This is a genomic window from Bacillus sp. ISL-35, from assembly GCF_018613355.1.
In the GTDB taxonomy this organism is placed as follows: domain Bacteria; phylum Bacillota; class Bacilli; order Bacillales; family Cytobacillaceae; genus Mesobacillus.
Window position 1 is genome coordinate 57,672 of the sequence record NZ_JAGGQK010000002.1, and the last position, 51,440, is coordinate 109,111.

At 44.2% G+C, this 51,440-nt stretch carries 51 protein-coding genes and 1 pseudogene (1 of these 52 only partly in view); 36 read left to right on the forward strand and 16 right to left on the reverse strand.

The features are described 5' to 3' along the window. The 4 genes in view from J7E38_RS03545 to J7E38_RS03560 are tightly spaced (at most 19 nt apart) and all read right to left on the reverse strand, a layout consistent with a single transcriptional unit that may run on beyond the window. On the reverse strand, nt 1-70 hold the start of the coding sequence (locus J7E38_RS03545) for a YheC/YheD family endospore coat-associated protein (protein ID WP_214709460.1). Its footprint begins 1,121 nt before the window's first position; 70 of the gene's 1,191 nt are visible here — the first part of the coding sequence; the start codon lies at nt 68-70; its stop codon lies beyond the left edge, outside the window. Then, nucleotides 67-1,434: a YheC/YheD family endospore coat-associated protein gene (locus J7E38_RS03550; protein WP_214709458.1), complete on the reverse strand. Its 1,368-nt coding sequence runs from the start codon at nt 1,432-1,434 to the stop codon at nt 67-69. Before J7E38_RS03550 ends, J7E38_RS03545 begins: the two co-directional genes overlap by 4 nt. Further along, a complete protein-coding gene (locus J7E38_RS03555) occupies nt 1,431-2,516 on the reverse strand; it encodes a YheC/YheD family endospore coat-associated protein (RefSeq protein WP_214709456.1) in 1,086 nt (361 codons plus the stop codon). The genes J7E38_RS03550 and J7E38_RS03555 overlap by 4 nt, the downstream gene beginning before the upstream one ends. A gap of 19 nt (nt 2,517-2,535) precedes the next feature. Next, the gene (locus tag J7E38_RS03560) at nt 2,536-3,639 is read right to left on the reverse strand and encodes a YheC/YheD family endospore coat-associated protein (protein WP_214709454.1); all 1,104 of its coding nucleotides are present in this window, start codon (nt 3,637-3,639) and stop codon (nt 2,536-2,538) included. A gap of 201 nt (nt 3,640-3,840) precedes the next feature. On the opposite strand from J7E38_RS03560, the gene J7E38_RS03565 reads away from it, so the two are divergent. The 4 genes from J7E38_RS03565 to J7E38_RS03580 all read left to right on the forward strand — a co-directional run bounded on the left by J7E38_RS03565 (nt 3,841) and on the right by J7E38_RS03580 (nt 8,104). Next, entirely contained in the window at nt 3,841-4,200 is a 360-nt protein-coding gene (locus J7E38_RS03565; protein WP_214709452.1) for a YlbF/YmcA family competence regulator, read from the forward strand. A gap of 129 nt (nt 4,201-4,329) precedes the next feature. Next, a complete protein-coding gene (locus J7E38_RS03570; protein ID WP_214709450.1) occupies nt 4,330-5,202 on the forward strand; it encodes a Cof-type HAD-IIB family hydrolase in 873 nt (290 codons plus the stop codon). Between the two features lie 263 nt (nt 5,203-5,465). Then, the gene (locus tag J7E38_RS03575; protein ID WP_214709448.1) at nt 5,466-6,974 is read left to right on the forward strand and encodes a coproporphyrinogen III oxidase; all 1,509 of its coding nucleotides are present in this window, start codon (nt 5,466-5,468) and stop codon (nt 6,972-6,974) included. Nucleotides 6,975-7,306: 332 nt separating this feature from the next. Next, nucleotides 7,307-8,104: an enoyl-CoA hydratase gene (locus tag J7E38_RS03580; RefSeq protein WP_251030196.1), complete on the forward strand. Its 798-nt coding sequence runs from the start codon at nt 7,307-7,309 to the stop codon at nt 8,102-8,104. Between the two features lie 227 nt (nt 8,105-8,331). On the opposite strand, the gene J7E38_RS03585 is transcribed toward J7E38_RS03580, so the two are convergent. Beyond that, nucleotides 8,332-8,517 (reverse strand): YhzD family protein, encoded by a 186-nt coding sequence (locus J7E38_RS03585; protein WP_079507900.1) that lies wholly within the window; start codon nt 8,515-8,517, stop codon nt 8,332-8,334. A 147-nt stretch (nt 8,518-8,664) separates the two neighbouring features. On the opposite strand from J7E38_RS03585, the gene J7E38_RS03590 reads away from it, so the two are divergent. From J7E38_RS03590 to J7E38_RS03620, 7 genes are all read left to right on the forward strand, one after another. Further along, nucleotides 8,665-9,564 carry an ABC transporter ATP-binding protein gene (locus J7E38_RS03590; RefSeq protein ID WP_214709444.1) on the forward strand — a complete coding sequence of 300 codons (900 nt, stop codon included), beginning with the start codon at nt 8,665-8,667 and terminating at the stop codon, nt 9,562-9,564. Then, complete coding sequence (locus J7E38_RS03595; protein WP_214709442.1) at nt 9,557-10,810, forward strand: ABC transporter permease; 1,254 nt, start codon at nt 9,557-9,559, stop codon at nt 10,808-10,810. Before J7E38_RS03590 ends, J7E38_RS03595 begins: the two co-directional genes overlap by 8 nt. Before the next feature lie 126 nt (nt 10,811-10,936). Continuing rightward, nucleotides 10,937-11,632: a Type 1 glutamine amidotransferase-like domain-containing protein gene (locus J7E38_RS03600; protein WP_214709440.1), complete on the forward strand. Its 696-nt coding sequence runs from the start codon at nt 10,937-10,939 to the stop codon at nt 11,630-11,632. Nucleotides 11,633-11,751: 119 nt separating this feature from the next. Next, nucleotides 11,752-12,978, forward strand: a complete 1,227-nt coding sequence (locus tag J7E38_RS03605) for a metallophosphoesterase family protein (RefSeq protein WP_214709438.1) — start codon at nt 11,752-11,754, stop codon at nt 12,976-12,978. A gap of 14 nt (nt 12,979-12,992) precedes the next feature. After that, nucleotides 12,993-16,001, forward strand: a complete 3,009-nt coding sequence (locus J7E38_RS03610) for an ATP-binding protein (RefSeq protein WP_214709436.1) — start codon at nt 12,993-12,995, stop codon at nt 15,999-16,001. Between the two features lie 74 nt (nt 16,002-16,075). After that, nucleotides 16,076-17,020: a 3'-5' exoribonuclease YhaM gene (gene yhaM, locus J7E38_RS03615; protein ID WP_214709434.1), complete on the forward strand. Its 945-nt coding sequence runs from the start codon at nt 16,076-16,078 to the stop codon at nt 17,018-17,020. Between the two features lie 525 nt (nt 17,021-17,545). After that, nucleotides 17,546-17,728, forward strand: coding sequence for a sporulation YhaL family protein (locus tag J7E38_RS03620; RefSeq protein ID WP_144474436.1), 183 nt, complete (start codon nt 17,546-17,548; stop codon nt 17,726-17,728). 62 nt (nt 17,729-17,790) lie between these two features. Here the strand turns inward: J7E38_RS03620 and J7E38_RS03625 are convergent, their stop codons facing one another. Then, a complete protein-coding gene (locus J7E38_RS03625) occupies nt 17,791-18,672 on the reverse strand; it encodes a peptidylprolyl isomerase (RefSeq protein WP_214705014.1) in 882 nt (293 codons plus the stop codon). A gap of 191 nt (nt 18,673-18,863) precedes the next feature. On the opposite strand from J7E38_RS03625, the gene J7E38_RS03630 reads away from it, so the two are divergent. From J7E38_RS03630 to J7E38_RS03640, 3 genes and pseudogenes are all read left to right on the forward strand, one after another. After that, nucleotides 18,864-18,944, forward strand: a complete 81-nt coding sequence (locus tag J7E38_RS03630; RefSeq protein ID WP_023615406.1) for a YjcZ family sporulation protein — start codon at nt 18,864-18,866, stop codon at nt 18,942-18,944. Nucleotides 18,945-19,040: 96 nt separating this feature from the next. Then, nucleotides 19,041-19,121, forward strand: a pseudogene (locus J7E38_RS03635) (YjcZ family sporulation protein); the annotation flags it as partial. A gap of 90 nt (nt 19,122-19,211) precedes the next feature. After that, complete coding sequence (locus J7E38_RS03640) at nt 19,212-19,304, forward strand: YjcZ family sporulation protein (protein ID WP_144474438.1); 93 nt, start codon at nt 19,212-19,214, stop codon at nt 19,302-19,304. Nucleotides 19,305-19,572: 268 nt separating this feature from the next. Here the strand turns inward: J7E38_RS03640 and J7E38_RS03645 are convergent, their stop codons facing one another. From J7E38_RS03645 to J7E38_RS03655, 3 genes are all read right to left on the reverse strand, one after another. Then, nucleotides 19,573-19,761: a hypothetical protein gene (locus J7E38_RS03645; RefSeq protein ID WP_214705013.1), complete on the reverse strand. Its 189-nt coding sequence runs from the start codon at nt 19,759-19,761 to the stop codon at nt 19,573-19,575. Between the two features lie 363 nt (nt 19,762-20,124). Then, nucleotides 20,125-20,700 (reverse strand): HTH-type transcriptional regulator Hpr, encoded by a 576-nt coding sequence (locus J7E38_RS03650; RefSeq protein ID WP_215038173.1) that lies wholly within the window; start codon nt 20,698-20,700, stop codon nt 20,125-20,127. Nucleotides 20,701-20,938: 238 nt separating this feature from the next. Continuing rightward, entirely contained in the window at nt 20,939-21,307 is a 369-nt protein-coding gene (locus tag J7E38_RS03655; RefSeq protein ID WP_214705011.1) for a YtxH domain-containing protein, read from the reverse strand. A 161-nt stretch (nt 21,308-21,468) separates the two neighbouring features. Between J7E38_RS03655 and yhzF the strand changes: the two genes are divergently transcribed. Then, the gene (gene yhzF, locus J7E38_RS24420) at nt 21,469-21,675 is read left to right on the forward strand and encodes a membrane protein YhzF (protein ID WP_483297156.1); all 207 of its coding nucleotides are present in this window, start codon (nt 21,469-21,471) and stop codon (nt 21,673-21,675) included. 47 nt (nt 21,676-21,722) lie between these two features. Here the strand turns inward: yhzF and J7E38_RS03660 are convergent, their stop codons facing one another. The 3 genes from J7E38_RS03660 to J7E38_RS03670 form a co-directional block, all read right to left on the reverse strand. After that, complete coding sequence (locus J7E38_RS03660) at nt 21,723-22,241, reverse strand: tryptophan transporter (RefSeq protein ID WP_214705010.1); 519 nt, start codon at nt 22,239-22,241, stop codon at nt 21,723-21,725. Nucleotides 22,242-22,365: 124 nt separating this feature from the next. Continuing rightward, nucleotides 22,366-23,448, reverse strand: coding sequence for a 3-phosphoserine/phosphohydroxythreonine transaminase (serC, locus tag J7E38_RS03665; RefSeq protein ID WP_215038175.1), 1,083 nt, complete (start codon nt 23,446-23,448; stop codon nt 22,366-22,368). Nucleotides 23,449-24,036: 588 nt separating this feature from the next. Further along, nucleotides 24,037-24,456, reverse strand: coding sequence for an HIT family protein (locus J7E38_RS03670; protein ID WP_214705008.1), 420 nt, complete (start codon nt 24,454-24,456; stop codon nt 24,037-24,039). A gap of 578 nt (nt 24,457-25,034) precedes the next feature. Between J7E38_RS03670 and J7E38_RS03675 the strand changes: the two genes are divergently transcribed. The 3 genes from J7E38_RS03675 to J7E38_RS03685 all read left to right on the forward strand — a co-directional run bounded on the left by J7E38_RS03675 (nt 25,035) and on the right by J7E38_RS03685 (nt 27,809). Further along, nucleotides 25,035-25,775: an ABC transporter ATP-binding protein gene (locus tag J7E38_RS03675; protein ID WP_214705007.1), complete on the forward strand. Its 741-nt coding sequence runs from the start codon at nt 25,035-25,037 to the stop codon at nt 25,773-25,775. Beyond that, nucleotides 25,768-26,979 carry an ABC transporter permease gene (locus J7E38_RS03680; RefSeq protein ID WP_214705006.1) on the forward strand — a complete coding sequence of 404 codons (1,212 nt, stop codon included), beginning with the start codon at nt 25,768-25,770 and terminating at the stop codon, nt 26,977-26,979. Before J7E38_RS03675 ends, J7E38_RS03680 begins: the two co-directional genes overlap by 8 nt. A 107-nt stretch (nt 26,980-27,086) precedes the next feature. Then, nucleotides 27,087-27,809 carry an EcsC family protein gene (locus tag J7E38_RS03685; RefSeq protein ID WP_214705005.1) on the forward strand — a complete coding sequence of 241 codons (723 nt, stop codon included), beginning with the start codon at nt 27,087-27,089 and terminating at the stop codon, nt 27,807-27,809. A 96-nt stretch (nt 27,810-27,905) separates the two neighbouring features. On the opposite strand, the gene J7E38_RS03690 is transcribed toward J7E38_RS03685, so the two are convergent. Both J7E38_RS03690 and J7E38_RS03695 read right to left on the reverse strand, forming a co-directional pair. Beyond that, nucleotides 27,906-29,108 carry a M20 family metallopeptidase gene (locus J7E38_RS03690; protein WP_285291704.1) on the reverse strand — a complete coding sequence of 401 codons (1,203 nt, stop codon included), beginning with the start codon at nt 29,106-29,108 and terminating at the stop codon, nt 27,906-27,908. Nucleotides 29,109-29,262: 154 nt separating this feature from the next. Further along, nucleotides 29,263-30,654, reverse strand: a complete 1,392-nt coding sequence (locus tag J7E38_RS03695; protein ID WP_214705003.1) for a hypothetical protein — start codon at nt 30,652-30,654, stop codon at nt 29,263-29,265. A 282-nt stretch (nt 30,655-30,936) separates the two neighbouring features. On the opposite strand from J7E38_RS03695, the gene liaF reads away from it, so the two are divergent. The 4 genes from liaF (at nt 30,937) to J7E38_RS03715 (ending at nt 34,081) form a co-directional block, all read left to right on the forward strand. Continuing rightward, nucleotides 30,937-31,710, forward strand: a complete 774-nt coding sequence (liaF, locus tag J7E38_RS03700) for a cell wall-active antibiotics response protein LiaF (RefSeq protein WP_353049934.1) — start codon at nt 30,937-30,939, stop codon at nt 31,708-31,710. Nucleotides 31,711-31,720: 10 nt separating this feature from the next. Next, on the forward strand, nt 31,721-32,755 hold the full coding sequence (locus tag J7E38_RS03705; RefSeq protein WP_214705001.1) for a sensor histidine kinase: 1,035 nt from the start codon (nt 31,721-31,723) through the stop codon (nt 32,753-32,755). Next, the gene (locus J7E38_RS03710) at nt 32,755-33,396 is read left to right on the forward strand and encodes a response regulator transcription factor (RefSeq protein WP_214705000.1); all 642 of its coding nucleotides are present in this window, start codon (nt 32,755-32,757) and stop codon (nt 33,394-33,396) included. The genes J7E38_RS03705 and J7E38_RS03710 overlap by 1 nt, the downstream gene beginning before the upstream one ends. Nucleotides 33,397-33,574: 178 nt before the next feature. Further along, nucleotides 33,575-34,081 carry a DUF3995 domain-containing protein gene (locus J7E38_RS03715; protein ID WP_214704999.1) on the forward strand — a complete coding sequence of 169 codons (507 nt, stop codon included), beginning with the start codon at nt 33,575-33,577 and terminating at the stop codon, nt 34,079-34,081. A 406-nt stretch (nt 34,082-34,487) separates the two neighbouring features. On the opposite strand, the gene J7E38_RS03720 is transcribed toward J7E38_RS03715, so the two are convergent. Next, nucleotides 34,488-34,997: an antibiotic biosynthesis monooxygenase family protein gene (locus J7E38_RS03720; protein ID WP_214704998.1), complete on the reverse strand. Its 510-nt coding sequence runs from the start codon at nt 34,995-34,997 to the stop codon at nt 34,488-34,490. A gap of 287 nt (nt 34,998-35,284) precedes the next feature. On the opposite strand from J7E38_RS03720, the gene hemE reads away from it, so the two are divergent. The 5 genes from hemE (at nt 35,285) to J7E38_RS03745 (ending at nt 41,782) form a co-directional block, all read left to right on the forward strand. Then, nucleotides 35,285-36,331, forward strand: coding sequence for a uroporphyrinogen decarboxylase (gene hemE / locus J7E38_RS03725; protein WP_214704997.1), 1,047 nt, complete (start codon nt 35,285-35,287; stop codon nt 36,329-36,331). Nucleotides 36,332-36,421: 90 nt separating this feature from the next. After that, nucleotides 36,422-37,360, forward strand: coding sequence for a ferrochelatase (gene hemH / locus J7E38_RS03730; RefSeq protein ID WP_214704996.1), 939 nt, complete (start codon nt 36,422-36,424; stop codon nt 37,358-37,360). A 25-nt stretch (nt 37,361-37,385) separates the two neighbouring features. After that, the gene (gene hemY, locus J7E38_RS03735) at nt 37,386-38,813 is read left to right on the forward strand and encodes a protoporphyrinogen oxidase (RefSeq protein ID WP_214704995.1); all 1,428 of its coding nucleotides are present in this window, start codon (nt 37,386-37,388) and stop codon (nt 38,811-38,813) included. A gap of 120 nt (nt 38,814-38,933) precedes the next feature. Then, entirely contained in the window at nt 38,934-39,506 is a 573-nt protein-coding gene (locus J7E38_RS03740) for a TetR/AcrR family transcriptional regulator (protein WP_214704994.1), read from the forward strand. A 74-nt stretch (nt 39,507-39,580) separates the two neighbouring features. Further along, nucleotides 39,581-41,782: a YhgE/Pip domain-containing protein gene (locus J7E38_RS03745; protein ID WP_214704993.1), complete on the forward strand. Its 2,202-nt coding sequence runs from the start codon at nt 39,581-39,583 to the stop codon at nt 41,780-41,782. A gap of 108 nt (nt 41,783-41,890) precedes the next feature. Here J7E38_RS03745 and yhfH read toward each other — a convergent pair whose 3' ends face one another. Then, on the reverse strand, nt 41,891-42,025 hold the full coding sequence (yhfH, locus tag J7E38_RS03750) for a protein YhfH (RefSeq protein ID WP_215038179.1): 135 nt from the start codon (nt 42,023-42,025) through the stop codon (nt 41,891-41,893). Between the two features lie 171 nt (nt 42,026-42,196). Here yhfH and J7E38_RS03755 point away from each other — a divergent pair, with 171 nt between their 5' ends. The 9 genes from J7E38_RS03755 to J7E38_RS03795 all read left to right on the forward strand — a co-directional run bounded on the left by J7E38_RS03755 (nt 42,197) and on the right by J7E38_RS03795 (nt 50,623). Next, nucleotides 42,197-42,931 (forward strand): MBL fold metallo-hydrolase, encoded by a 735-nt coding sequence (locus tag J7E38_RS03755; protein ID WP_214704992.1) that lies wholly within the window; start codon nt 42,197-42,199, stop codon nt 42,929-42,931. A gap of 14 nt (nt 42,932-42,945) precedes the next feature. Next, complete coding sequence (lplA, locus tag J7E38_RS03760) at nt 42,946-43,935, forward strand: lipoate--protein ligase (protein WP_214704991.1); 990 nt, start codon at nt 42,946-42,948, stop codon at nt 43,933-43,935. A 169-nt stretch (nt 43,936-44,104) separates the two neighbouring features. Then, complete coding sequence (locus tag J7E38_RS03765; protein WP_214704990.1) at nt 44,105-45,661, forward strand: fatty acid--CoA ligase family protein; 1,557 nt, start codon at nt 44,105-44,107, stop codon at nt 45,659-45,661. A 103-nt stretch (nt 45,662-45,764) separates the two neighbouring features. Further along, entirely contained in the window at nt 45,765-46,541 is a 777-nt protein-coding gene (locus tag J7E38_RS03770) for an enoyl-CoA hydratase-related protein (RefSeq protein WP_214704989.1), read from the forward strand. A gap of 342 nt (nt 46,542-46,883) precedes the next feature. Continuing rightward, nucleotides 46,884-47,612: an AzlC family ABC transporter permease gene (locus tag J7E38_RS03775; RefSeq protein WP_214704988.1), complete on the forward strand. Its 729-nt coding sequence runs from the start codon at nt 46,884-46,886 to the stop codon at nt 47,610-47,612. After that, the gene (locus J7E38_RS03780; RefSeq protein ID WP_214704987.1) at nt 47,605-47,910 is read left to right on the forward strand and encodes an AzlD domain-containing protein; all 306 of its coding nucleotides are present in this window, start codon (nt 47,605-47,607) and stop codon (nt 47,908-47,910) included. Before J7E38_RS03775 ends, J7E38_RS03780 begins: the two co-directional genes overlap by 8 nt. A gap of 169 nt (nt 47,911-48,079) precedes the next feature. After that, entirely contained in the window at nt 48,080-48,868 is a 789-nt protein-coding gene (locus tag J7E38_RS03785; RefSeq protein ID WP_214704986.1) for an ABC transporter ATP-binding protein, read from the forward strand. Continuing rightward, complete coding sequence (locus J7E38_RS03790; RefSeq protein WP_214704985.1) at nt 48,852-49,607, forward strand: ABC transporter permease; 756 nt, start codon at nt 48,852-48,854, stop codon at nt 49,605-49,607. Before J7E38_RS03785 ends, J7E38_RS03790 begins: the two co-directional genes overlap by 17 nt. 17 nt (nt 49,608-49,624) lie before the next feature. Next, nucleotides 49,625-50,623 carry an aliphatic sulfonate ABC transporter substrate-binding protein gene (locus J7E38_RS03795; RefSeq protein ID WP_214704984.1) on the forward strand — a complete coding sequence of 333 codons (999 nt, stop codon included), beginning with the start codon at nt 49,625-49,627 and terminating at the stop codon, nt 50,621-50,623. The last annotated feature ends 817 nt before the right edge of the window (nt 50,624-51,440 follow it).

Below are 51,440 nucleotides of genomic sequence, written 5' to 3' on the forward strand. Positions count from 1 at the left end.
AGCTGATGCTTCCACCAGCTTTGGCTTCATGAGTCCATTCCTTCGATTCGGTGTGATAGCGAAGTTTCATTGGAAAAGTTCCTCGGGTGCTGTAATGGCTTTTTCCGCTAAAAATATGCCAAAGGATAGAGAAAGCTTCCGGGTGAGCAAATCGAAATTTTTCAGCTTAGGATGCTTGAAAATCGACCGGCCTGGCTTTGAATTTGCCTCGAATAGCCAGACTTTTCCTGACTTATCAATCCCCAGGTCAAAACCAATCTCTCCAATGATTCCTTCCATGTTTTTTTCTAAAATGGTGCTCAGGACCAGGGCGGCTTCTGTAAGTTTTTTTTCACATGACTCCCGCTCTTCCTGGTCCTCGAATAGCTCATCAAGTGATTTTACGATGCCGCCGTTGTTCACGTGAGTCGTCACACTTCCATGTCCAGCAATTTTTGCGGCAATCGCTGCCAGCTGCCAATGTCCGTATTCATCTTTATTCGTATGCACCCTGAAATCGATCAGTCGTTTGTCAGACCTTAGCAGGCTAATGCCCTGCTGGACAATCATCTGTGAAAGGTTCCGCTTGTAAAAGATCTTCTTCATCAATTTTTCTAGACTGTCAAATTTCGTTAACTTATTAGCCCCTTCCTGGTCACGGTAGCGACAATAATAGTAGCCATTATGCTTATCGAACAGGATTTGATGGATTCCCAGGCCGAGACTTCCATTAGCTGGTTTGACATAGACATTTCCGTAGTTTGAGAGCATCCGTTCAATAACCGAAAAAGAAGAAAATTGATGGGTTTCAGGCAGGTATTCAACTGCCCGTTCATCCTGCTGCAGCCGTTCGAATACATCAAGCTTGCTGAAAAAGCCAGGATTGTACCATGGAATCAGATAATCGGTCTGCATTCTCGACTTTAAGCTGCGAAGCTCCGACTTTCTCTCTGTCCTCCTGTTTGGAAGGCGGTCATATACGACATTCGGGAAAGGGACTTTAATTTTCTTCCATCCGCCACCGACAAAGAAATAACCGTCGATCAAACCTTGATCCCAATCGATATGCTCCTCGCCAAAAACAAATGGCAGGGCGCCCACGGATTTATTGACCGAGAGCAGCTTGGCGAAGAACATCGATCGCTCGCCGATTGGCCTCAATGGATAGGGAGTGAAACCGGATGTCAGGATGCCGATCAGCGGACCGATAAACAGGGTTTGCTGGTCGATGAACACATGCAGGGGAATTGACAGATCCGGCATGGAGAGCTCCTTCTGCACGTCATTGCTGAGGACAATCACATTTCTCCCTTTCGGATGGGGAGCGACTGTGACATCAAGCAGCTTGTTGCCGAAAGCGACTTTTCTGATATCTTTGCTATTGGGAAGGTCGGCAGGGATGAAGACGAGCTGCTTGGAGTGGGTGATGATTTCCACAGGATATTTTTTTCTCATAAATGCTGTCCCTCTCTTTCTGGCAGAATTTCTGAAAGTGTCATTGCATATTCAAGCGGAGCTTTATAGAGAATTTCCTTCAGGTCGGGATTGAGTGATGCAATGACTTTTCTGCCGGGTTTTGAATTCGTATCCAGCACCCATAATGCTTGATCTTTTGAGACACCGATATCGATGCCGAGCTCGAATAACCTGGGGAAGGATGCTTCAAGGATGCCTGGCAGGATTGAGAGGATTTCTTCTAATTCCAGTAAAAGAAATTTTCTCGTGCGGAAATCCAGCGAGCCTGTAAAATCTTCGAATGCCTGGATTTCACCGCCTGCAGCGAGATTCGACAGGATGCCATCCTTATGGCCGAGGCGTATTCCTTTTCCTCGCAGGATCCAATTGTCTCTCCAGTCCTTTTGCAGCAGCACTCTGATATCAAAAGGACGGTTTTGTGAATCAGAAAGTTCGAGAAAGGGCTGCATCATGTATTCGTTTTTGCTGCAAAGTCTATCGAGCCATTCCTCTGTTTCACTGGTCGATAAAAATATCTTCTCTGACAGGCTGCCATTAGCGTCTGCCGTGATAGTGAATTTTCTGCCGGATTGTTTAATTTTAAAAATTCCGGCGCCGCCAGAACCGAAAACAGGTTTTAGAATCGCGGTACTCCACTTTTCCAGCTGCGCTATTACAGCTTTTCCGCTGGCCGCAAGGATGGTCTCTGGGATATAAGGAGCGAGAGCGGACCTGGATAGAACCTCATAAATGCTCCATTTATTTGGCAGGCCATTTCCCAGGAAGGTAATATCTTTTCGGCTTTTCAGCCATTTCACGATTGCCATGGACTGTTTAGATTCAGTGTCATTTGCATAAAAACAACGGTCATAAATTATCTTTGGCAGTGGGAATTCGGCCTTTAACCACTTTTTCTTTTCATAATCGAATCTCTCTCCTGCCACTAGTTCAGTGATCGGATGGATTTTTGCCGGTGAGAACCTGAAGCAGGTGAATATATCAGGATTTGCCCGTTTGGCCATTTCGGTAAAATAAGTTGTTTCACTATTGAAGGATCGAGACATCATTCCAAATGAAATCATCTGCATATCTCCTTTTGGACTAACGCTCACAAAGTCCATAGCAATGGTCAATGATGGCCTTAGTCGAAGGTCTGATTTTAGAGCCGCGCTCCTCAAAATTCTTGGAGGGTTTGGAGTTGGCTTCGATCAGCCACAAGCTTCCTTTAATATCGATTCCAATATCGATTCCAAGCTCTGCATTATGCCCCTCAGCATGCCGGCTGATTGTTTCAGCCGTTTCCAGTGCCAGCTCTTTCATCAGGGCCAGTTGATGCCGGGCCTGTTCCTTCCCAAAAATCAACGCCAGTGTCTGGGCCGGCTTCATGGCCTCACCTCCGCGAGCAATATTTGAGACAAAATACTGTTCGGCTGAAACCCTTGCTACAATTGAAGTTACCTTCCAGAACTGCTGGGCATTTTTATGGCAGAGGACTCTGAAATCCATGATGCGGCCATTCAATTCGGACAGCTGCACCCCTTGCTGAATAATGCAAAGCCTTTTTTCGACTATAGGCGCGATCGTGCGTGCCAGCTCCCCAATCTGTTTGAAAGGTGGTAAATCCTTTGCCGGCAGGGCGGATAATGAGACATTGATGGAGCCGTCTGATTGGACAAGCTGAATAATATTGCGCCCCTGGCTTCCATGTACAGGCTTGATGTAGAGCACATCATACAGCTGCAGCATTTTTTTAAGCATACTTTCGGTGTATAGATGTGTTTCCGGTATGAAGGACTGTAAATGCTCCTCTTTCATTAAAAATTCATGGATTTCCCATTTGGAAAGAAAGCGATGATTAAATATCTTTATTCCCAGAGTATCCAATTTATTTAAAAAACCCATAAATCCTTTGCTGAATTCAGTTCTGCGTGAAGATACACGGTTGTAGATGACATCCGGTAAGGGGAGGGATCCCTTTTTCCATTCCTCGGTATCCTGATCGTAAAAAAAGCCCTCGACTCCATCATCAGAAAAGCCTTTCAGTGAAAAAACATAGAAGCTTCCACCTGTTTCCGAAATCCCCTGGTGGAGCTCTTCGCAAAAGGAATGGACCTTGCCGAAGTCCGGTCCGCTGTCTTCTTTTATCTCAGTCAGCAAAGCGATGACGGGCTGTGTTGATTGGCCTTCCAATTTAGCTGGCGTCATAGCTTCCCCTCATTTTCTTTTGGCTGCTTAAGGAAACAGTACATAAAAATAGGCAAACACACATAATGCATGTTATGAATAGTTGTTGTTATTGGTGATTTTCATCGCCAAGGAAGTTTTCTGATAACCTGAACTTTTGGCATTGAGTAACATAGTTTGTTATAGTGTAGTGGAGCGTTTAACGGAGAAGGAGTGATTTGAATGGCAGTCAATCTTTACGATTCAGCCTACGAATTAGAAAAAGCAATCAGGAACAGTACGGAATACACAGAATTGAAACGACTTTACGATGCTGTGAACAACGACCCATCAGCAAAAGCGATGTTTGAAAACTTCCGCAATATCCAGATGCAGCTTCAGGAAAAACAGATGACTGGACAGCAAATTACCCAGGAAGAAGTAGAACAGGCACAAAAGACTGTAGCATTGGTTCAGCAGCATGAACTGATTTCGAAGCTTATGGAAGCTGAGCAAAGAATGAGCATGGTCATTTCCGAGCTTAACCAGGTCATCATGAAGCCTCTTGAAGAGCTATACGGAAACCCGAACCAGCAGCAATAAGATTGAACGAACTCCCGGCAGACAATGGCCGGGAGTTTTTTTTGCAGATTGCCCCCTTGTTCTATTTTTTCGGTTTCTATCATACAAGTTAAATAAGGACAAAAACACCGAAGAAATGGGGGCATAAAAATGATTTACCGTCTTCTTGCGCTCAACGTGGATGGCACGATTCTCCAATCAAATGGAAGGCTCCATAAATCCACAAGGGATGCGATCGAGTACGTCCAGCAAAAGGGAGTTTACGTTACTCTAGTAACTTCCAGAAGCTTTCCATCAGCCAAAAAAGTGGCGAAAGCGCTGAAAATAAATTCATTGCTGGTAACCCACCTCGGATCCTATATTTCGCATGACCTTCGCAGTGACCCAGTGTTTGAAAAAAGGATCCCAGAGGATGTCACATTCCAGCTTGTCAGGTTCCTCGAAAGCTTTCCATGCCAGATCCGACTGGTCCATGAAAAGTTTTCGCTGGCTAATAAGTATAAATTGAATCATAACCTGCTGGCAAAAACGGTATTCACTTCAGGTGATCCGATTTTTTATTCACAGCAATTCACCGATTCTATCAGCGAAACACTTGTCAATGATCCTGTGTCTCCGCCGAAGATTGAAGTCTACTTCGAGTACGAAGAAGATTTGGCAGATGCACAGCAGGCGATAAACGGGATGTTCTCAGAAGTCTCACTTTCCAGGCTGAATGATTATCGACTCGATATCATGCCAGAAGGTGTGTCAAAGCTGAATGGCCTGATCCAGCTTGGTGAGCACCTTGGCATTCCATTGAAAGAAATGGTCGCAATTGGCGACGGCAGCGACGATATCGACATGATCGAAGCTTGCGGTCTGGGCGTGGCGATGGGGAATGCATCTCCAGAAGTAAAGAAGGCTGCGGACTGGGTGACCCGCTCCAACAACCAGCATGGCGTCAGCTACATGGTAAAGGAACACTTCCGCAAACAGCAGCCAATCGAGTTCCTGCGTAAAATGAATATTATAAAAATGTAAAATAATAAGCATGCCTGAGATTGAAAGTCAGGCATGCTTTGTTGTTTTTTCATGTCAGAGGAAGGCTAACGGAGTTTTAGAAATATATGAGTTTTTTTCGGAAAATAAGCTTTGAATTAAGGAATATATATTTTTTAAAGAATAATAAATGATACTCAGTCCGAGCAGAGCATAAAACTGGTAGCTTTTGCACTGTCTTGACCAGGTAATCATACTTCTATTACACTTATTGAAGCATGTTTAATTGAAAAGGTGATATAACAATGAGAATTCATATAAAAGGTATTGATGATGAAAGGTTCCAGCGCCCGCTGGGACTGATTGCGAATCTTTTTTTCGAGGAATCAGAAGTGATCCTGGGCGAAGCAGGTACAGAATCTGATGCGACAATAGAATTTGAGGTTCAAGCTGAAGGTACTATCCTTGTAAAAGCAGACCTGACAACAAAGGATGATGAAGTTTTTTCAGCTCATGCCGATAAAGAAGTTCCAGCAGGCCTAAGCGAAAAAGAAGAATTCAAACTGCTTAAAACGGTTGTTTCAAGAGCTTATTTAAAATTGCTGCAGAACTGGACAGGCATCATCCAAAAGTGGGGGATCCTTACCGGCGTCCGTCCAACAAAGCTTCTGCACAAGAAACTTCGTGAAGGAGCAGAGCAGGAAACTGCCCATAAAGAGCTGAAGGAGCAGTATTTGATTTCAGATGAGAAAATCCAGCTCATGCAGCAGATCGTCGACCGTCAGCTTGCTGTCCTTCCAGATTTGTACGATTTGAAAAATGGAGTCAGCATCTATATCGGCATCCCGTTTTGCCCGACCAAATGTGCCTATTGCACGTTCCCGGCTTACGCAATCAACGGACGCCAGGGATCAGTCGATTCGTTCCTGGGCGGTCTGCACTATGAAATTCGTCAAATAGGCGACTGGCTGAAGAAGAATGACATCAAGATCACGACTGTTTATTATGGAGGCGGCACGCCGACATCGATTACCGCTGAAGAAATGGATATGCTTTATGAGGAGGTCCACCAATCGTTCCCGGATGTCGAAAACATCAGGGAGGTGACCGTTGAAGCCGGCCGTCCCGATACGATCACGCCTGAAAAGCTTGAAGTGCTGAAGAAATGGAATATCGACCGCATCAGCATTAATCCGCAGTCATACATCCAGGAAACATTGAAGGCGATCGGCCGTCATCACACTGTGGAAGAAACGATTGAAAAATTCCATCTCGCCCGCGAAATGGGGATGAATAATATCAATATGGACCTGATCATCGGCCTTCCAGGTGAAGGGACAGCAGAATTCGCTCATACGCTTGCTGAAACAAAAAAGCTGATGCCAGAATCGCTGACAGTCCATACCCTTTCATTTAAAAGAGCATCAGAAATGACTAGGAACAAGCAGAAATATAAAGTCGCTGACCGTGTCGAGATTGAGAAGATGATGAATATGGCTGAATCTTGGACGTCAGAACATGACTATGTACCATATTATCTATACAGACAAAAGAATATTCTCGGGAATCTGGAGAATGTAGGCTACTCATTCCCGGGACAGGAAAGCCTGTACAATATCATCATTATGGAAGAACAGCAGACAATCATTGGCCTTGGCTGCGGCGCATCAAGCAAATTCATCGATCCGGATACCGGCGTGATCACCCAGTTCTCAAACCCTAAAGATCCAAAGTCATATAACGACAGCTTTGAAGAATATGCTGATAAAAAGATTGAAATCCTAGATTCATTGTTCAACAAAGCGATGATTTAATTTGAAAAGCTCCCGAATGATTCTTTTCGGGAGCTTTTTTGATGGGTTGACACCTATTTAGGGGTTGATTTTGCGTAAAGAAGGATGATTAAGCTATACAACGCAGGAATTCCTCGGAAATCCACCTTTATTCCGCGAAAAAGACAAATGATTCTGCGAAAAACCATCATAATTCCGCGAAAAAGGTGATGGATTCCGCGAACTGGAAAATGCTGAAGATTTTCCAGCCAGGAACCAGGACATTCTTTTAAAAAGTCTAAATAATGAGAAAAAAAGGTTTTTAAATATAACATCTCCCTATATAATAAAAATATACGGACTTATTGGAGGGGATGAAGGTGGCGATTGAGTTTTCAACGGACACTGTTAAATTAGGCATTGACGGGCGTGTAGCTGTCCTGGAATTGAACAGGCCCGAATCACTGAACGCCCTGGATGTGGAAATGATCAGGGGAATCACGATGAACCTTAAAGAAATTTGCAAGTCGGATGAAATCGATATCGTGGTGATAAAAGGGGCAGGCCGTGCGTTTTCTGCTGGCGGCGATATCAAAACAATGCTTTCTAATGCAAATGAAAGCGATTTCTATCATGTGATGGATGATATTCACGACATGATTGTCACCCTTTACAGCATGCCTAAGTTAACGATCAGCGCTGTGACAGGTGCTTCGGCTGGCCTGGGCTTCAGCCTTGCCCTTGCGACGGATTACATTATTGCTGAGCCGTCGAGCAAGATTGCGATGAACTTTATTGGAATTGGCTTGATTCCAGATGGTGGCGGACATTTCTTCATGGAAGAGCGGCTGGGAGAAACAAAGGCGAAGCAGATGATTTGGGATGGCAAGACGCTATCAGCCGGAGATGCACTCAGTCTCGGGCTCGTTGATGAAGTACCGGAAGAAGATTTTAAAACAGCGGTCGACCAGAAAGTGCAGGAATGGCTGAACAAACCGGTACAGGCAATGATCAAAACAAAGAAAATCCTTGCCGAAAAAAATCGACCTTCATTACTGAAAATTCTAGAACTTGAAAAATACGGGCAATTCAAGATGCGTCAGACAGAAGATCATCAGGAAGGCATTAAAGCGTTCCTCGAAAAGAGAAAGCCAAACTTCAAAGGTAAATAAAGGCTGTTTTCGTAAAGATTGTTGTTAAAATCCTATAGCCGATTTTAACGTAGTCTATACCGATTTCTAAGGTCGGTATGAAGTTTACATGCTCTTTTTTCTCATAAAAAGCGCCTTCTTTACGAAGGTAAACAGCTAATTCAGTCCAATTTTGTATTCAATAGCAACAAAGTTTGAGAAAAGAGCCTAAATAAAAAAGCGAAGAGGAATTTTCCTCTTCGCTTTTCTTATGGATGAAACAAAATCAACTTTCCTCTTGGAGAAGTGCAGCGGTGTGTCTTGTCGCTTAAGTTCTTTTCTTCAAGCATTCTTGCGCCGATTTCTTTTGCCTCGTCATCGTTACCAGCCTGGAAAGATTCATCAATCAGTTTTTCCCCATTAGGTTCGAAGGCCGTCAGTTTGTAAGTATCCATAACAAAATCCCCTTTGTTATAAAATTCAGATGATTACTATTATTTTTGCATAACTTTTTCAAATATGCAAAACAAAAAAACATCAGAATATGAAACTATTTCCATTCCGACATCGTAGTATTTAATTGGAGAAGGAGGAGAACGAGTATGGTATTACAGCTCGATCGTGTTACAAAGAGATTTGGGAACTTTACAGCCGTGAACCAGCTTTCACTTAATATTCCGGAAAAGGAAATGTTCGGATTCCTCGGGGCGAATGGTGCCGGGAAAACGACGACCTTCCGGATGATCCTCGGCCTGCTGGATGCTTCAGATGGCCAGATTTCATGGGACGGAAAGCCGATCAATTATGAAACTAGCAGTATTATTGGCTATCTGCCGGAGGAAAGGGGACTTTATCCGAAGCTCAAGGTCCGAGATCAGATTGTTTATCTTGCCAGATTGAGAGGCATGCAGAAACAGGCTGCCCTGAAGGAACTTGATTACTGGCTGAACCGCTTTAAGGTTCCTGAATATGCAGATAAAAAGGTAGAGGAGCTTTCGAAGGGAAATCAGCAAAAAATCCAGTTCATTGCTGCTGTCATACATAAACCGAAATTGTTAATCCTCGATGAGCCTTTCAGCGGCCTGGATCCAGTAAATGTTGAACAGTTGAAGGATGCGGTAATTGAATTGAAGAATACAGGGACGACCATTGTTTTTGCGAGTCACCGCATGGAGCATGTGGAGGAAATGTGCGAGCATATTTGCATCATGCATAAAGGCAGCCCAGTTGTCCACGGCTCGCTAAAGGAGATCAAAAGATCCTTTGGTAAAAAGAACCTCGTCATCCATGCGGATTTTGATACAGCTTTTCTAAAGGACTATCCTGGAGTGACAAAGTCAAAATTGACAGCAGAGGGGATCCATCTGCAAATCACTGGCGAGCAGGCAGCCCAGGATATCTTAAAAGATATCGTCGGGAAAGGGTTTATCCGCAAGTTTGTTCTTGAAGAGCCGAGCCTGAATGATATTTTCATAGAGAAGGTAGGTGCTTCATATGAATAATTTTTTTATCATCCTCATGCACACATATATGACCAAGCTTAAAACCAAATCCTTTTTGGTTACGACCATCCTGACCGTCGGAATCATGCTGGCACTGACCAATATGACCAATATCATCGATTTTTTCAACAAGGGCGGCGACGCTGACAAAATCGCTGTGATTGATGGAACCGGAAAGCTATATGACCCGTTGAAAGAGCAGATGAAGGTCATTAATGATGAACTTCTCCTGGAAAAATATGAGGGGAATGAAGACGGAGCGAGAAAAGAAGTCGAGGAAGGGAAATATAAGGGGCTTCTTGAATTAAGATTGAATGACGACGAGCTGCCGGTCGCTTCATACAAAGCGATGAGCATTGCTGATTCTGCCATTCCTGCAGACCTGCAGGCAGCCTTGCAGCAGCTGAAAACAGCTATAGCTTCCACACAGATAAACATTGAACCGGAACAATTGGAAAAATTATATGCACCGGTAGAATTCGAAAAAGCGGCTCTGGAAGAAGACGCCAAAACAGAAGAGGAATTGAATCAGGCCCGAGGGCTTGTCTATGTCCTGCTCTTTATCATATATTTTGCCGTCATCATGTACGCGAACATGATCGCCATGGAAGTCGCGACTGAAAAATCTTCACGTGTGATGGAAATCATGATATCCAGTGTATCGCCGATCAAGCAAATGTTTGCGAAAATCCTCGGGATTGGGCTGTTAAGCTTGACCCAGCTCGCCGCCCTTCTGTTAGTCGGATATTTTTCAATCAAACAGAATCTTGAGAACATGGAAGGCGGATTCTTCGAGTTTTTCGGCTTTGGAAATGTAGCAGGCAGCACGATTGCATACGCGGTGATTTTCTTCATATTAGGCTATTTCCTGTATGCGACAATGGCCGCGTTCCTGGGTTCCCTCGTCAGCAGGATTGAAGACGTGCAGCAGATGATCACGCCGATGACACTGCTTGTGGTCGCCGGATTCATGATGGCGATGTTTGGCTTAGGCCAGCCTGAGGCACCGTTCGTAAAATATACATCGTTCATTCCGTTCTTCTCCCCGATGCTGATGTTCCTTCGGGTAGGCATGCTCAATATCCCTTTCTGGGAAATTGCCCTGTCAATTGGCATCCTGGTTGCGACAATCGCTTTCCTTGCCGTATTCGGCGCGAGGGTATACAGGGGAGGAGTGCTCATGTACGGCAAATCAAATTCCTTTAAGGATATTAAAAAGGCACTTCAGTTAACGAAAAACGAATAATCGAACAAAAGCCGCAATTCATTTTGGATTGCGGCTTTTTCATACAGGAATTCCGATATGCCGGGTTGAATATTTAAGGATATTCATATTGCCAGTTATCCATTCTAATGAAGGAGAGTGTTCGAGTTGAAACAAATCATTGCAATGGGGGGCGGGGGATTCTCGATGGAACCGGAGAACCCGCTATTGGATTTATATATACTTGGTCAGTCAGAAAAACAGAAGCCTAAGGTTTGCTTTGTGCCAACTGCAAGCGGGGATGCGGATGGTTATATCGAAAGGTTTTATACTGCTTTTCAATCCCATGAATGCATCCCTTCTCATCTATCCTTATTCAGGCCGCCGTCGAGAGACCTGGAAGCCTTTGTGATGGATCAGGACATTATATATGTTGGGGGAGGCAGCACAAAGAATCTTCTTGCCCTTTGGAAGGAATGGGGATTGGATGGCATTATGCGGAAGGCCTGGGAGCAAGGCATCATCATGGCAGGAGTCAGTGCCGGCTCGATTTGCTGGTTTGAAGAAGGTGTGACGGATTCCTATGGCGACGGCATGGAGCCGCTGAAGTGTCTTGGCTTTTTAAAAGGAAGCAACTGCCCGCATTATGATGGGGAAGCAGAGCGGCGTCCGGCTTATGAACAATTTGTCAGTTCAGGGAAGATTTCGGGCGGATTTGCCGCTGATGATAGCGCCGCTCTGCATTTTATCGGCGAAGAACTGGTCAGAGCCGTAAGTTCGAGGATGGAGGCAAAGGCCTATCAAGTATGTCTGGAAAATGGAGAAGTGACAGAAAAAGTGCTGGATACAATCTATCTTGGTTGAAGTTGAACTGCAGTTCCGGAGAGGACTGCAGTTTTTTTGCAGGATCGGGGATAAGAACGTGCATTCGTATTTTTTGAGTGTTAAAATAAAATTAAATATGAGGGGAAAGGAATATTCCAATGAAACAGGTGAAGTTTTTACATACAGCCGACCTCCATCTGGATAGCCCGATGGTCGGATTGAGGCATCTGCCAAAAGCCATTTTTCACCGGCTTCAGGAGAGCACTTTTAAAGCATTGAGCAATATTACGGATGCGGCAATTAAACAGGAAGTGGATTTTGTTGTGATCGCCGGGGATCTGTATGATGCTGAGGACAGGAGCATTCGTGCCCAGGCTTTTTTTCGCAATGAAATGGCAAGGCTTCGTGAAAAAGGAATCAAGGTCTATGTAATACACGGGAACCATGATCATCTTGGATCCAGGTCGATTACCATCGATTTTCCCGACAATGTCCATTTCTTTAAGGATCAGGTGGAAACAGCCGTCTTCTCGAAAGATGATGGCACACTCGTCCATTTATACGGCTTCAGCTATCCAGAGCGTCATGTAATGGAGCGGTGGATTGAGAAATATCCGAAGTCCGATGGAGCTGATTTTCATATTGGGCTGCTTCATGGCCATTTCGAAGGGGCCAGTGATCATGGGAAATACGCACCCTTCAGATTAGGTGATCTTATCGGCAAAGGCTATGATTACTGGGCTCTTGGTCATATTCATAAAAGAGCGGTTTTATCTGAGCAGCCCTATATCGTCTATCCGGGGAACTCCCAGGGACGAAATCGAAAGGAACTCGGAGACAAAGGAGCTGCGGTTGTCCATTTAACGGAATCTGGTTCTGAAGTGTCTTTCATTGAAAGCGCTGATGTGATGTGGGAAGAACTCGTCATTGATGCCCAGGAGGCTGCGGGTTTCAATATCCTTTATGACCAATGCCTCGCAGCCATTGATGAAAAAAGAAGAGAAGGAAAGGGAGTTTTGCTGGATATCCGCTTAGAACGCCTGAATTCCAATCTCACAGATGTCATCGATAAAATAGCCAGTGGTGAATTGCTTGAACTTCTCCAGGAGAACGAAAAGGAGGAGGATTCTTTTGTCTGGGTACATAGGCTGCGTTTTTCAGAAGATCTCGTGGTAGACCGTGGCAACTTGATTAAACAAAGTGAGTTTTATGAAGAATTATTCAGGACGATTGAACAGTATGGTGACTTATATGAACCGTTGTCTCCATTATTCCAGCAAAGCCAGGCACGAAGACATCTGGATGTGTTGTCTGAAAATGAAACAGAACAGCTAATCAAGGATGCTGAGCATCTTCTGCTCCGTCAGATGCTGGAAAATCAGTGAAAGGAGGCAATGTGATGAAGCTTATTGAATTGCATATTTACGGGTACGGCAAGCTTGAGGATTATGTGATTAAGTCGTTGGATCAATTTGAGGTTTTTTATGGAGAAAATGAAGCTGGAAAGTCGACGATCATGTCATTCATCCACAGTATCCTGTTCGGTTTCCCGACCAGGCAGAGTTCAGAAATACGCTATGAGCCGAAAAACAACCCTAAATATGGCGGGAAGATTAAAGCCTTTTTTCCTGACAGAGGAGTCGCGGTCATTGAAAGGGTGAAGGGGAAGGCGGCAGGGGATGTAACTGTATCGCTTGAAGATGGAACAATCGGCGGTGAAGAGTTGCTGAAGGATCTGTTGAAAAGAATGGATAAAAGCATTTTCCAGGCGATCTTTTCTTTTAACGTTCATGGACTGCAAAATATCCATGCGCTGAAAGGGGAAGATCTCGGAAGATATTTATTTTCTGCGGGAACGATTGGTACAGATAAACTCTTCAATACAGAAAGCTACCTGCTCAAGGAAATGGAGCAGCGATTCAAACCAGGCGGGAGACGGCCTCTGTTAAACGAAAAAATGAAGGAACTGAAGGAAGTCCAGGCTTCGCTCAAAAATGCCGAGCAGCAAAATGATCAGTATTCAAAATTGGTGGAAGAAAAAGGGGATATGGAGAATGAAATTGCCTGGCTCGAAGGCGAAATCGGCCGGCTTGAGCAAATAGGAGTGAAGCTGCGTGAATACAAGCGAAACGAAAAGCTTGTCATTGAAGCAGCTGCATTACAGAGAAAAATCCAGGCTCTAGATCAATCATTTTTTCCGGAAGACGGACTTGCCCGACTTGAGAGATTGGACGAGCAGCTTAAGCAAATTCAGGCAAGAATACTGACACTGAAAGAGAAGCAGCAACATGATCAGGGCGATTTGGATAAAAACAAGCCGGACAAAGAACTGCTTGGCATGGAAACAGAAATCGAAGCCCGGATCGAGAATCTTCCATTATATGATCAGCTTAAACAGGAAAAAAGACTGTTAGAATCAAAATTTGAAGAAATAAATGAAGAGATCAGCATGATTAATGACCAGCTCCATGCAGATTTCGACGAAGAAAATATCCAGGAAATCAACACCAGCATTTTTACGAAGGATGAAGCAGAAAAACTGCAACAGGCACAGCAAAGATCAAGTGATAAGAAACTGCAGCTGGAAGAAGACTTTGAAGAGGAAAAACGCGCACTCGCTGAACTGGAAGAACATGCTGATTCTGTAAAAAGACAATGGCTTGATGAAGATAGACGTAAACAGCTGATGAAAGAATTGGACCAGCTTGAAAATAGAGAGAGAATCCAGGCCGAATGGCAGCATGTCTCAGACCAGATTGAAGAGGTCAAAGCCAGGGAGGCAACGGAGAAAACAAGGAATAAAAAGCTACAAAAGAAAGCACGTCAGCAATCGCTTCTTCTCGGAGGGATTTTCCTCATTGTTTTAATATGGGGTGCTGCTAATGGAACTTGGCTTTTAGCTGGTGTAGGGCTCGCAGGATTGATTTTTCTGGCGGTTGGGCTGCTCAAGTCAGCAGATGATACAGATGCAGGCCATTCTGCGGATGCGGTGATCCTGTCAAAGCTGATTGAGCGGGAAAGGTCCTTGAAAGAAATATTGAACATCCAGCCGGGAGGCAATCTATTTTCCATTAAGAGCCTGTTGACGAAGGATGAAGAAGCACGGCTTCTCCACCGTGAGCTGCAAGTCAAAATTGGGCAGCAACAGCAGCGGTTTGAGAAGGTTGTCCAGCAATTTGAAGTGTGGGAAGCAGATAACGTCTCTTTGAAGCAGAAAAAGGGCCAATTATTGAAGCAATTGGGACTGGCGCAGATTGATGGGCCCATAAAGTTATTGGATGCTTATCATTTACTGGAAAAGCAAAAACAATACTACCGTGATCGAAAGCGAACCACAGAAAGCTTGAAGAAAGTTACCGGATCATTGAAGGATATGGAAGACAGCCTCAAAATGCTTGCCGGGCGTTTTCTGCAAAATGGCAATCTTCCCCCGGTGGAAGCAGCAGGCTTTTTGAAGCGGGCTTTGCGTGAAGCAATGGAGCAGCAGACAAAACAGCGTGAATTGGAAGCCAAACTGAATGAGCTTGGCGAAGAGCTCGCTGCACTTCTAAAGGAAGAACTGGTCCTCAGGGAAGAGAAGGCAGGATTATTGGCTCAGGCTGATACGGATCTTGAAGAAGTATTCAGGTTGAAAGCGAAAAATGCTGAACTGCTGAAGGGCTGGGCAGCAAGGCTGGAGGATATCGATCATCAATTAATTGCTTCTGGCATAAGTGAAGAGGACAGGGAGAGAATCCTGACAGGCATTTCGCTGGAGGAACAAATAGAGGAGAATACCGCGAAGCTGGAAGCGTGCAAGCGGGATTTGACACAGCAGTTTGATTCCATTGCGGATGTGAAGCATAAAATGAAGATAATCGAAGATGGAGGCATTTATAGCGAACTGCTCCATAAATATCGGCAGCTGCAGCATGAATTTGCCGAAGATGCAAAGGAATGGGGAAAGTATGCTGTCGCAAGGGACTTGCTCTCGAAGACAATCGGGCGGTATAAAGAAGACCGGATGCCGAGGATGCTTGCCAAGGCAGAAAGGTTCCTGTCTGTACTGACAGATGGCTTCTATGGGAAAATCATACCCCAGCCTTCTGGCAGCGGTTTTCTGATAGAAAGAAAGGACCATGTATTATTTGAAGCGAATGAGCTAAGCCAGGCAACGGCAGAACAAGTATATGTATCGATCAGGCTGGCGCTTGCCGCTGTCCATCATGACCGGTATCCTTTCCCGATCATCATTGATGACAGCTTTGTCAATTTTGATCATAATAGGACAGGCCGCGTGATTCAGCTGCTGAGGGAAATGAGCGGTCAAAACCAGATTTTGATTTTTACTTGCCATCGCCATCTGCTGGATTATTTTTCAGATAATGAAATTGTGCATATGGGAGAAACAAGCAAAAATCCAGTTTGAAATAGCAGGATTTGAGAATCAGAACAATAGATTCTGTATGTTATACTGTTGCAGAGAGGAGAGGTCGGTTAACGATGAATAAAGGAATTTTGAATCACGAAACAGGGGATCAGGTTGAGTTGTTTTTACTGGTCAAACACTCGTCCAAAGGGATTGCCAGCAATGGAAAACCATTTTTGACACTTATCCTCCAGGACCAGAGCGGGGACATCGAAGCGAAGCTATGGGATGTTTCTCCGGAAGATGAAACGATGTATGCTGCGGAGAGCATTGTAAAGGTACAGGGGGACATCCAGAACTATCGGGGGCGCAATCAGCTGAAGATCAGGCAAATTCGTCCCGCTTCCGAAGCTGACTCTGTAAAACTTTCCGATTTCCTTGAAACGGCTCCTGTCAGCCAAGACGAAATGAGCAGCAAGCTTACGCAATATATTTTCGAAATGAAAAATCCAAATATCCAGAGAATCACCAGACATTTATTGAAAAAGAACATGAACGCATTCATGGAGTATCCTGCAGCGACTAAGAATCATCATGAATTCGTATCAGGTCTTGCCTACCATGTGACCTCGATGCTGGACCTTGCAAAGTCTATCTCAACACTCTACCCAAGTCTTGATAAAGACCTTTTGTACGCCGGAGTCATCCTTCATGACCTCGGAAAAGTCATAGAGCTTTCCGGACCTATTTCAACAACATACACAGTAGAAGGCAATCTGCTCGGACATATATCGATCATGGTCAACGAAATTGGCAAGGCAGCGGATGAATTGGGGATTTCAGGTGAAGAAGTAATGATCCTTCAACATATGGTCCTCAGTCATCACGGCAAAGCAGAGTGGGGCAGTCCAAAACCTCCGATGATCAAAGAGGCAGAAATCCTGCATTATATCGATAATCTTGATGCGAAAATGAACATGCTCGACCGGGCGCTTTCAAGGGTGAAACCAGGCGAGTTCTCTGAAAGAGTATTCGCACTGGACAATCGTTCCTTCTATAAGCCTGTATTCCATAAGTAAAATACTAAAACCCCTGCCAAACCGTGCAGGGGTTTCTTGCGGTTTTATTTTAGCTCTGTTAAACAAGGCTGTTGATTTTCGTTTCAGGCGCTTCGCTTTCCGCGGGAAGAATAATGAAAAAGCCCAACTGCCGGCTTTTTCAAAAGGCAATTCTTCCTGGCTGGCGCTGAGCCTCCTCGTCGCTTCGCTCCTGCGGGGTCTCACCTGACCAGCTGCGCCCGCAGGACATCGATTTGGCTTCCTTGAACCTGCCCACGCACGAAGGAAATGCGTTAGCATTTTCGAGGAGTCTACGCGCCTTCCACTACAATCAACAGGAGTAAAAACAAAATTTGGCTTTAACAGAGCCTTTCATTTACAAGTGATATGAGTAAAACAGATAATTTAAACGATTAAATACTCTTCAAAAGTATTCCACAGCTAAACGTCCTTAATTTTTACTGCAAAGTCATATTCTTAATTAAAGTCACATATCTTTTCTGTAAGAGTTCAATTTGGACAACCTTTAAATGGAGGGTATGAAGAATGTCAATTCCAATCTGGGTAATAGCAGTCGCAGCAGGAATCGTATTCAGCGCGTTCATGGCGGTCAAAACAGGAAAAGAAGAAAGAGAACAAGAAATGGAAAGCATTGAACGAGAGGGCGAGCTTTATATGAAACGGCTCGAACGGGAAAAAGAACGACGTGAAAATTCGGCAGAAGCATAATAAAAAGCACTGGCTCCAGAATTTCGGAGCCAGTGCTTTCTTTATGAAATCAGCCTGTCCAATTATGGCTGTGTTGGTACTTCTGCTTCAGGGAACTCTGCAGCGCCTTTAAGGTCTTTATCCTTAATTTTAACTTTAGCTGCGTCAAGCTCACGCTTCAGTACTTCCTGGATTTTATTAGAGTCAAGCTGGGCTAGCTTTAAGTCATACTCTAATTTATCCTTCATTTTATCGTATGATTCTTTTTCTTTCTTCTCTGTTACCTTGATGATGTGGAAGCCATGCTGTGACTTGACAGGTCCGCTGATTTCATTCACGTCAAGGGCATAGGCAGCCTCTTCGAACTCAGGAACCATTTTGCCAGGTCCAAAGAATCCAAGGTCTCCGCCATTCGCAGCTGAACCAGGGTCTTTAGAATATTCCTTTGCCAGGTCCTCGAACTTCGCGCCTTCATCGAGCTTTTTCTTGACTTCCTTGGCAGTTGCTTCATCTTCTACAAGGATGTGGCTGGCCTTGATTTCAGGCTTGTACTCCTCATAGCGTTTCTTAACCTCAGCTTCACTGACCTTTACATCTTTAAGGGCAGCTTTTTCCATAAGAAGCTGATCTTTAAGGACTGCTTTTAACTCTTCTTCATCCTTAAGCTGGTTCTGCTGTAGAACTAGCTCAAAGTTATCTCCTAACTCATCTTTAAGCTCGGCCACTTTTTGTTCAACTTCTTTGTCCGTTACCTCATAGTTCTCTGAAAGAACTTTTTGGTAAAGCATTTCCTGGAGCGCCTGCTCCCCGTATTTTTCCTTCATTGATTGATAAAGTTCTTCTTTTGTGATATTGCCTGCTTTCGACTCCACGATTACTTCAGAAGAATCCGCATTATTATTACTGCATGCGGCTAATCCCATAACTCCGGCTGCAACCGTGAGGGAAATGATCATTTTTTTCATGGTGAACAACTCCTAAACAGAAAATTCGAGTGGCCGTTTTTTATCCACAAAGTCTACTATACCATATTTTAAATTTTCTACAAAAAATAAATACTGGATATTTTTTACTATTTCGGGTGATGGGCGGATATCTATACCGATTGTTCACTTGTGCATAGGATGTAGAGAAGAGAGAAAGGAGGTATTTGAATATGGGCCACTATAATTCAGGATTTGCTTTGATAGTTGTCTTGTTCATTTTGCTGATTGTTGTGGGTGCAGCTTATCTATAAACAACAAAATGCATGGAAAGCAGGATAACTGCCTATGCGTAAATGAACTTGCTTGAATAAGATATCATAACCACTTTGGAAGGAGGTGTTAATATGGGTGCAGGATACGGCGGCGGCTTTGCGTTAATTGTCGTGTTATTCATTCTGTTAATCATCGTGGGTGCAGCTTGGCTTTAATTTCTGAGTAGAGTATGGGGGTCACTTGCCCCCCATATTTCTGACAAATGTTATTAAGGCAAGTTCTTAAAGCAGAAAGGAGGAACCTCAATGTCTGGAGGAGGCTTTGGATACGGCGGCGGCTTTGCATTGCTCGTTGTCTTGTTCATTCTGTTAATCATCATCGGTGCATCTTGGCTGTAAGATCCGATGGGGGCGATGCTTTCTGCATGCCTTGATCATTTAAAAAGCTCTTTTATGGAGACCGAAAATAAAAAGCGGTGAGGAATCTCCTCACCGCTTAGTTTATGTTAATAGTATTTTATGATTTCAACTTCGAGAAATGTCTAGCTCCAGCGCCTAGCCCCTCGAGACGCTTCGGTCCTGCCAATGAAGTCAAAGAACGACTTCACTGTCATGCCCTCCAGCGCTTGTCGGGGCTGACCAAGGCGCTTACGCTTTTCGTATGTAGTCACGTATACAGAATTTCAACGAAAGATGAAATCAGCAAAATTGTAACTAGGATATTGATCGTCCTGAAAATTTTAGCATGTTTGTCTTCCGGGATTTCCTTCTGGATGCAGAGGGAGTCTGTTAGCTTATTTATATAGAAAAGGATGAAGGCTGCGAAAAGGACAAACACGAATAAAATGGAGATCATCGAAGAATCCCTCCTTATCAATCTTTTTATCTTAAATACAATAACAAATATTTAAGGAAAAAGATAGTTTTTTATAAAGCAAATGATTGTAAGTTGATGGAGGGGAAAGCATGTAATTTTCGAAATCCTTTTCGAAGAAACTGCTTCGGTACCAAAAAACATTTAGGTTGAATTTTTTGAAATGTGAGATAATGAGCAATCAATCTGAAGAACAAAAAGCGGAAGGGTTATTTTACAACCGCTTTATAAGATGTTGTCAGCTGGAAGCGCAGCCATTCTTCAGCCAGAGGAAGTGAACAAAGCTAGTGGGTCTTGGAAGTAATCCCTTCCTCTATTTACGGAGTTAAACTGTGTTTGTCTATCTTACGCATACTCCTTCTCGGCTGGATCGATCTTTTTGAGCGTACCGTCTTCGTCAGTAAACTTTCTGTCGATATTCGAAAATGATTTCTCGAATATTTCCATGAAATCATCGCCATAAATATTTCTGACAATCGCCATGATTTCAATAATGTCAGGGAACTTTCCATAGAGTTCCTTTAATGGCATAGCACCTGAAAAAACAGCATTATTATTAGGTTCGTAGCTTTCCATCAAAGCGAGCAATACGCCTTCGCCTTCTTCGGTTAACTGGATATACGTATTCCTTTTGTCGCTTTCCTTCTTGGAAAACTTTAAATAGCCGCGTTCTTCAAGCTTCTTGGAAAAGTTGAAAGCAGTGGATACATGCATCACGCCAAATTTGGCTACATCAGAAATCGAAGCACCATTCAAGTGATAAGCAATCCATAAAATATGATGCTCATTGATATTCAGGTCGAATGGCTTGATCCATTGCTGCCAATCCTTTTCGACAGACTTCCAAAGGGCTTTACTTAACTGGGCAACTCTCTGGCTAAACATCATTGCTTCCTTCATAGTATAATTCTTATCTCCCATTCTCATATTCACCTACTTTATTGTTTCTATTTTCATTATGCCAATAAAACAAAAATTAATAAAGATATAAATTTACTAAATTTTTAGAATTTGTTATTTTCCCACTGATGTCTGGCGAAATTATGAAAATATTTTAAGGGCATAATAAAATTGCCATTTGCATAATATATTTTTTCTTCAAAAAATAGGAAAATCCTTCCCATCGAAAAAATTTAGTTGGTGGGAAGGATTTCTCCTTTTATTTTTCTTCTGAGTTGGCAGCCAATTCGGATTCGAGATCTGAAATGGATTCTTCAAGCTCTTTGATATCTTCCTGAAGGGCCATTTTATTTTCCTCTGTTTCAAGTTTCCATTCCCAAAGAGCGGTTTTTACATCGGTGACAAAAGTTTGGATGGAAGCCTTCCCTTCTTTGGAAGCAGTGGCCACCGTATTTTTTAATTCCACCACGGATTCCTTAATATCCTTAAGAGACCCGATATACTCATCCTTATTCGCCTTAAGCGTCCTCCTGGTTTCATAACCAGACTTTGGCGCTGCGAGCAGCGTTGCGATTCCAGCTGCCACTCCTCCAACAACCATTCCCATTAAAACCGATTTTGCTTTCATGATTTGACCACCTCGTCACTTTTCTGTATATGTTCTGCAAAAGGATTCAAATTCCTCTATTCCTTTTATATTTAATTTCCTATTCTCGGGCAAATAAACGTTTTATGCTTCATAGGCTTAAATTAACAGGCATAAAGATAAATAAGGCTCATGTACTGAGGATGGAGAGGAGGGGAGCGGGGATTTTTATTAGTATTGTATTTTTTGTCAGTATTGCTTTCTTTTTGGGGGCAGTCCATAATCTCCTTGCGTTGAAGAAACCAGGCATGTATCCTCCGAAGATGCTTCTGCGAAAAAGGGCTGGCATGTTTGCAGGCGGGGGAGCCATTTTCCTATTGCTCGGGATTATCTTTTATTCATTCCAGTAATGTAAAAAAGCCCCTGTCCTTAGCTTAAGGACAGGGGCTCTATTAATTTAATTGACTTCTGCAAGTTTTGCTCGTTTGAAAATATTGGTTGCCACTGGATAAAGAATGGCCATGAAGACTGTGTTAAAGGCAGCTGCAGGAAGAACGACTCCCGCGAAAAGAGCGATGAACGGTCCAGGAAGACCCACTAGGAAGTAAGCTGATCCAAGGAAAACAATCCCGGATACAATGGTTCCGATTGCCGTCAGGCCAGCTGCGATATAAACTGATGACTTGAATTTTTTAAACGCCAGCAGGAGTGCCAAAAAGACAAATGCCGTTACAGGCTTGTCGATGATATTTGGAATTAATCCGCCAGGGAATGTTGTAGTCAATCCAGAAATCAAACCAGTTACAGCTCCAACCAAAAATACACTTTTCTTGTCAGGAAACATAAGGACCCCAAGGAACATCATGGTCAGCATCATATCTGGCTTCATTCCAAGGATAAATCCGGGTACAACAGTGTGCAGCACTGCACCCATCCCGACTAATAGTGACAAGGCTACAAGGTTCTTCGTATTCAATTCTCATCTCTCCTCTGCTATTCTAGCTAACTATTGCTCCTCCTGCAGTGCTCTCAATGCCTGCAGCGAAAAGCTTGCTATTATTATAACATAAATTTTGGGTGAGTAAAGGGATAATATTCTGTTAATTTCTTAGCCTGAAATCATTCATGAATTTCACAAGTTTCTCTACATGCTCGAGCGGAACGGCATTGTATATGGATGCTCTGCAGCCTCCGACAGATCGGTGGCCGGCCAAACCAATAAAGCCTGATTCCTCTGCCTCATGCAGGAAGGAGGCCGTCAACTCTTCGCTTTCCAGCGTGAAGGTGATATTCATCAGTGAGCGGCTCTCTTTTTCAGCATGCCCCTTATAGAATCCATTACTGCTGTCGATAGCTTCGTAAAGCATTGCAGCCTTCTGCTTGTTCTGCCCTTCAAGCTGTTTTACCCCGCCAATGGATTCAGCCCATTCGAGGACTAGCATCAGGAAATAAACGGACAGTGTAGGCGGAGTATTATAAAGCGACTTGGAGTCAGCCTGCACCTTATAATTGAGCATTGCAGGCAAATTTGGTCTTGAACGTTTGAGCAAGTCCTTATGGATGATTACCACGGTGACACCTGATGGGCCCAGGTTTTTCTGTGCACCAGCATAGATAAGTCCGTAGGAAGATACATCGACAGGACGGCTTAAAATATCACTCGACATGTCCGCAACAAGCGGAACGTTAACTTTTTCAGGCAGGTTATGCCACTGGGTTCCAAAAATTGTGTTGTTCGTCGTGATGTGGAGATAGGAAGAGTCAGGCTTTACCTTGATTTCTGAGAAGCTGGGGATTGATTTATAGTTAGAAGATTTTGATGAAGCAATTGCCGCCGCACTCCCGATTTTTTGCGCTTCCTTCAGGGCTTTTTCAGACCAGGTGCCTGTCATGACATAGCCAGCAGTCGCTCCTTCTTCAAGAAGATTCATCGGTACCATGGTGAATTGAAGACTTGCACCCCCCTGGAGGAAAAGCACTTCGTAATCATCCGGAATGTGGAGGAGATTACGAAGCAATGATTTTGTCCTGTCATTGATTGCTTCGAATTGCTTGCTTCGGTGGCTGAGTTCCATGACTCCCATCCCGCTGCCCTGGTAATTCATCATTTCTTTTTCGGCCCTCGCCAGCACAGCCTCAGGCAAGGCTGCCGGACCGGCATTAAAATTCAGTGCACGTTTCAAGATCATCCCTCCGGAAAAAATAATCACAGTGTTTCGTTAATGCATTAAAGTTATTATCATGCTAACAGAAAAAGAAGGGAATTTCTAATATTTTCAGAAAAGTTTAAATAAATTTCAAGCATTACATGTGACGAAAGGAGCAAGATAGCTGTATTGACAGGTTCCCTATTGCTTTCTAGAGAAGGTCTATCGGACAAAAACTTTGGAAGAGTGGCAAAAAGTGTCCGATAGGAAGGCTCTAACGGACAAACATGAGGGGAAAACGGCAAAAAGTGTCCGATAGGAAGGCTCTATCGGACAAACGCGAGGGGAAAACGGCAAAAAGTGTCCGATAGGAAGGCTCTAACGGACAAACATGAGGGGAAAAAGGCAAAAAGTGTCCGATAGGAAGGCTTTAACGGACAAACACGAGGGGAAAACGGGAAAAAGTGTCCGATAGGAAGGCTTTAACGGACAAACACGAGGGGGAAACGGCAAAAAGTGTCCGATAGGAAAGCTCTAACGGACAAACAAAAAGTGGGTAGCCAGAAAATTGTCCGATATAAAAGTTGTTTCTAGCCAAAAAAAAACTCCCGCAAGTGCGGAAGTCTAGATTTTACTGTTGATCTCGGCAGCGATTTTCTGGTAGTCATCGGCAGTGTACTGATCCTGGTGTGTTTTCCAGACAGCCCCGAAACCGTCTCCATTGCCGTAGCGTGGAATCAGATGCATATGGAAGTGGAAAACAGACTGGCCGGCTGCTTCGCCGTTGTTCTGGAGCACATTCAGTCCGATTGGGTCATAGGCAGCCTTAATGGCATTTGCTACTTTTGGCACAACTTTAAAGACATTGGCGGCAATTTCATCTGTTAACTCATACACATTTTCCTTATGTACCTTAGGAATGATAAGCGTATGCCCCTTCGTTACCTGGCTGATATCAAGGAAGGCAAACACATTGTCATCCTCGTATACCTTTGCTGAGGGAATGTCGCCATTGATGATTTTGCAAAAAATACAATCACTCATATATTCCACCCTTTCCATTAAACATGTTTCTGGTATTTTATCATAATTTGCCAATAAATATAAAGAAAGAAAGGACAGGATCCGCATGGAATCCTGTCCCTGAAGGGGGAACTGAATACTGTTTATTGACGTTCTTAAGCAGGTTTACCTTTGATAAACACCTCATTTTCAATTCATTTGAATTAAAAGAATGATGGGTTATTCAGTACCTGGTTCAATCGGACCATCCCCTGTCTGCTTTAGTCGGTTTCACAACTTATAAAGCGGGAAGTGATCTGCGACACACACCTCATTTCAAAATGTGGAGTGATGTTAATGAACGGCTGGGTTAACATTTACGTAGCGCAATGCAACCATCCCCTTTTTTGAACGTGTAAATCAGTGTGCTTATAAATCGAATAATATGTCTTTAACAGACACCTCATTTCGAATTATTGCTTGTTCCCCTTCAAAAATTATGATGCCCCGACTGGCAGTTTATATGCAAAAAAGTTTGCCTCTTAGTTTGAAACTTTTCCTAAATGAGATGCATTTGTTAAAATAACGGTACACGACTATGAACTGGAAGGGCGTTGCACATGTCTTTATTGGAAATAAACCAGGTTACCGGCGGATACACGAGGAATCCTGTACTGAAAAATGTTAGCTTCACAGTCAATAATAATGAAATCGTTGGATTGATTGGCCTGAACGGCGCTGGAAAAAGTACGACGATCAAGCATGTGATTGGATTGATGGAACCTCACCAGGGTGATATCAAAATCAATGGAAAGACATTCATTGAAGGGAAGGAAGAGTACAGGAAGCAATTCACCTTTGTCCCTGAAACGCCCATCCTATATGATGAATTGACGCTGGAGGAGCACCTCCGCTTGACTGCGATGGCCTATGGCCTTAAGGAACAAGAATATGAACAGCGCATTGATGCTTTGTTAAAAGAATTCAGGATGAGCAAAAGGCTGAAATGGTTCCCGGCCCATTTTTCTAAAGGAATGAAGCAAAAGGTGATGATCATGTGCGCATTCCTTGTACAGCCATCACTATATATCGTCGATGAGCCATTTGTCGGTCTCGATCCTCTCGGGATTCAATCCTTGCTTGATTTGATGGACAAGATGAAGCAGAATGGCGCAGGCATACTAATGTCGACACATATCCTGGCTACGGCTGAACGGTATTGCGATCGTTTTGTGATTCTCCATAATGGTGAGGTACGGGCACAGGGGACTCTTGAGGAGTTGCGGGACCAGTTCAATATGCCCGGCGCTACCCTTGATGACCTGTATATCCAACTGACAAAGGAAGAAGACTATGTTTAATCCGCAAGACTTATGGAAGGAGCGCTTCGGTACTTTTGCGAAGGAAACCGGGAGCTACCTCCGTTATATCTTTAATGGCCATTTAATGATTGTTGTCCTGTTTTTATTGGGAACAGCGGCGTTCTACTATCAAGATTGGATAAAAACACTGCAGCCCGATTTCCCGGCTGCGTGGATCATTGCGATTATTCTCGCAGCTGTCCTTACATATAGCCCTGTCCAGACATTCCTGACCGAAGCGGATAAAATCTTTCTTTTGCCGCTCGAAACGAAGCTGGCTGATTATTTCAGGAAATCGGCCATTTTCAGCCTTAGCCTGCAGTCTTATCTTTTGCTAATGGTGCTTGCGGTTTTAATGCCTCTTCACGTAAAAATCCATGGTGCAGACTTCAAATCGTTCTTTATTCTGCTGATCGCCATGATCCTGATAAAACTGGTCAACCTATTGATTCGCTGGCATGTCCAGCATTATATTGAGTCAAGTGTGAAATGGACGGACAGCATCATTCGTTTCTTTATCAATGCGGTGCTGATTTATTTCATCTTCTCTGGTGCTCAGTTGCTTTTTGCAGCAGTTCCGGCGCTGATTTTAGTTTTCCTTTATATGTACTATAAAAAACAGACTGCGGAAAAGGGACTGAAATGGGAGCAATTGATTGAGGATGAAGAGCGGCGGATGAATGCATTTTACCGTGTCGCCAATATGTTCACGGATGTTCCAAAGCTTCGTGACCGGACCAGAAGGCGGAAATGGCTTGACTGGCTGGTCAATAGAATTCCCTACCGACAGGATCTTGCATTCAGCCACCTTTATATAAGGACATTCGCAAGAGCTGGTGATTATTTCGGCTTGCTCGTCCGCCTTACCGCAATTGGCGGAGCTGCGCTTTATTTTCTCACATACGGACCAGGCCAAATTTTATTTGCCCTGCTTTTCATGTACTTGACGGGTTTTCAGCTCTTGCCGTTATGGAATCATCACCAAAATAAACTTTGGGTCAGTCTTTATCCTTTATCGGAAAAGTCGAGGAAGAAATCCTTTACGAGCTTGCTGCTAGGCATATTGATTTTTCAGGCGGCTGTTTTTACAGCAATTGTCCTGATTAAAGGAGATCTCGTATTTGGCACCATCATTTTTGCTGCAGGCGTCGCCTTTGCATGGTTCTTTGTCTATTTTTACAGCCTCAATAAACTAAAATCATGATCATAAATCCTTTTCATAATGGCTCCGGGCTTTTATGAAAAGGATTTTTTTTCGAAACAAATTTACTTTCAATACGTAAGTATTAGTACGAAAAGGAGTGAAGAGCCTTGAATGAGTATGAACTGAAGGCATATGATGAGGTAATTGCCTGGAAGCGTAAGCTGAATAAACGATCGGGAATATTGGCGCGTGCCTCAAAAAAAGCGCAGACAAAAGTGAACCAGCTGATTCCGGAAAAAGTCCATCAAATCCTCACGGAAAGTATTAAAAACATGGTCAAGGCCACACTTGCTGGCTCGAATTTAACGACGAGAAAGCAGCAGGGAACAGGTTTGACACTCGCCAGCAAGGACGAATTGCTGAACAAGAAACTCTCGGGATATAAAAGGACCGCAGCTGTCGAAGGTGCAGGTACAGGTGCTGGCGGAATCCTGCTCGGAATGGCGGACTTCCCGCTGTTATTATCGATTAAAATGAAATTTCTGTTCGAAGCTGCCTCCATATATGGGTTTGACCCTTCGAAATATGAAGAAAGGCTGTTTATCCTCTATGTATTCCAGCTGGCATTTTCTAGCGATGCCCAAAGGAAGCAGACATTGGATGTGCTTGAAAATTGGGAAAGCCGAAAAGCAGAGTTGCTGGAACTGGATTGGCAGCAATTTCAACAGGAATACAGAGATTATATTGATTTTGCCAAAATGCTGCAGCTGATGCCTGGGATTGGGGCAGTGGTAGGTGCTTATGCTAATTACAATCTGCTTGACCAGCTCGGAGAAACAGCGATGAATGCCTACCGGATGAGGATCCTTCAGGCACCGCCTCAGTTGTGAGGGACTGAGTGAAACGGGGTGATTTGTCATTTCGTAAAAAATAATAAACTGCAGACAAGCGATTTGTCTGCAGTCTGAATGAGTAAGTTTTCTTTTTTACGCTAATGTTTCTTGATGGTGATGCTGTTCTTTCGTCTGATAGTTCAATGCGGCTGCACAAAGCGTTTTTGCGGCGATGAGCATTGCTTTTTCATCAATATCGAATCTTGGATGGTGGTGTGGATAGGATTCTGCACTTTCCGGTTTTGCTCCTGTGAAAAAGAACGTACCTTTCACATGCTGGAGATAGTAGGCAAAGTCCTCGCCACCCATTTGCAGGTCGCTTTCTTCAATTTTGGTCACTTCCGGCACCTTTGAAGCACAATCAATCAGGAACTCGGTTTCTGCTGCATGATTCACTACCGCTGGATAGCCCTTATCATACAAATAGTCATAGGTGCAGTCGGTTGACAGACATGTTCCTTGGACAACTTTTTCGATTTCGGCTGCGATAAAATCGCGGGTGTTTTCATTGAATGTTCTCACTGTACCAATCAGCCTGGCTTTATCGGCGATGACGTTGAAAGCATTTTCTGCCACAAACGAGCCTACAGTTACAACGGCAGAATCGACGGGATCAACACGTCTGCTGACGATTTGCTGCAGGTTAGAAACAAGCTGTGCTCCGGCAACAATGGCATCCTTTGTTTTATGCGGCTGGGCACCATGTCCGCCTTTACCCTGGATGGAGATCTCAAAGCGGTCGGCTGCTGCCATGATCGGTCCGATGCGATATTGGACAGTACCCGTCGTTTCAGTGGCCCACAGGTGGGTGCCAAAAATGACGTCAACACCTTCAAGGCAGCCGTCTTCAATCATAGAAATGGCTCCGCCTGGTGCATACTCCTCAGCGTGCTGGTGAATCATCACATAAGTTCCTTGAAGATTTTCCCTTGCTTCATACAATACTTTTGCAAGGACGAGCAATGTCGCTGTATGGCCATCATGTCCGCATGCATGCATGACGCCCGGAACGAGGGATTTGTATGGGACATCCTTTTCATCCTGGATCGGAAGGGCATCAAAATCGGCTCTAAGTGCAACTGTTTTGCCTGGTTTGGCTCCATATATTTTTGCGACAACCCCGTTGCCGCCTACGTTGGTGCGTACCTCAACCCCCATTTTCTCATAAAAGGCTGCGATATACCTCGCCGTGTTCTCTTCCTGGAAAGACAATTCTGGATGTTGGTGCATAAAGCGGCGGATTTCCACCATTTCCGGATAAAGGTTTTCTATTTTTCTAAAAAGCTGATCCTGCAATTGCTTCATCTCCTTATGTATAATAGTTTGATAATTTAAATAATTATAACATGATTAGACAATAAAAACATTCAAGAATAACAGCAAAAGAAGCTCCCAGATAAGGAGCTTCATATATAAACGGTGCCATTGAGTGGCAGCCAGTATTTTAAAGCTATATCAGGAACATTGCTACTATTGTGGTTACGACCAGTCCGATAGTGACCGGCAGGAGGTTGCGCCTTGCCAGTTCGAATGGGTCCACACCGCAAATTGCGGCTGCCGGAATAAGTGCCCATGGAACGAGGGTGCCGCCGCCGACCCAAATTGCGGCAATCTGTCCGAGTGCGGTAAGGGTTGCTGCCCCAGCGCCTATGGCAGTCGAGAATATTGCAGCGACCGATCCAGCCAGGGAGATTCCGGAAAATCCTGATCCGTCCAGCCCGGTGATCGCTCCCACTGCTGTAAGTGTTACGGCTCCTACTTCCGCGTTTAGAGGTACGACTGAGGCCAGCGCCACCCCCAGGTCATTGACAATTCCCTGGGACGTCTCTGGGAGGAACTCACCGATGATTTTCATGAAGCCTGAGTCGCCGAGATAGAAGAAGGCGGCAATCGGGATGACAGCCCCAAAAACCTTGAATCCAAACTGGAAGCCTTCTATGAGGTAGCTGGTCGTTTTTTCAAGACCTTTGTTCTTGTGTGCTGCAAGAGAAATTAGAAGCAGGATGAAAATCGAGGTTCCGCCAACAAGCGCAGTCGCATCCCCGCCCTGGAGGTTAAGGATGGACATTGCGGCAACATCCGCAGCGAACAATACCGGTATCAGGAGAGCAAAGAACTTCTTTGCACCATCTGTCAGCAAGGTTGGATCACTTGTTTGTTTTAATTCAACATCAACGTAACCGCTACTTACTAATTTGCCGCTTTTCATGTCTCTTTTTAACAGATAGAAAGCGGTCACCGTGGTGACAACCCCCATCACAATGACCAGTGGGATACTAGCCTGAACGACCGAACTGACAGGTATCCCGGCAGCATCGGCTGTCAGCTTTGGAGCAGCCTGGATGACAAAATCACCGGATAGGGCGATTCCGTGTCCAAAGAGGTTCATAGCGACCGCCACACCAAGGGCAGGAAGGCCGACTCTTACCGCGACCGGTAATAGGACTGCTCCCATCAAGGCTACTGCCGGAGAAGGCCAGAAAAACCAGGAAATGCACATCATGACAATCCCGATCGTCCAATAGGCCAGTGCTGGTGTTTTAATCAACCTGGCGAATGGGGAGATCATCGCATCGTTAATCCCCGTCACGGTAAGCGTCCTGCTCATCGCCACAATGATGGAGATCACGAGAATCGTAGGCAAAAGCTCGGTAATGGCATATATGAAACTATTGAATACACTGCTGACCGAGCCGCTCAAAGAGCCAGTCGCGACGATGGCCAATAAAAAGATTCCGAGGATCGATACAAGCGTTGTATCTCTTTTCATGACCATGAACCCGATGATCAGAAAGATGAATAATACATAAATCCAATGAAGTGCCGTTAATTCTATAATCATAAAAGATTGCTCCCTTCTGAGTGACGTACTGTTATCTGCCTATGCTGAATAGGCAAATTACCTAATTAAGTACTACAGAATATGTTGGAAGCAGAAAGGTGTGAGCAGGATCTGTAAAAAAAATATCAGTCCCGGGACGGAGGCAGAAAACTTCTCTGGAGGGGAGGAATAAGCTGTGCACTTTCTTAAAATAGTAATAGCAAGAAAGTTTACTAGTGAATTAAAGGGATTCTTTCGAATGAAAAAGAATAAAAGAGTAGGAAAGCAAGAAAGAAGGGGAAAGTGTTGCGGACTCGATCGGTGAATCAAATAGCAATGGCTGTTGGGCTGGCAGGAGTGGGAATCATCCTTTTGCTCGTCAATTTAGGTGTCATTTCCTTGGAAATAAAAGAACTATTTGTCGTCTCGTATCCTTTTTTGCTATTGGTATATGGACTGGTGGCTCTTCTGCAAAAGAAGTTAGGCTGGGGATTGTTCATTGTTGTTTTTTCATCGCTTTTGGTCATGGACCGTCTTGATATGATCAGCTTCAAATTCCTCGATGTGTGGAAACTCTGGCCGCTGTTCCTGATTTATTTTGGTGTAAGCATGTTAACTGGGAAACGGAAGTTTAAGGTCATCTACCAAACGGAACTGCCATCAGCTAAACAGCTTGGGGATTTTCCAGAAACCGAAGGGAATTCCACAAAGAAAATCCGGGGAGCATCAATTGGCAAAGTCACATTCAAAGAGCCGAACTGGGCAGTTGGACCAATGGATCTCTACAATATGGTCGGTGAATACTTTATTGATTTCAGCAAAGGTTTCATACCTGACAAAGAAACACCGATCAGGGTGAAAGGCTGGGTGGGGGAAGTGAAAATGCTCGTTCCAGAGGGGGTTCCGGTAAAGGTCAATGCAGTGGTTGGCGTCGGTGAAGTAAAGCTTTTCGACTATGCTCAGGAACAAATCAAACATGTGATAGCTTATAAGTCAGATGATTATGATGAAGCCGTCAGGAAATTGAACATCACCATTGAATTGAAGATCGGTTCTGTCAGAATCGATCGGGTGTAGGGTGAGGAAAATGACAAGTATCCGATTATGGTTTATCCAGACTTTCTTGATGATGGCGTTCATCACTTCTCTCATTCTCTTCATTGGCCTGCAAATTTTCTTATTCATGGTGCCTGACAGCGGTCTCTCTACTTCGATGACCTTTTGGTTTTGGCTGTACAGCTTTGTCATAATGTCAGCAGTGGGGTTCTATTTCAGCCTGCGGGGGAGCTACACAATCAAAGGGCGTCTTAGCGACATCTTGTTATTGATCGCTACCTTGCGCAGAGGGAAATTCACTGAAAGAATCATTACCGATGAAAAAGATGAAATCGGCCTGATTTCGGAAGAGCTGAATCATCTGTCAGAATACCTGCAGGAACAGGTCCACTCGCTGCAAAAGCTGGCAGAGGAAAAAACGGAACTATCCAGGACAGCCAAGTCAGCAGCAATCATGGAGGAAAGGCAGCGGCTGGCGAGGGATTTGCATGATGTAGTCAGCCAGCAGCTGTTTGCCTTAAGCATGATGTCATCTGCATCACTCCGTTGGTTTGATCAGGAACCGGAAAAAGCCAGGAAACAACTGGAGCAGATTTCCGAGATAGCGGGCAAGGCTCAAGGTGAAATGCGGGCGCTCCTTCTGCATCTGAGGCCAGTCCAATTAAGTGGGGAGAGTCTTTGCGAAGGAATCGTTAAACTTATTCAGGAATTGAAGCAAAAGACAAACCTTGCATTTGAGGCGAGCATCGATGAAATCGAAAACATTTCGCCGGCAGCAGAAGAGCATATTTTCCGGATCGTCCAGGAAGCGCTGTCCAACATCCTGAGACATGCCGATGCAGCAAAAGTGAAAATATTGCTTGCAGAAGAGAATCAAACGATCCATCTATATATTGGCGATGATGGAAAAGGGTTCGATATACATGAGGAAAAGATGGCATCTTACGGCTTGAAGACAATGCGGGAGCGTTGCGAACAAATTGGCGGTACTTATAATATCCGATCAAAAGAAAATGAAGGTACATATATAGAAATCAGGATACCCGCTATGAGGAGGGAAGAATAATGGGGAAAATCAGAGTGGTTGTCGTTGATGATCATGAAATGGTCCGTAGAGGCATTATTTCCTATTTGGAGACTGAACCGGGCATCGAAATTGCAGGAGAGGCGGACAGTGGAGTAAAGGCTGTTGCACTTGTGAAAGATATAAAGCCTGATGTGGTGCTGATGGATCTTTTAATGGAAAATGGCACGGGGATTGACGCAACGAGGGAGATATTAAGCTTTTATCCAGAATGTAAAATCATCATCATTACAAGCTTTTACGATGACGATCAGGTTTTTCCGGCAATTGAAGCAGGGGCATTCAGTTATATGCTAAAAACAGCGACGGCCGCAGAAGTCATTGCGGCAATTGAAAAAGCCGCCAGAGGAGAAACGGTGATTGAACCAAAGGTAGCCAATAAAATGATGAGAAAACTGAGACCGCAAGAGCGCAAGCCCCATGATGAGCTGACAGAACGTGAACTGGATGTCCTGAAATGTATAGGGGAAGGCATGACAAACCAGCAAATCAGCGAAGAATTATTCATTGGTGTGAAAACAGTAAAAACACATGTTTCAAACATACTCGGAAAATTAGGTTTAACAGACAGGACCCAGGCTGCTGTTTATGCAAACCGGAACGGATTGATCAAGATGTCCTAAGGAGGGGAGGGTGCCACAAGATTAACAGGTTCGGTAATGAAGTATAAGAAGTACAATAACGAATCATTTTGAAGGCCAATTCTCATATGATTTGGGCTTCATTTATTTGGTGCTATATAAGGGTTTTAATGATTTTAACGAGTCATTTAGCAAGAGTCTGCTGACCAGCAGACAACTTATGAAAAAAGTGCTAAGGTTCTGGGGAAATCAGTATACTGATGTTATGACGGAGGACGATGAAAACAGAAGGAGTGATAAATTGCTAAAGAGTTTAATAGGAGTAACGTCTCTAATATTTTTATTTATTGGTATGCTACATATTTTTTGGGCATTTGGCGGAAGTTGGGGAGTAAATGCGGCTCTTCCAACTGAAGATGACAGTAAATTACCAGTTTTACAACCAAGAATGTTTGGTACACTTTTTATCGGCTTACTATGCTTTTTTGCATTTGTCCTTCTATTAGTTCAAATCGATTTGTTCGCAGTCATTCAATCCTCCACTCTTTCAAAATGGTTTTGTATAGCTGGAGGAATTGTATTCTTGTTACGTGCTATCGGTGAAGGGAAATATGTAGGTTTTTTCAAAAAAATCAAACATACTAGATTTGCAAAACTAGATACCGCCTTTTATTCGCCCCTTTGTGTATGGCTAAGTTTCATTTTTTTGCTAGCATCATTTATATGAGATTTCCTCAATCTACATGGGAGAGCGAACTGCTCAAGTGGTAAATAGATTTTCAATGTATTAGGAACAAATGGCGGAATTCAACAATAAAAGCAATGGGAAATGAATTCCATTGCTTTTCCTATTGCTATTTTTTATTAAAAACGATACTAATTATGATGCTGAGCGGGTTTTGAATTAAAGTTTTCTCATTCAAAACAGAACCCGTTACCACAAGATGAGGAACAAAGCCTATAGTTAACTATGAAAGGTGCACGAAAAGGGCTGGAACAGAACTCATTATGGAAGCGAGAATAAGAAACAAACGCAGCAAATAGCTCTATCCATTACCTTAAGGACCCGATAATGGGCAAGAACAGAAAAAAGCGCCATCCATCACAGAAATGGAGACGCCAAAAGGCGATCATCATTCGCCTTCAATATAATATTTTGATACATACGATGCGCTCTCAAAAATATTTGGCTTTGCGCCATCAATTCCTGCCTCTGTGCCGCGATTCTTGTGTGCATGGGCATAGGCCTTGGATTTTTGCCAGTTTTCAAATGAGCTCTCCTTATCCCAGATGGTCATGATGATATAGGTATTTGAGCTCAATGGCCGCAATACACGAATGGCGACAAATCCTGGCTCGTTCTCAATCATCCTTGGCCGGTTCAGGAAGCGGTCCTCAAAAAGCGGCCTTCCCTCATCGGTTACAGGGATATTATTAAAGACAGCAAAACCTTTATGGCCGAGTGTACCGGCAGAATCGATCACTTCATATTTCCTTGGCGAACTGAATGAGGTCTTTCCTTCCGTCTCATGGACAAGGATGGATGACTCGTTGTTGTTCATAAGGACCATGTTTTCGCCCTGGTGTTTTTCTTTTAATTTCAATAGAAAATCAGCTGTTCCTGATGTAATAAATAGATTCATCTTTTCACCTCATTTTTAAAATTAAGTTCTTCCTTCTATTATAATGAATTTCACACCTTAATCTATTTTCCCTCTTTTAGAGAAGCTAAAAACAAAAAAACGTCTAATTTTCGACAATTTAAAGCGTTTCCTATGAAATGGGGGCGTAAAAACGATATAGTGTATATAGTTTGTTTTTTTATAAAAATGAAGAAGTCTGTTTTCTCATTGGAAAATAGGTGTTTTTTATTTCAATCCTTTTATATTACAATGGAATACAGACATTATTGAAAGGTGGACCACACTTAATGAGCAAGATAATCAATGATACCTTTTTAAAAGCAGCTAGAGGGGAAAAAACGGACCATGTCCCTGTATGGTATATGAGACAAGCTGGCCGTTCCCAGCCTGAATATAGAGAAATCAAAGAAAAATATTCCCTGTTCGAGATCACCCATCAGCCTGAACTTTGCGCCTATGTCACAAGGCTGCCGGTAGAACAGTATGGCGTTGATGCTGCCATCCTTTATAAAGATATCATGACTCCGCTCCCAGCGATGGGCGTAGACGTCGAAATCAAATCAGGCATCGGGCCAGTAATCTCGAATCCAATAACATCACTGTCAGATGTGGAGAAGTTGGGCACAATCAATCCTGAGTCTGACATTCCGTATGTTCTCGATACAATCAAGCTTCTTACACAAGAGCAGCTGTCTGTTCCATTGATCGGTTTTTCCGGAGCGCCGTTCACACTTGCGAGCTATATGATCGAAGGCGGACCTTCCAAAAACTATAATAAAACAAAGGCATTCATGTATGCCCAGCCTGAAGCATGGTACGCGCTGATGGACAAGCTTGGCGATATGGTGATTACCTATGTCAAATCCCAAGTCAAGGCTGGAGCTAAAGCAATCCAGATCTTTGACTCATGGGTTGGCGCATTGAATGTCCAGGATTACCGTACATTTATCAAACCAGTCATGAACAGAATTTTCTCGGAGTTGAAAAACGAGAATGTGCCTTTGATTATGTTTGGTGTGGGTGCAAGCCACCTTGCCCTGGAATGGCATGACCTTCCACTTGATGTCGTAGGCCTTGATTGGCGTTTGCAGGTAAGCGAAGCTCGTGAGCTTGGCATCCAGAAAACGGTAATGGGAAATCTTGACCCGGCGATTCTGCTTGCGCCATGGAACCTAATTGAAGAAAAGGCGAAAGCGATTCTTGATCAGGGAATGGCGCAGCCAGGATACATTTTTAACCTTGGACATGGTGTCTTCCCATCGGTGAACCCTGATACGCTGAAAAAATTGACTGCATTTATCCATGATTATTCTGCTTCAAAGCTGGGCAAATAGTTTCTATTCTCCATCAGAGCATTAGATTTGGTAAATTAGAACTATTTTTGGCAGAATAAAAGCTTAGAGACTGGAAAAAGAGGTGCAATCATGACGAAGAAAAAGATGGGTTTGCTGGTGATGGCATACGGCACACCCTATAAAGAAGAAGATATTGAACGGTACTATACACATATCCGCCACGGACGTCCGCCGGCACCGGAAATGCTTGAAGACCTGCAAAATCGTTATGAAGCGATTGGCGGCATTTCTCCGCTTGCGAAAATCACGGTGGAACAAGGCGAGAAACTGGAGCAGCATTTGAACAGCATCCAGGATGAAGTGGAATTCAAAATGTATCTTGGATTGAAGCATATTGAGCCTTTTATCGAAGATGCTGTGAAGCAAATGAATGAAGACGGAATTGAAGAGGCGGTCAGCATCGTTCTAGCTCCGCATTTTTCAACCTTCAGTGTGAAGTCCTATAATGGCCGGGCAAAGGAAGAGGCTGCCAAGCTGGGCGGACCTGAGATCGTCGCCGTGGAAAGCTGGTATGATGAACCGAAATTCATCAAGTACTGGTCTGATCGTGTGGCAAAAACGTTTGCAGAAATGCCTGCTGATGTGAAGGATAAGTCTGTCCTGATCGTTTCTGCCCATAGCCTTCCAGAGAAAATTCTCCAGATGGGCGATCCATACCCAGAACAATTAAAGGAAACAGCAGACTTGATTGCCAAACAGGCTGGTGTAAAGAATTACGCGGTAGGCTGGCAAAGCGCCGGCAATACCCCGGAACCATGGCTTGGACCAGATGTTCAGGATTTGACAAGAGAGCTGTTTGAAGAGCATGGCTATAAAGCTTTTGTTTATGTGCCAGCCGGGTTTGTTTCCGAGCATCTTGAAGTACTATATGACAATGATTATGAATGCAAGGTCGTGACGGATGAAATCGGGGCCAGCTATTACAGACCGCCAATGCCGAATGCAGAGCCGGAATTCATTGACGCAATGGCAGATGTCATTTTAAAAAAGCTGTCATCTTCAAGCTAAATCTAGTAAAAGAAGGCGATTTACCGTGACAGATATGAAAAGAGTTGTAATTATAGGGGGAGGCATCACTGGTTTGGCTGCTGCGTATTATTTGCAAAAGCATGCCAGGGAGAACCAGCTTCCTTTGGATGTAAAGCTGGTGGAAGCCTCCCACCGTGTTGGCGGAAAAATGCAGACATATGTAAAAGATGGCTTCGTCATCGAAAGAGGGCCGGATTCTTTTCTGGAAAGAAAAGAAAGTGCAGGCCGTCTGGCGAGGGAAGTCGGATTAGGCGATAAGTTAGTCAATAACAGTACAGGAAAATCGTACGTGCTCGTTAAGGACAAGCTCCACCCTATACCAGGCGGAGCGGTGATGGGAATTCCTACTCAAATCGGCCCATTTGTTACAACAGGATTGTTTTCATGGCCGGGTAAATTCCGGGCTGCCGGAGACTTCTTCATGCCTCCATCCAAGGTGGAAGGAGACCAGTCACTTGGAGAGTTTTTCCGTCGCAGGCTTGGTGATGAAGTGGTCGAGAATTTGATAGAACCTTTGCTCTCGGGCATTTACGCCGGGGATATTGATAACATGAGTTTATTGTCCACCTTCCCGCAATTTTATCAGACAGAGCAGAAGTACGGGAGCCTGATTCTTGGGACAAAGAAATCGACACCTGCCCCAAAAAAGCAGCCTGATGAAACCGGACAGGTGAAGAAAAAGGGAATGTTCCTGACTGTGACGTCGGGTCTGCAGTCGTTTGTTGATGCGATTGAATCCAAGCTTGTGGCCGGTTCTGTGATCAAAGGAATCCGGGTCGATAAAGTGAGCAAGCAGGAGCAAGGTTACCGTTTAAGGCTGAGCAGCGGTGAGACGCTGGATGCAGATAGCATCCTTGTAGCCGCACCTCATGAAGCTGCCTTGCACATGTTCGCTGATCATGAACACATCTTTGACCCATTCCGCGACATGCCTTCAACTTCGGTGGCAACAGTAGCCATGGCGTTTCCGGAAAGTGTCATCAAAGAAGATATAGATGGCACAGGTTTCGTTGTCTCCAGGAACAGTGATTACACGATCACAGCCTGCACATGGACCCATAAAAAGTGGCCCCATACGACACCGGAGGGAAAAGTTCTGCTCCGTCTTTATGTCGGCAGACCAGGTGACGAGGCAATTGTTGAGCTGTCGGATGATGAGATCATCAAAATTGCCTTGGAAGATTTGAATAAAACAATGGATATTCAGGCGCAGCCAGATTTTGCCGTCGTTTCGCGCTGGAAGGAAGCAATGCCCCAGTATACGGTCGGGCACAAGCAGAGAGTGGCCAATCTGAAGAATGACCTTGAAAAGGAACTTCCCGGCGTCTTTGTCGGAGGAAGCTCTTTTGAAGGAGTTGGCCTTCCCGACTGCATCGACCAGGGGGAAGCAGCGGTTGAAAAAATCCTTGGATATTTGCAGCTTAACCGATAAAAAACCCTTTTCAAAGGGTTTTTTATTTTACATACTTGCCACAGTGTAAAAGATGTGATAAATTAATTTGTGACGAAATGACCACTTTTCTCATTTGGTCATTTTTTTGGAGGTGAAGTCATGGCAATCGACCGGAGGCAGCAGATTATTGATGCGGCCAACAACTCTTTTTCTCTTTATGGATATAAAGCCACGACGATTGATCTAGTTGCAAAGCTGGCGAATGTAGGGAAAGGGACAATCTATACTTTCTTCAAAAACAAAGAACAGCTTTTCGATGAAATTATCAACGGTCTCATTAAAGAAATGGGAGAGGTCGCGAATGAGGCTGTGAATCCAGCAGATTCTTTTTACGAAAATGTCCATAGAGCTTTATATAGGCTGCTGGAGTTCCGTAAAAAACATCAGCTGACGATCAAGCTTTCCCAGGAAGCACGGGACATTGGGACCCCCGCTGTGGTGGAAGTCATGGATAAGCTGGAATCTGCCATCCTGGGTTTCATTAAGGATAAGGTCATCCAGGCAATCCAAAAGGGAGAAATAAAGGAATGCGATCCGGAAATTACTTCTTTCATCATGATGAAGCTTTATATCGCATTGATTTTTGACTGGGAAAAGAAAAACAAGCCGCTTGAAAAAGCACAGATTTTAGAGCTATTTGAGTTCTATATTTTCAAAGGATTGTCTCATTAGGAGGGAGTCCTTATTTTCAGCACAAAAATGACCAAATGAATAAAACGGTCATTTTTTTATCGAGGAGGATAAAGATGAAAAATAAATTATTCACCCAAGAATTGCTTGCTATTTTTCGAAATAAGAAGCTTTTGATACCGATTATTGCCGTCTTGTTCATTCCTGTCATGTACAGTGGAATGTTCTTGTGGGCATTCTGGGATCCCTATGAACATCTTTCCGATCTCCCTGTAGCAGTTGCCAACAGTGATGCAGGGTCAACGATTGACGGAAAGAAGCTTGAACTCGGCAATGACCTGGTGGAAAAGCTGAAAGAAAGCCAGGATTTTGGTTTTGAATTTGTATCAGAAGATGAAGCGGAAAAGGGACTTGAGCAGCAAAAATATTATATGCTCATCAAAATCCCAAAAGATTTCTCAGAAAATGCAACAACATTGATGGATGAACATCCTGAGAAACTCGAACTTGTTTATGTGCCAAATGAAAGCTTCAACTTCTTATCTGCCCAGATTGGCGGGACAGCAGCAGAAAAAATCAAGGCTTCCGTATCCGAAAAAGTTTCAGAAACCTATGCCGAGACAATGTTTGACAATATCGGCGAACTGGCTGATGGTCTTCACCAGGCGAGTGACGGAGCTTCCGAACTGAACGACGGTGCAGTCAAGCTTAGGGATGGAAGCCAGGAGCTTTATGACAATTTATCCGTTTTAGCAAGCAAGTCGATTGAATTCAACCAGGGAATGAATTCAGCTGATTCCGGAGCGAAAGAGCTGGCAAATGGGGCAGGAAAGCTGGCTGGAGGACTTGGTAAATTGGAGGAAGGAGAAACGAAGCTCGAGGATGCTTCAGGTCAACTTCTTGCAGGCCAGAAAGATTTGCAGGCAGGAGCTTTAGAAGTTAAAGCTGGTTTAGATCAAGTAAACAGCAAGGTACCAGAATTGATTGAGGGTACTAAACAAATTGAACAGGGATCCGAAAGTCTCGGCCAAAACCTGACAGCCTGGAAAAATGGGGCTGACAATGCAGCTGGCGGAGCGGCGCAAGTACATGCCGGTATCCAAGAGCTGCAAAAACAAATGGAAGCAATGGCGCCTTTATTAAGTGCCTATCCTGAAAAACAAAAAGAGCTTGCAGAAGCGCTTGGCAAACTGGAGGCTGGCAGTGCAGATCTTGAGAATGGGACAGTGCAACTCTCAGGCTCAGCAGGTAAACTTGCTGCTGGTTCTGGTGAATTATCAGATGGCTTGAATAAAGTCATTGCTGGCCAGGGTGAACTCCAGCAGGGAATCTCAAAACTTGCAGCAGGCAGCGGACAAGTGGAAACTGGTGCTGCGAAACTGGCAGCCGGCCAGGGAGAATTTCATTCAGGTCTGCAGCAGTTCGGTGACAAGCTAAGTGAGGCGAAAGCTGGTTCTGTTGAGCTGGCAAATGGAAGTTCCAAGCTTGTGGGCGGAATGGACCAGCTGGCAGCGGGTTCCGCTGCCATGACGGACGGAGCAGACAAACTGGCATCTGGTGCCGGAGAATTGTCTGTTGGCAATTCAAAGGTAGCGGCTGGGACATCCGAACTTGCTGAAAAGCTGAAAGACGGAGCAGAAGAAGCTAAGGTGAATCCAGATGAAGAAACCTACAATATGCTTGCTGCACCAGTAAAACTGGCGAATGAAACATTAAAGGCAGTTCCGAACTATGGAACAGGATTTGCACCATACTTCTTATCTCTTGGCTTATTTGTTGGTGCGTTGCTGCTTTCCATCGTATTTCCATTAAGGGAGCCAGCTGGAGTTCCTTCAAGCGGTACAAGCTGGTTCATCAGCAAATTCGGCATCCTGGCCGGGATCGGCATAATACAGGCACTTGCAGCCGATGCCATCCTTCTTATGGGGCTGGGGCTTGACGTAGAAAGTGTTCCATTATTCGTGGTCTTTTCCATCATCACAAGCCTGACTTTTATTGCATTAATCCAGTTCCTTGTGACGTTGTTAGGAGATCCGGGCCGTTTTGTTGCCATCGTCATCCTGATTTTGCAGCTTACGACAAGCGCAGGAACTTTCCCATTGGAGTTAATTCCAGGATTCCTGCAGAAGTTTAACGCATATTTGCCAATGACCTATTCAGTGCAAGGTTTCAAAGCTGTCATCTCAAGCGGGGATTTCAGTTTCATGTGGCAAAATGCAGGGATTTTAGCCGGATTTATTTTAGTCCTGGCAGCAGGCACGGCATTCTATTTCCATTGGATGTTCAAGAGGAAATTCACCGTATTAGCAGAAAAATAAAAAAGGAAGCCAGCTCTTAAAATAATGAGCTGGCTTTTCATTTGCAGTTTGTTCACTGTGGGAAAGGGATTGTATTAAGCCCGGAAAACCGGGGAAGGAAAACGAAGGTTAAAACTTTCCTGGATCCATGCATCCGTTACATTTATTTCCGTAACATTCATGCTGTTCATCAATTGTCTCTCCGCATTCTATACACTGCTTCTTTGGCAAATTACGAAAGAATTCTACAACATTTTCGATCATGATGTTCCCTCCATTCGGGTTGTTGTTTTGGTACAGACTTAATATTTACTATATTGTATTATAACAGTATAAATGACGTCAATCATAATTTTCTGAAAAAACCGCTAAAGTGAAAAAATGGGCAAAATGAAGTATAGTGAAAGAAAAAGTGTGATTATAGGAGGGAATTCATTGAAGCTGACAATAGTAGGATTCTGGGGCGGATATCCTAAAGTGAATGAAGCTAGCACTGGATACTTGCTTGAACATGAAGGTTTCAAGCTCATGATAGACTTTGGCAGCGGCGTGCTCGCGAAGCTCCAAAATTTCGTGCAGCCTGAAGAGCTGGATGCGATGGTGCTGTCACATTATCATCCTGATCATGTTTCCGACATCGGTGTCCTGCAGCATGCACGGCTGATCCAGGGATTTTTGGGAAAGAAATCCGCTCAGCTGCCGATTTACGGTCATACACAGGACAAGCAGGAGTTCGCAAAACTTACATATAAGAACATCACAAAGGGAGTGGCCTACAACCCGGCAAAAAAGCTTGAGATCGGTCCTTTCACCATCTCCTTTCTACCTGCAGTCCATCCGGTTCCATGCTATGCGATGCGGATTGAGGCTGGCGGCAAGTCCTTGGTATATACAGCGGACACTTCCTTTAAGGAAGAGTTCATTTCTTTTGCTTCCGGTGCTGACTTATTGCTATCAGAATGCAATTTTTATGGTAACCAGGACGGCAAGGGTGCAGGGCATATGAACAGCTATGATAATGGAAAGCTCGCTAACCAGGCGGGAGTAAAGCAGCTGGTCCTGACACACCTGCCTCATTATGGTGAGATCGATCAGCTCGTTTCCGAAGCTTCCACACAATTTTCCGGCCCGATCACCCTGGCCAGAGAAGGTCTTGAAATAACCTTATAAAAGGAGAATCAACCATGTTATTTATTGATAATAAAGGAATCACAGATCCGAGAATCAACCTGGCAATTGAAGAGTATGCCTTAAAGAATCTGGATATCAATGAAACCTACCTGCTTTTCTATATAAACGAACCATCCATCATCATTGGCAAGAACCAGAACACAATTGAAGAAATCAACACTGAATATGTAGAAAAGAATGGGATTCATGTCGTCCGCCGTTTATCCGGAGGCGGAGCCGTTTACCACGACCTTGGCAATTTGAATTTCAGCTTTATCACGAAGGATGACGGGGACAGCTTCCATAATTTCAGGAAGTTTACTGAGCCAGTGGTGCACGCACTAAGGAAATTGGGCGTAAACGCGGAATTAAGCGGCAGGAATGACCTGTTGGCAGAAGGCAGGAAGATTTCCGGGAATGCGCAATTTTCAACAAGAGGCCGGATGTTCAGCCATGGCACACTTTTGTTTGATTCAGAAATCGAAAGTGTCGTTTCGGCGCTTAACGTGAAAAAGGACAAAATAGAATCTAAAGGAATCAAATCAATCCGCAGCCGAGTCGCGAATATTTCCGAGTTCCTTTCAAATAAAGTGACAGTAGAGGAATTCCGCTCTCTTCTATTAAAAAATATCTTTGAAGGGCTGGATGAAATTCCGGAGTATGTTTTAACAGAAAAGGACTGGGAAAATATCCGTGAACTTTCAAAAGAAAGATATCAGAATTGGGATTGGAATTACGGAAAATCGCCTAAATTCAACCTGCAGCATTCCCATCGCTTCCCGGTCGGCCAGATTGATGTCCGTTTTGAGGTCAATAAGGGAATCATTGATCATTGCAAAATCTATGGGGATTTCTTTGGTGTAGGCGATGTCACTGTGATCGAGAACAAGCTGACAGGCATAAAATACGAGAAGTCCCAGATTGTCAGTGCGCTGGAAGATGTGGACATCAAACATTATTTCGGAAATATTTCTAAAGAAGACTTTATTAACTTAATATATTAACTTTTTGAACGCGGTGTTGTTGTACCGCGTTTTCTGTTTAATAAACATAAATTGTTAAAATTTCGACATATTTTCCTTGAATACATAATTTTCTTTCAATATAATATATTTAGAAAACTTTTTATTAAGTTTGGTGATTGAGTTCACCGCAAAGGGGGAAGGGAGTTATATGAATCTTTCATCACAGCTTCATCACACTGCCTCAATGCTGGGCGATAAGCCGGCATATTTTTTCATGGACAAAGCAAGTACCTATGCTGAACTTGATGCGGCTGTTACGAAGTTTGCATCTGGCCTTGAAAAATTAGGGGTAAAAAAAGGCGATCATATTGCCTTGCTGCTAGGAAACTCTCCACATTTTGTCATCAGTTTGTACGGAGCATTAAGACTCGGTGCAACAGTCATTCCCATCAATCCAATTTACACCGCAGATGAAATCGGCTATATCCTGAACAATGGTGATGTGAAAGTTGTCGTCGGTCTAGACATGATGCTGCCACTCGCCGAAAAAATGCATCAGCACCTGCCAAAGGTCGAATACTTTGTCATTGCTGAGACTGGCCAAAATCAGTTGTCTGAAGAAGAAATGTCCAAGCTTTCATTAGGTTCAAAATTGAAACCGTTTACACATGTTGTTGGTTCTGGTGATCTTGCTTTTAAAGGTCCTGAGTTGAATGATGATGATATGGCAATCATTCTCTATACATCAGGAACGACTGGAAAGCCTAAGGGTGCTATGCTTACACACAAAAACCTTTACAGCAACGCCAAAGATGTAAGCGATTACCTGAAGATGAGCGAAGATGACAGGGTGATCACTGCCCTGCCGATGTTCCATGTCTTCTGCTTGACCGTTGCCCTTAATGCCCCATTGATGAATGGAGGCACATTGTTGATTGTCCCTAGGTTCAGCCCGGCAGAAGTGTTCCGGATTGCCAGGGAATACGAGGCCTCTGTATTTGCAGGCGTGCCGACCATGTATAATTTCCTTTTCCAGTATCCAGAAGGAAATCCGGATGACCTTAAGTCCCTAAGACTGTGTATTTCAGGAGGTGCTTCACTTCCGGTTGCACTGCTTCAGAATTTCGAGCGAAAATTCAATGTCATGGTTTCAGAAGGATATGGTTTGTCTGAGGCGTCACCGGTTACGTGCTTCAATCCACTTGATCGCCCGCGCAAGCCTGGTTCAATTGGAACCTCAATCGTAAATGTTGAAAACAAGATCGTCAACGAAATGGGAGATGAAGTGGCTCCAGGGGAAGTTGGCGAATTGATTGTCCGCGGCCCGAACGTAATGGCAGGCTATTATAAAATGCCGGAAGAAACAAGCGCTACGATCAGGGATGGATGGTTGTATACAGGAGACCTCGCCCGCATGGACGAAGAAGGGTATTTTTACATTGTTGACCGCAAGAAAGATATGATCATTGTGGGAGGATATAATGTATATCCACGTGAAGTAGAAGAAGTTTTATATAACCACTCTGATATTGTCGAAGTAGCAGTTCTTGGAGTTCCTGATCCAAATCTCGGCGAAGCAGTAAGATGCTATGTTGTCAGCAAAAATCCTGAACTGACAGAAGAGCAGCTGCTTGAGTACTGCCGCGAGCACCTGGCAAAATACAAAGTGCCAAGCGCAATCGAGTTCCTTGAGGAACTGCCAAAAAATACTACCGGTAAAATTTTAAGAAGAGCATTGAAAAATCAGGTTCTGCAAGGAAAGTAATCTTTAAGAAAGAGAGGCAGGCGCCTGTGCCTGTCTCTTTTTCAGCATTTGGCAGGAATTTTTATTTTTCAGCTAGAATGTCAATGAAGAAGGAGCTGATAGAATGGGTAATATTGATTTCAAGTTGGAAGGACATGCAGCAATTGTGACGCTGAATCGACCGGAAGCATTAAATGCTTTTAATTATGACACACTCGACGAATTACAGCGTGTGATTGAAGAAATCAGGATAAACCGTGATGCCAGGGTAGTGATTTTTACCGGAGCAGGTGAGAAAGCATTCAGCGTCGGAGCTGATTTGAAGGAACGCCGCACACTGTCCGATGAGGAAGTGAAGCGCAATATCTATAAAATTGGCGAGGTCTTTACGATGGTAGATCAGCTTCCGCAGCCAACGATCGCAGCGATCAATGAATTTGCCTTTGGAGGTGGAATGGAGCTTGCGCTTGCATGTGATTTCCGCGTTGCCTCCGCTGGGACGCAAATGGGGTTGACAGAAACGAGCCTGGCAATCATTCCTGGTGCTGGAGGAACACAGCGGCTGCCAAGGCTGATCGGCCAGGCAAAAGCACTCGAGCTGATCTTGACTGCGCGGAGGCTAAAAGCAGAGGAGGCACTGGAATACGGTCTCGTCACTGCGGTGGTCAAAAAAGAAAGCTTGCTTGAAGAATGCATGAAATTTGCCGAAATGATGATGGCAAACGGGCCTGTGGCACTGCAGCAGGCAAAGTACGCAGTCAAGCAGGGAATGAACGGAGACCTGCAGACAGGACTGCAGATAGAGCGCAAAGCATACGAAGTCACGATCCCAACAGAAGACAGACTGGAAGCACTGGAAGCTTTCAGTGAAAAAAGGAAACCGCATTTTAAAGGAAAGTAACTCAACACGGCCACGGCCGTGTTTTTTTTAGGCTCCAAGACTGCTAATAATTAAATTTTGCAATATATCAGCGAATTTTCTATTATATCGACCACATCTCGCAATATATCAGCGGATTTTTGAATATATCGACTACATCTCGCAATATATCAGCGGATTTTTCAATATATCGACCACATGACAAGAGCGCGCGCCAACCTGCTTTTTACTAGTACCCTGCCAGTCAAAAATAAGTATTTCGATAAAAGAAATACTTTTCCATGGTGCTGGAAATATGTATAATATATTTTAATTGATTAAAGGATTTCATTTCTTACATAGTAATAGAAAGGCGGGAAGGTCGTGGAAAGTACATTGGCTGTAAAGCAGGCAACAGATTTTAAAAAAGGGATTCAATCAGGCATCAGCATTGCGATAGGCTACATGCCGATTGCGCTTACCTTTGGCTTGATCGCCAAGACAACGGGACTCGCGCTCGGCGAGACGGTCATGATGAGCATGCTGGTATTTGCGGGTGCCGCACAATACATTTCCTTAAGCCTCCTGGCGCAGGGAATCGGTATTTTTGAAGTGATTCTCACTACTTTTATCGTGAATATCCGCCATTTCCTCATGTCGGCATCCTTGAATGAGAAGGCGGAAGAGGATACGGTTGGCGCGAGGATGGGGTATTCCTTCGGGATTACTGATGAGACGTTCTCGGTCGCAGCCACGCGCGAGGGAACGGTCAATGCCGGGTATATGTTCGGCTTGAATCTCACTGCCTACTCCAGCTGGGTCGTGTTTTCAGGGCTGGGTTATCTTGTCGGGGCCGGATTGCCGCAAACCCTTCAGGAAAGCATGTCAGTAGCATTATATGCTATGTTTGTCGGCTTATTGGTTCCATCGATGAAAACCAATGGGAAAGTTATATACCTGGCAGCACTCGCAGCTGCCTTCAACTCGATTTTCACGATGGCTGAACTGATGTCAACAGGATGGTCTATTGTCCTTGCAACTTTATTGTCAGCAGTTCTTGTAGAAGCTGTAGAAACATTCAAGAAAGGCAGGGGGACAGAAGCAGATGAGTAGAGAAATCATCATTATGATCATAGGCATGGCTGTCGTGACCTATATACCAAGGATGCTGCCGTTCGTGATGTTCCGGGGAAAAGAACTGCCGCCATTTTTGCAGGGCGTCCTGAAGAATGTCCCTTATGCCACACTGGGAGCGCTGATTTTCCCGGCAATCCTGTTCATCCAGGAAGACATCTGGTACGGCCTGATTGGTGCTGCCGCCGCGTTTATCGTTGCCTTTATGGGGGCGAATGTCATTGTGGTCGTCATTGGTTCAATATCCATTCTGACTCTATATTCTTATTTTTTCTAGATCTGCTGGCATGCAGGTCTATTTTTTTTGCCCTTGAAAGATCGAAAACAAAAACGGGCAGGCTGAACGGAAAAATAAATGAAATGTTGACAAGATGAATGAATAGATTATAATTAACTTTATTAATTCCGACTAAACTAATAAGTATTATGAGAATAGGGTGATTAGCTTGTTTATAGAAATCAGCAATGTACACAAACAATACGCAGACAAAAATAATCACCAGGTTGATATTTTAAAAGATATTAATCTAGGAGTGAATAAAGGTGAGTTTGTATCAATCCTTGGTCCCTCGGGTTGTGGGAAATCCACACTGCTTTCGATTGTGGCAGGACTGACTCCGGCAACTGGCGGAGAGGTTACGGTTTTAGGAAAAAGGATTGAAAAACCGGGGAAGGACCGTGGGATGGTGTTCCAGCAGGCAGCGCTTTTTCCATGGCTGAATGTCCTGGAGAATGTCCTGTTCCCGCTTAAGCAGGAAATGCCGAAGAAGCAGGCTGAAGCCGAGGCAAAGAAGCAGCTGCAAAAGGTGCAGCTGAGCAAGTATCTTACCCACTATCCTCATGAGCTTTCGGGTGGGATGCAGCAGCGGGTGGCAATTGCCAGGGCGCTGGCGATGAATCCGGAAATCCTCTTGATGGATGAACCGTTTGGGGCGCTTGATGAACAAACCCGCTCACGCCTGCATGGACAGCTGGAGACGATCTGGGCAGAAACACAAAAAACAATCTTGTTCGTAACCCACAGCATCTCTGAATCCATTAAGCTATCAGACCGGATCATCGTGATGGGAACAAAGCCTGGTGTGATCTTGAAGGATATTAAAGTGGACATTCCAAGGCCCCGTGATGAGCATAAAAAAGACATGGTCGAATTGGAAGAATATATTATGGGCTTCCTGAAGAAGGAGATCGACAAAGTCATCAGGGAGGAGCTTGCAGATGAATCCGCACATTAAGAGAATCATATTTTTCGCAGCAATAATTGCATTCTGGTATGCAGGAAGCGAGCTGGAATGGTGGATGCCAATCATCCTTCCATCTCCGGAGAAGGTCCTTGAGGCACTGGTCACAGGATTCCAGGATAAAACCTTGATCTATGATTTGATTGCCAGCTTCAAGCGTCTTGGAATCGGCCTTGGGCTTTCACTGGGAATCGGGACAGCGCTCGGAGTCCTGCTCGCAAAATCCAAAACGGCGGATGAGACGCTTGGAACAATCGTCCTTGCTTTTCAGAGTGTACCGAGTATTGTATGGCTTCCGCTCGCGATCATGTGGTTCGGCATGAACGAGAAGGCCGTCATTTTTGTAGTCGTTCTTGGAGGAACATTTGTCATGACGCTTAATATTCGAGTGGGCATTAAAAATGTTTCGCCATTATTCATAAAGGCAGCCAGGACAATGGGTGTGAATGGCTGGAATTTGTATAAGAGAGTGATTTTTCCGGCAGCCATCCCTTATGTTGTCACCGGTTCAAGGCTGGCATGGGCATTTGCCTGGAGGGCCCTGATGGCTGGGGAGCTTCTAAGCACGGGTCCGGGTCTTGGATATACTCTGCGCTATGCCTCTGACTTCGGCAATATGGGCCTGGTCATAGGCGTTATGATCATCATTGGCATTATTGGGACCGTTGTTGACCAGCTTATTTTCCAGCGTATCGAAAAATCAGTCTTGAATCGCTGGGGACTCGAATCATAAAAACAGGAGGGAATCATATGAAAAAAGCTTCATTATTTCTTGCAGTTCTAATGACATTCGCGCTGCTGCTCGCAGGCTGCGGTGCAGGTGGATCATCCACAGCATCTGGTGAAAAGGAGAAAATCGTCATTGGTTATTTCCCGAACATCAATCACGTACCTGCCATGGTGGCGAAAGACAAAGGCTATTTTGAGCAGCAGCTTGGCGATGGCACGACAATCGAGTATAAGACATTTGCTGAAGGAGGTTCATTCATGACTGCATTGAAAACAGGAGAAATCGATGCGGGTCTTGTAGGACCTGGACCGGCGATGAATAACTACTCAACAGGAGCAGATGTTAAAATCATTGCCGGCGCATCCACAGGCGGCACAGTGGTATTAGCGAGAAAAGGAGTCGAAATCAACTCAGTTGAAGACTTCGCCGGCAAGACATTCATTACCCCGGGAGTAGGCTGCACACATGATGTCCAGTATGAAACATATCTTGAAGCAGAAGGCATCACTTCACAGCGTATCGGCGGAACAATGAAGCATCTTACCGGCCAGCCTGCACAGTACGCAGCCATGCTGAAGTCCGGCAAGGTAGATATCGCAGTAGCCCCTGAACCGTGGGCCGCCGTCATTGAAAAAGAAACAGGTGCAGAAGTCGTCATCGGCTGGGATGAAGTATCATTCGGGGAAACACTTCCTGCATCCGTTATGGTTACTTCCGGCAAGATGATCAAAGAAAAACCAGAAACCGTACAAAAAATTATCGATGCTCACAAAGAGGCAGTGAAATTCATCAACGAAAATCCAGCAGAAGCTCAGGAAATCACGATTAAAGACATCAAAGAAACGACAGGCCAGGAACTTGAAGAAGATGTCGTCGAGCTCGCATGGGAACGAATTGGTTTTACCCATGAAGTCGATGCAAAGGCCATCCAGGATTTCTCAGACTCATCTTACGCGTTGAAGTTTTTGAAAGACAAACCAGACTTTAAAACGTTGATTGACGACAGCTTCCTTAATTAAAACAGAGAGTACCAGGATGTTTCCTGGTGCTTTTTTTGCTGTTTGAGGTCTCAATCGAGTCTTAAGGTGCTCTGATGAAATTCATTTCACCTCCATAGGGTACCATTCAAGGGGAAAGATACCCTTATGCAAAGCATTTTTCCACTATAAGGGGACCATTCAAGGGGAAAGATACCCTTATGCAAGGCAATCCACCTCTATAAGGGCACCATTCAGGTGAAAATACACCCTTATACAAGTCATTTCACCTTCATAAGGGCATCATTCAAGAGGAAAGATACCCTTATGCAAGGCAATACACCACTATAAGGGCACCATTCGAGCGGAAAGATACCCTTATGCAAGGCAATACACCACTATAAGGGCATCATTCAGGTGAAAAGATACCCTTATGCAAGGCAATCCTCCTCCATAAGGGCACCATTCGAGCGGAAAGATACCCTTATGCAAGGCATTTCACCTCCATAAGGGCACCATTCAAGCAGAAAGATACCCTTATGCAAGGCAATCCTCCTCCATAAGGGCACCATTCGAGAGGAAAGATACCCTTATGCAAGGCATTTCACCTCCATAAGGGCACCATTCGAGCGGAAAGATACCCTTATGCAAGGTATTTCACCTCCATAAGGGCACCATTCAAGGGGAAAGATACCCTTATGAAAGGCACCCCCCCTCTATAAGGGTATCATTCAAGTCGAAAGATACCCTTATGCGAGGCAACCCACCTCCATAAGGGCACCTTTCAAGAGGAAAGATACCCTTATGCAAGGCAATCCTCCTCCATAAGGGCACCATACGAGCGGAAAGATACCCTTAT

What these genes read in the sequence shown, in the direction of transcription:
- J7E38_RS03550 (WP_214709458.1), bottom strand. Translation starts at nt 1,434, where the DNA reads ATGAGAAAAAAATATCCTGTGGAAATCATCACCCACTCCAAGCAGCTC.
- J7E38_RS03555 (WP_214709456.1), bottom strand. Translation starts at nt 2,516, where the DNA reads ATGATTTCATTTGGAATGATGTCTCGATCCTTCAATAGTGAAACAACT.
- J7E38_RS03560 (WP_214709454.1), bottom strand. Translation starts at nt 3,639, where the DNA reads ATGACGCCAGCTAAATTGGAAGGCCAATCAACACAGCCCGTCATCGCT.
- J7E38_RS03565 (WP_214709452.1), top strand. Translation starts at nt 3,841, where the DNA reads ATGGCAGTCAATCTTTACGATTCAGCCTACGAATTAGAAAAAGCAATC.
- J7E38_RS03570 (WP_214709450.1), top strand. Translation starts at nt 4,330, where the DNA reads ATGATTTACCGTCTTCTTGCGCTCAACGTGGATGGCACGATTCTCCAA.
- J7E38_RS03575 (WP_214709448.1), top strand. Translation starts at nt 5,466, where the DNA reads ATGAGAATTCATATAAAAGGTATTGATGATGAAAGGTTCCAGCGCCCG.
- J7E38_RS03580 (WP_251030196.1), top strand. Translation starts at nt 7,307, where the DNA reads ATGAAGGTGGCGATTGAGTTTTCAACGGACACTGTTAAATTAGGCATT.
- J7E38_RS03585 (WP_079507900.1), bottom strand. Translation starts at nt 8,517, where the DNA reads ATGGATACTTACAAACTGACGGCCTTCGAACCTAATGGGGAAAAACTG.
- J7E38_RS03590 (WP_214709444.1), top strand. Translation starts at nt 8,665, where the DNA reads ATGGTATTACAGCTCGATCGTGTTACAAAGAGATTTGGGAACTTTACA.
- J7E38_RS03595 (WP_214709442.1), top strand. Translation starts at nt 9,557, where the DNA reads ATGAATAATTTTTTTATCATCCTCATGCACACATATATGACCAAGCTT.
- J7E38_RS03605 (WP_214709438.1), top strand. Translation starts at nt 11,752, where the DNA reads ATGAAACAGGTGAAGTTTTTACATACAGCCGACCTCCATCTGGATAGC.
- J7E38_RS03610 (WP_214709436.1), top strand. Translation starts at nt 12,993, where the DNA reads ATGAAGCTTATTGAATTGCATATTTACGGGTACGGCAAGCTTGAGGAT.
- yhaM (WP_214709434.1), top strand. Translation starts at nt 16,076, where the DNA reads ATGAATAAAGGAATTTTGAATCACGAAACAGGGGATCAGGTTGAGTTG.
- J7E38_RS03620 (WP_144474436.1), top strand. Translation starts at nt 17,546, where the DNA reads ATGTCAATTCCAATCTGGGTAATAGCAGTCGCAGCAGGAATCGTATTC.
- J7E38_RS03625 (WP_214705014.1), bottom strand. Translation starts at nt 18,672, where the DNA reads ATGAAAAAAATGATCATTTCCCTCACGGTTGCAGCCGGAGTTATGGGA.
- J7E38_RS03630 (WP_023615406.1), top strand. Translation starts at nt 18,864, where the DNA reads ATGGGCCACTATAATTCAGGATTTGCTTTGATAGTTGTCTTGTTCATT.
- J7E38_RS03640 (WP_144474438.1), top strand. Translation starts at nt 19,212, where the DNA reads ATGTCTGGAGGAGGCTTTGGATACGGCGGCGGCTTTGCATTGCTCGTT.
- J7E38_RS03645 (WP_214705013.1), bottom strand. Translation starts at nt 19,761, where the DNA reads ATGATCTCCATTTTATTCGTGTTTGTCCTTTTCGCAGCCTTCATCCTT.
- J7E38_RS03650 (WP_215038173.1), bottom strand. Translation starts at nt 20,700, where the DNA reads ATGGGAGATAAGAATTATACTATGAAGGAAGCAATGATGTTTAGCCAG.
- J7E38_RS03655 (WP_214705011.1), bottom strand. Translation starts at nt 21,307, where the DNA reads ATGAAAGCAAAATCGGTTTTAATGGGAATGGTTGTTGGAGGAGTGGCA.
- yhzF (WP_483297156.1), top strand. Translation starts at nt 21,469, where the DNA reads ATGGAGAGGAGGGGAGCGGGGATTTTTATTAGTATTGTATTTTTTGTC.
- J7E38_RS03670 (WP_214705008.1), bottom strand. Translation starts at nt 24,456, where the DNA reads ATGAGTGATTGTATTTTTTGCAAAATCATCAATGGCGACATTCCCTCA.
- J7E38_RS03675 (WP_214705007.1), top strand. Translation starts at nt 25,035, where the DNA reads ATGTCTTTATTGGAAATAAACCAGGTTACCGGCGGATACACGAGGAAT.
- J7E38_RS03680 (WP_214705006.1), top strand. Translation starts at nt 25,768, where the DNA reads ATGTTTAATCCGCAAGACTTATGGAAGGAGCGCTTCGGTACTTTTGCG.
- J7E38_RS03695 (WP_214705003.1), bottom strand. Translation starts at nt 30,654, where the DNA reads ATGATTATAGAATTAACGGCACTTCATTGGATTTATGTATTATTCATC.
- J7E38_RS03705 (WP_214705001.1), top strand. Translation starts at nt 31,721, where the DNA reads ATGACAAGTATCCGATTATGGTTTATCCAGACTTTCTTGATGATGGCG.
- J7E38_RS03710 (WP_214705000.1), top strand. Translation starts at nt 32,755, where the DNA reads ATGGGGAAAATCAGAGTGGTTGTCGTTGATGATCATGAAATGGTCCGT.
- J7E38_RS03715 (WP_214704999.1), top strand. Translation starts at nt 33,575, where the DNA reads ATGAAAAAAGTGCTAAGGTTCTGGGGAAATCAGTATACTGATGTTATG.
- J7E38_RS03720 (WP_214704998.1), bottom strand. Translation starts at nt 34,997, where the DNA reads ATGAATCTATTTATTACATCAGGAACAGCTGATTTTCTATTGAAATTA.
- hemE (WP_214704997.1), top strand. Translation starts at nt 35,285, where the DNA reads ATGAGCAAGATAATCAATGATACCTTTTTAAAAGCAGCTAGAGGGGAA.
- hemH (WP_214704996.1), top strand. Translation starts at nt 36,422, where the DNA reads ATGACGAAGAAAAAGATGGGTTTGCTGGTGATGGCATACGGCACACCC.
- J7E38_RS03740 (WP_214704994.1), top strand. Translation starts at nt 38,934, where the DNA reads ATGGCAATCGACCGGAGGCAGCAGATTATTGATGCGGCCAACAACTCT.
- J7E38_RS03745 (WP_214704993.1), top strand. Translation starts at nt 39,581, where the DNA reads ATGAAAAATAAATTATTCACCCAAGAATTGCTTGCTATTTTTCGAAAT.
- yhfH (WP_215038179.1), bottom strand. Translation starts at nt 42,025, where the DNA reads ATGATCGAAAATGTTGTAGAATTCTTTCGTAATTTGCCAAAGAAGCAG.
- lplA (WP_214704991.1), top strand. Translation starts at nt 42,946, where the DNA reads ATGTTATTTATTGATAATAAAGGAATCACAGATCCGAGAATCAACCTG.
- J7E38_RS03765 (WP_214704990.1), top strand. Translation starts at nt 44,105, where the DNA reads ATGAATCTTTCATCACAGCTTCATCACACTGCCTCAATGCTGGGCGAT.
- J7E38_RS03770 (WP_214704989.1), top strand. Translation starts at nt 45,765, where the DNA reads ATGGGTAATATTGATTTCAAGTTGGAAGGACATGCAGCAATTGTGACG.
- J7E38_RS03780 (WP_214704987.1), top strand. Translation starts at nt 47,605, where the DNA reads ATGAGTAGAGAAATCATCATTATGATCATAGGCATGGCTGTCGTGACC.
- J7E38_RS03790 (WP_214704985.1), top strand. Translation starts at nt 48,852, where the DNA reads ATGAATCCGCACATTAAGAGAATCATATTTTTCGCAGCAATAATTGCA.
- J7E38_RS03795 (WP_214704984.1), top strand. Translation starts at nt 49,625, where the DNA reads ATGAAAAAAGCTTCATTATTTCTTGCAGTTCTAATGACATTCGCGCTG.